Raw genomic sequence first — 45,647 nt, 5'->3', positions numbered from 1 at the left:
TCTTCATTTGATTCGACAAGCGAAGCCAAAATACCTTTAAATGGCACAAAATACCATTGAATACTGAGTTTTATGAATCGACCCTTGGGATGCGGAGGTTTTTAGACAGACTCTATCCGGAAGCGGAAATTGCCCGGATCTTGTGGGAATACGGTGAAGAGCGCTGGGGCAAACGGATCGCCCAATTTATTGTGCAACGGCGCCAAGCGTCACCGTTACAAAGAACGGATGAGTTGGTCGATGTGATTCGTGCGGCTATTCCGCAAGGAGCACGGCAAGAGGGCGGACACCCGGCCAAGCGAACTTTTCAAGCATTGCGCATTGCTGTGAATGACGAGCTGGGCGCACTGCAGGAGGTCTTGCCTGATGCGCTCGATGTGCTGGCTCCGGGGGGACGTCTTGTCATCATCAGTTTTCATTCGCTGGAAGATCGGATGGTCAAGCAGTTTTTCGCCGATGCAGCTAAGGGATGCATTTGCCCACCGGCCATGCCGGTTTGCGGTTGTGGTCGAAAAGCGCAGGTCAAGGTCTTGACACGTAAGCCCGTTGTTTGTTCGGCCGAGGAAGCGGAAGCCAATCCACGGGCGCTAAGTGCTAAGTTACGGGCGGCCCTTCGCGTACCGGAGTGATCACGAGGTGGGCGATAAGAATTCCTTTGTTTTGTCGGCGCTAGTTCTTGATACCGGAGAGGGTGAATACCATTGAATCAAGCGACTGCTCGTGTACTTCACGATCAGGTGCAGCCTGGAAATACAAAAAAGCCAGGTCAGTTATATGTGATTCGTCGACGGCGTGTCAGCCGCCGCCGCCATCGTCAACTGGCTTTCGGCGCATTGCTCTTGCTTTGTTGTGGTGTGTTGATCGCGGTGCAGTACTCATCACTGGCTCATGCAGGTAAGAATGTGCAGGAACTGCGCAAATCGTTAGAAAAAGAGCAAAAGGCGATTGATTACCTGCATGTGGAAATTAACCAGTTGCAATCGTTAGAGCGCATTGAGCAAGTTGCCACAACGCGTTTGGGGATGCACCATGTCCAACAGGCACGTTCGGTTCCCATGCAGCCACGGGTCACCATACCAACCTTGGCCGGAACAACGGTGACAGCACCGGTAATGGAGGAAAGCCAACCGCCGGTCGTCGGTGCTCATCCCATGGTCGCTTCGGTGACGCGGTTTTTCAGCCAGGTAGGCGCTTGGTTTCAGCAAGATCCTTCGTAAGATGCTTGTCATCACTGGCAGCGAAACCTATAATGGTTGAAGGATTTCTGGGTAATGCCTGTGGGGAATTGAGAGGGGTTACTTTTTGGGGGTAAGGGGAGGATTGCGTGTTTGCCACGCCGGTTCAGGTACGCAAGCGCTCCGCGACAGTGTTTCTACTCTTTGGTGCTCTTTTGACCATCCTGCTGTTCCGACTGCTTTGGGTACAGGTGGTTAATGGAGCTTTTTATGCGTCAAAGGCAGAAAATATGCGAATGCGTGAGTTAGTGGTGGAAGCAAAGCGCGGCACGATATATGACCGCAATATGCATTCTTTGGCGGTGTCGATCAGTGTTGATTCGGTCGTTGCCAATCCTTCCGAAGTGATGCGGGGGGAGCGGGAAGCACCGGGGCGGGCACGTGAGACGGCAGCAGTGCTGGCGCAGTTCTTGGAGATGGATCCGGAGAAGGTTTATGGGCTGATCACCAAGGAAAATGTGAGCTTTGTTTATGTAAAACGTAAAGTTGACCCCGATAAAATCACGAATCTGCGCAATTATGTGCAGGAGAAAAACCTCAAGATGCCGGGCATCAGCTATGTGCCTGAAAGCAAGCGTTATTATGAAAAAGGCAAGCTGGCTGCCCACGTGCTTGGCGTTACCGATACGGATGCCCGCGGTTTGGAAGGGCTAGAATTTATTTTTGATCAGCAACTTAAGGGGATTCCGGGGCGCCTGGTCTCGGAGTATGACGGGCAGAACCGGCAGTTACCGCAAGCTGAACATGCCTTTATTCGCCCGACGGATGGACGCGGTTTGGTTTTGACGATCGATGAGACCGTTCAGTATATCGTGGAACGGGAATTGGATAAACTGGAACGTGAACGCAAACCCAAAGGTGCAACGATTATCGTCATGGAGGTCAAAACGGGCCGTATTTTGGCCTTGGGGAACCGCCCCACTTTTGACCCCAATGATCGCACGAATTTTAGCGATGCTGCTCGGCGTAACCGGGCGATTAGCGATGTCTATGAACCGGGTTCAACCTTTAAGATTGTGACGGCTTCCGCAGCGCTGGAGGAAGGAACCGTCAAGAACAGTGATCGCTTTTTTGATCCCGGCTATGCCAAGGTCGGCGATCGCCGGGTCCGGTGCTGGAAAGATGGCGGCCATGGCGATCAGACCTTTGAAGAAGTGGTCCAAAATTCCTGCAACCCTGGATTTATCGCCATTGGGTTGAACCTTGGTGCGGAAAAGTTTTATCGTTATTTAAAAGCTTTTGGTTTTGGGCAACCGACCGGCATTAGTCTAAATGGTGAAGCGACGGGGATTTTGGTGCCCCAAGCGAACGTAAAACCGATCGATCTGGCGACCATGTCGATTGGGCAGGCCAATGCGGTGACACCGATTCAATTGATCACGGCCGTCTCGGCGGTGGCCAACGGCGGTAAGTTGATGAAACCGCAGTTGGTGGAAAAAGTACTCGATGCGCAAGGTGGGGTACTCAAAAGCTATGCGCCGGAAATTATCCGTCAAGTGATTTCACAAGAAACAGCACAGCATTTAAATTTGATTTTAGAATCAGTCGTATCCAAAGGCACCGGGAAGAATGCTTACATTGACGGACAGCGGGTGGGCGGCAAAACCGGTACAGCGCAAAAGATCAAGTCCGGCGGCGGTTATATGGAAGGGGAATATGTGGCTTCCTTTGTCGGGTTGGCCCCGGCCAATGATCCCGTCGTCGCTTGTTTGGTTGTCGTTGATGCGCCGCAAGGAGAACCGCATTTTGGCGGTTTGGTGGCTGCACCGATTTTCAAGTTAGTCATGACCGATGTATTGCGTCATTTAGGGATTCAACCGCAGGCCGAACATCAGGAAACACCGGCGGCAGGTGATACGGTGGAAGAAGTTATCGTTCCGTCAGTAACCGGCTTGTCGCTCCTGGAAGCGCAGGATCAATTAGGCCGCGTCCGCTTAGCTGCGGCCACAGAGGGCTTTGGAACTAAGGTCGTTCGCCAGCAACCGGAACCTGGTGAAAAGTTAGCCATCAGCACAGCCGTGATTTTGTACTTAGGCGACGATCCCAAGGCTGCACCGGTGATTGCCGGAGCGTCGGCGGTTTGCCCCGACGTTCGAGGCAAAGGAATTCGCCAGGCCGGAGAGCTTCTGGCTCAGGCTGGTTTGTCCTTTGAGCCGGTGGGTTCAGGGTTGGCGCACAAACAAAGTGTGCAGCCCGGTCAGGCCGTACCGCGCGGAACCGTTGTGCAAGTCGAATTTGCACCTTTGCCTGAGGAAGGGCCGTAAGGGTTTCCTGCGAGTGATTCGGGGAGGGAAAAACGTTTTGAAACTTGAGGAGATCTTGGCTGAGGTACCCGTGCAAAGCTGGAGTCAGAATGGCCAGCCCGCGATGGAGATCGCGGGCTTGGCTTATGATTCCCGGCAGGTGGCGCCGGGCTTTCTCTTTTTTTGTGTTCCCGGTCATCAGGCTGATGGCCATAATTTTGCGCAGCAAGCTGTCGCCAAGGGGGCGGCAGCACTGGTCGTCGAACGGTTCTTACCGCTCGATGTGCCGCAAATTCTCGTCGATTCGGCACGAAGTGCCTTAGCGCAGGCGGCCAGTTGTTTCTATGGTCATCCGTCGCGCCATCTTTGGATGATTGGCGTAACAGGTACGAACGGGAAAACAACAACAACCCACTTGATCGAAGCTGTTTTGCGCCGTCACGGTAAAAAAGTAGGCTTGATCGGCACCATCGGCAATCGCTTAGGCGATCAGGTGTGGCCGGCAGCCCATACAACGCCGGAATCGTTAGATTTGCAAGCACTCCTGGCAACGATGCGCGCCGCCGGGGCTGATGCGGTGGTGATGGAAGTCTCATCGCATGCCCTGGAATTGGGTCGTGTTGCCGGAGTCGACTTTGATGTGGCTGTGTTTACGAACTTGACGCAGGATCACCTGGATTTCCATCACACTCTGGAAAACTACCGCCAGGCCAAGGGCCGCTTGTTTCAACAGCTTTCGGCCGGCAACAATGCGAAATTTGCCGTGATCAACGCCGATGATCCGGAAGCGTCGTATTTCATCAATACTTCGGCGGTGCAAGTATTGACCTATGGCAGTGCACAGGCGGCCGATGTTCACGGACGAGATGTGGAAGTAACGCCTCGGGGTGCTGCTTGCCAGGTCGATTACCCGGGGGGAACGGCAACGTTGCAGTTGGCCCTGACGGGTCACTTTAATATTGCCAATGCCTTGGCGGCATTTACGGTCGGGGTGGCGTCGGGTGTCCCCAGCGAAACGATGGTAGCGGCATTGGCGCAGGTCCGGGGCGTGCCGGGGCGCTTTGAACCGGTAGGGGGAAATCAGCCCTTCAGCGTGATTGTTGATTACGCCCATACGCCCGATGGATTGGAAAATGTTTTGAAAACAGCGCGGGCCATCACAGCCGGACGGATCATCACTGTCTTTGGCTGCGGTGGCGATCGTGATCGGACCAAACGCCCCCTCATGGGCCGCGAGGTAGCCCGCTGGAGTGATTGGGCGATGGTTACTTCCGACAATCCTCGTACGGAAGCACCGCTGGCGATCATTGACGATATCTTGCCCGGTGTTCGTTCGGTGGAGGGAGTCCAATATCGCGTGGAACCGGATCGACGGCAAGCGATTGCCATGGCGCTGCAGGAAGCGCAGGCCGGTGATTTGGTGTTGATTGCCGGCAAGGGCCATGAGACCTATCAAATCATTGGCCGGGAAGTGCATGATTTTGATGACCGGCAAGTTGCGCAATCCGAGTTAGCAAAGCTCGGTTACGGTCCATGATCCGGCGATGATCCCTGGCGGTTAAATGACTCGTTTTATTACCACTTGGCCAAAATATGGTAGTCAGGTCTGTGATGGGTGATCGGTCTGCTGGCCGGGAAGTAGGGGTAAAGTTGGAAGGGAAAGAGTAACGATGCAAGCCATTATCTACGCGTTTATTATTGCCGGTGCATTGGGACTGATCACTGGGCCCTGGTTAATTCCGCTATTGCGGCGATTGAAATTTGGCCAACACATTCGTGATGATGGTCCACAGGCGCATTTGCAAAAAGCCGGAACGCCGACGATGGGAGGAATTCTGTTTTTGTTGGCCATTCCGGCGGGGGCGCTTTTGGCACAGGGATTTTCCCTCACGATGGCGATGCTGCTTTTAGGAACACTGGGCTTTGGATTGATTGGGTTCCTTGATGATTTTATTAAAGTTGTACTCAAACGTTCTCTTGGGTTGCGGGCGTGGCAAAAAATCGTTGCCCAGACGGTGGTAGCGGTGTTGTTGATCTATGGGATTGTCGTTGGTTTGGATCGGGGAACGCTGGTCTACATACCCTTGATGAATACTTGGTGGGATGCCGGTTGGCTTTACTATGGGTTGGCCATGTTGGTCATTGTCGGTACGACGAATGCCGTGAATCTCGCTGATGGGTTAGATGGACTGGCGGCAGGTATGACCTTTTGGGTAGCCCTGGCTTTTTTAGTGATCGCTGTAGCTGAAAACACCATGACTACCGCTGTCTTTGCGGCGGCACTGGCCGGCGGTTGTATTGGATTTCTCTTCTTTAATCGTCATCCTGCTCGTATGTTTATGGGAGATACAGGTTCTCTGGCGCTGGGCGGAGCGGTGGCCACGCTGGCCATGTTGACGCGAACGGAATTGATTTTGCCGGTGTTAGGTGCTGTGTTTGTAGCGGAAACTCTGTCGGTCATTCTGCAGGTGCTTTCGTTTAAACTGACGGGCAAGCGAATTTTTCGGATGAGTCCCTTGCACCATCACTTTGAGTTGTCCGGTTGGCGTGAGGAGACGGTGGTTTACTCTTTTTGGGCGGCATCGCTGGTGGCCGCTTCCATTGGTACGATGTTGGCTTTTCAAATTCGCTTTTAGCTGTAGCAAGGAAACGCTGTTGAGGGGAATGGTGCAGGGTGAACCGAAAAGAGCAAAAGGTATTGGTCGTTGGTGCGGGGAAAAGTGGGATCGCTGCTGCTCGTGCCCTGGCTGAACAAGGCGCAGCCGTGACCTTGTGTGATCAAAAGCCGCTGGAACAGTGGGCAACGTCACTTGATCTGGCGGAGAAAGGGGTAACGCTTTACGGTGGCGGATACCCGGAACTGGCCCGGTCGGGTTTTGCCGAAGTGGTCTTAAGTCCCGGTGTGTCTATTCTCGGTTCGCTGGCCCAGGAAGCAGCGCAACTGGGAATTAAGGTAACGGGAGAATTGGAATTGGCCTTTTCGCTGAGCCATGAGCCGTGGATCGCCATTACGGGAACGAACGGTAAAACGACGACGACATCGCTGGTCGGAGCGATTTTGGCGGAGGCCGGCTGGCAGCCTTTGGTGGGCGGCAATATTGGGCAACCACTGATTGAAGAAGTACAATTGCCGGGGAAATACAAAAGTGTTGTTGCTGAAGTTTCCTCCTTTCAACTGGAGACGGTCGAGCGCTTTCAGCCTCGGGTGGCGATGATCTTGAACATTACGCCCGATCATCTGGATCGCCATGGAACGATGGAAAATTACCGGGCTATGAAAGCACGGATTTTTGCCCGTCAGCAACCATCGGACATAACCGTGCTTAATGCTGATGATCCGCTGGTGGCGTCGCTGGCCTCTGACTGCCCTGGCAAAGTGCTTTTGTTTAGCCGTCTGGGAGAGGTAGCGGTCGGCGCTTTTGTACGGGAGGGCTGGATCGTTTTTCGTGATGACCAGGGCGAACGACCGGTGGTCTCCATTGATGAACTGCAGATCAAAGGCGCTCATAATGTGGAAAATGCGCTGGCCGCTTGTGCTGGTTCGATGGCCTTGGGTGTTGCGGCGGACGTTGTCGGTAGGTCCATGCAAGCATTTCAACCGGTGGAACACCGGATGGAGCCGGTGGCTACCGTTGACGGTGTGCTTTATGTAAATGATTCCAAAGGGACGAACCCCGATGCAACGATCAAGGCGATTGAGTCATACCGGCAGCCCGTTGTCTTGATCGCTGGCGGCAAGAATAAAGGCAGCGATTTTGCTGATCTGGCCCAGGTTGTCGCCCAACGTGTAAAATGGCTGGTGCTGGTCGGGCAGGCCGCCGATCTGATCGAAGCGGCGGTACGGGCAACGGGTTTTGACCGGATTACGCGGGTCGCTACCTATCCGGAGGCCGTCAAGGCGGCGCAAGCCCAAGCCACCTTGGGCGATGTGGTCTTATTGAGCCCTGCTTGCGCCAGTATGGATATGTTTCGGAATTATGAAGAACGTGGTCAGGTTTTCAAGCAATTGGTTTGCAGTTTACCTGCAGGAAAGGTACTTGCGCATTGATCTGACCGGTATGGGCTTAAGGGGGTAGACAGATGCGTCTCAAGCGTAAATCGCCCGATGTGACGATCTTACTGGCGGTCGTACTGCTTTTGATGATCGGACTGCTCATGGTGATGAGTGCCAGTTCGGTTCGTGCCTCCTATGAGTATGAGGATCCTTTTTTCTTTTTCAAGCGGCAGATGATGTTTGCCGTCATGGGACTTGCCGTACTTGTGGTCTTGATGCGTTTTGACTATCGTCGCTTGTCGCCGATTGCCAATGGTTTTTTGATCGTCAGTTTGATCTTGTTGTTGGCCCTGTTTATTCCCGGTGTCGGGAAAAAGGTATTGGGATCGACGCGTTGGTTGAATCTTGGCCCGGCGTCGTTTCAACCTTCCGAACTGGTCAAGTTAGCGGTGATCTTCTTTTTGGCCAAAGCACTTTCCCGTGATCAGCATCAATTGCTCGATTTGTTCAAGGGGTTAGGGCCGTACTTAGCGTTGATGGGGTTCATCGGGCTGGTGTTGGTGGTGCAAAAGGATCTCGGCACAGCGCTGGCGATTTGTGGGACGATGTTCTTGATGCTTTTTGTGGCCGGTGCACGGACCAAGCACATGGGGTGGCTTTTCGGGGCGGGCGTTGGCCTCGTCGCGCTGGCTGCTTATATTGAGCCCTATCGCATGCGGCGGATTACGGGTTTTCTTGATCCCGAGGCGGATCCGCAAGGTGCAGGGTATCAACTCTTGCAATCGCTCTATGCGTTGGGCGGAGGGGGTCTCTTTGGTTCGGGACTTGGCCAAAGCAAGCAAAAGTTTTTTTACCTTCCTGAGCATCATACCGATTTTATTTTTGCGATTTTAGGTGAGGAATTCGGGACGCTCGGAGCGGCCGTGGTGATCGCTTTGTTTTTTCTGTTGATCTGGCGGGGTATTCGTGTGGGTGTGACTTGTCCCGATGCCTTTGGCAGTTTATTAGCGGTGGGGCTAACGGCGCAAGTGGGGCTGCAAGCGGTGATCAATATGGGTGTAGTCACGGGGCTTTTACCGGTTACGGGGATTACGTTGCCCTTTTTATCGTATGGCGGTTCGTCGCTGGTGTTTACGCTGGCGGGAATTGGTTTGCTGCTCAGTGTATCGCGATATTCACCACGATGAAGGAGGTCGAAGATGATGAGGCAGCCCAAGGTAAAGACCTTTGTCATTACCGGGGGAGGGACCGGTGGACATATTTATCCCGCACTGGCCATTGCCCGCGGTTTGACGGAGCGTTACCCTGGTTGCCGGATTGAATACGTCGGTGGGTATCACGGCCTGGAAACTTCCATTGTGCCCCGCGCGGGGTTACCCTTGACGAAGATTCATTGTCGCGGCTTAGAGCGTCGCATCAGTTGGCAAGCGGTGCGTGCGCTCGGCGAAACGGCCTGGGGGTTATCGGAAGCGCTGTGGTTGTTACGTCGCCGCCGTCCCGATCTGGTGATCGGTACCGGCGGTTTTGTCGCGCTGCCGGTGGTGATGGCGGCGACGATGCTTGGCATTCCGGCGGTGATTCATGAACAAAATGCCTATCCCGGTATCACCAACCGTCTGCTGGCTTCGCGCGTTGCGCTGGTCATGCTGACTTTTGCCGAAGCGGCCAAACGGCTGAAGGCGCGGCGGACGGTGCTGACGGGGCTGCCGGTGCGAACGGAGATCATGACGGCCGAACGCCAGGCCGGTCGTCGTTTTTTTCAGTTACCGGAAAAGGGCCAGGTGATCTTGACGGTCGGCGGCAGTCGTGGCGCTCAGCGGCTGAATGAGGCCATGCCTGTAGTTGCGCAGGCACTGGCTTCTTTGCCTGATGCGTACCTTGTGCATGTGACCGGTGAACCGCACTTGGCCTCTGTTCAAGCAGCCTACCGGCAGGTAGGTATGGATGAAAGCCGCCTGCGGATCTTGCCGTACCTGGAGCGGATGGAACAAGCGCTGGCTGCTTGCGACCTATGCATCGGCCGGGCAGGCGCTGCTTTTTTGGCAGAGCTAACGGTACGTGGGTTGCCTTCGATTTTGATTCCCTATCCCTTTGCTGCCGAAAATCATCAAGAAGCCAATGCTCGGAGTTTGGTCGACGCCGGGGCGGCTCGGATGATCGTCGATCGCGAATTGACCGGTGAAACGTTGACGCCGCTGGTGCTGGAACTCTTGCGCGAACCGGCGACGTTAACGGCGATGGGGCAGGCGGCATTGACGCTGGGGAAACCAACGGCGTTAACGAGTATCATTGATGAAATTGATCAGCTGCTGCAAAAGGGCTGATCTTTTCTTGGATTCATGAGGGGACAAGCTGAGGAGCAGGATGCGGGCAACTGCATACTATGTAACATTCTCAGCCGAACAAGTTGCGCCATCAGTGCAACTTGGGAAAGGAGCTGAATTCAGCATTGAAAATTGAAAAAGATCGAGTGCATTTTCTGGGTATCGGCGGAACAGGTATGAGCGGTTTAGCCAAGGTACTACTGGAACAAGGTTGTCCCGTCAGTGGCTCTGATTTAGCCGATTCGAAAACAACGCGTCGGCTTGTACGGTTAGGGGCACAGGTGTTTCAAGGTCACGAAGCAGCGAATCTGGCTGATGATGTAGCTACGGTAGTCGTCTCTACGGCGGTTCGGGCCGATAACCCGGAACTGGTGGCAGCTCGTGAGCGAGGTCTGGAAATATTGCACCGGGCTGATTTGTTAGCACGGTTGATGGCGATGAAAAAAGGCATCGCTGTAGCCGGTGCCCATGGCAAAACAACGACCAGTGCGATGATCAGCGTAATTCTTGAGCAAAGCGGCTGGGATCCGGCGATTGTCGTTGGCGGTGAACTGCAAGAAATTGATGGTAACGGTAAGTGGGGGCAAGGTGACTATTTGGTTGCCGAAGCCGATGAAAGTGACGGCTCCTTTGTGAAACTTCATCCGTGGATGGCGGTGATCACTAATATTGAAGATGATCACTTGGATCATTATCAAACGGTAGCCGCCATTGAGGCAGCTTTTGAACAGTTTACGGATAATGTGGCCAGAGACGGTTGGCTCGTTCTTTGCGACGATGATCCGCGTCTGCGGGAAATGGCCTGCCGGCGATCGTCATCACCGATCATCACCTATGGGCTAAATCCCACGGCCGAGTATCACTGCCGCGATCTTACGGTTACATCGACGGGAACCGCTTTTGAGGTGTATCACCGGGAACGTTGCCTTGGCCGGATCATGCTGCCGGTGCCGGGGCTGCATAATGTGAGCAATGCCTTAGCCGCCATTGCCTGTGCCGATCGGATTGGCCTGGATTTTGCTTTGATCGCCGGTGCGCTGGCTTCTTTCCGCGGTGCCGGACGCCGTTTTCAATGGATCGGTGAAGAACAAGGGGTTCGGGTGGTTGATGATTATGCTCATCATCCGACGGAGGTTAAGGCCACGTTGGCCGCAGCGCGCCAACTGTCTCCACAACGATTAATTTGTGTGTTTCAGCCCCATCGTTATACGCGGACGCAGGCGCAATATATTCCCTTCGGTGCGGCCTTTGATGATGCTGATCTGGTGGTACTTAATGAGATTTACGCTGCCGGTGAAGCGCCGATCCCTGGTGTAGCGGCAGCATTGATTGCTGACGGCATCGGGAATCGTTCTGGAAAAGCGGTACCGGTGATCGCTGATAAGGGAGAGATTGTCGCTTACTTGGCGGGTATTGCTCAACCTGGCGATCTGATCATGACGATGGGAGCCGGCCACATATGGACGGTGGGACCGGATCTGCTGGCCTGTCTGAAGGAGCGCGGCGGCAAGGAGGAATAGTCATGCCGGTCACCGAGGTGCTGAAGGGCTTTCGCGGTCGATGGCGCGAACAGGAACCCCTGGCAGGTCATACAACCTGGCGGATTGGTGGGCCCGCCGATCTTTATGTGCTGCCTCTTGATCGTCAAGATCTGGTGCTGATCGTGCAGAACTGTCTTCGTTGTGGTGTACCTTGGACGGTGCTTGGGGCCGGATCGAATGTACTGATCGCTGATCAGGGGATTCGTGGAGTTGTGATCGGGCTGGCTGATGGCTTTCGCTACAAGCAACGTTCCGGGTATCAGGTGACGGCTGGGGCCGCAGTTGGTCTGCCGGGATTGGCACGCTGGACGGTCTGGCAAGGGCTGGCCGGTTTGGAATTTGCCGCAGGCATTCCAGCCTCCCTTGGTGGAGCTGTAATGATGAACGCGGGAGCCCATGGGGCGGCAGTGGGTGAACGGGTGCTCGCGGTGGAACTGGTCAATGAGCACGGGGCGATAGAAACGGTAGCAGCAGAAGAACTGCAATTTACTTATCGCCATTCCCGTTTGCAAAAGCGTCGATGTATTGTTACGGAAGTACAACTGCAACTGACTGATGGTGTGGTGGCCGATATGGAAGCTGCGATGGCCAAGGCATTGGCCCGGCGTCGGGCAACCCAACCGTTGGAGTGGCCGAATGCGGGAAGTGTGTTTCTGAACCCTCCGGGCGATTCGGCAGGTAGATTGATTGAAGCGGCAGGTTTAAAGGGATACCGGATCGGCGGCGCGGAAGTGTCAAATCGTCATGCTAATTTTATCGTCAATGCCGGTGGCGCTACGGCAACGGATGTGCTGGCATTGATTGCCTTGATCCAACAACGAGTCCTGGCAGCAAGCGGTGTCGAGTTATGCACAGAGATTCAACTCGTCGGTGATACCGGGAGGGCCGAGTGATGGTGGCGGAGTCTTGTATTCGAATCAAGGGGGGCACCCCCTTACGGGGAACGGTGGCAATCAGCGGCGCCAAAAATGCCATATTGCCGATCATGGCGGCGGCGCTGATGTCCAAGGGGCGCTGTGAGCTCCAAGAAGTCCCGCAATTGCAGGATGTTCTGGTTATGTGTGAAGTGTTACGGCATCTGGGTGCAACGGTGACAAGTCAGGGTAATTCACTGGTGATTGATGCCGGGCAAGCGACGACGGCCGAAGTTTCTTCCGATTTGATGCGGCGCATGCGGGCGTCCAATCTGGTCCTGGGCCCCTTGCTGGCGCGCTTTGGCCGGGTCCGTCTTTTTCATCCTGGTGGATGTTCCATCGGCAGCCGGCCCATGGATTTGCATGTAAAAGGCCTGGGCAAAATGGGTGCTGTCTTTGAAGAACGCTTTGGGTACTATCAGGTGGAAGCCACACGACTGCAAGGGGCAGAAATTCACCTTGATTTTCCCAGTGTCGGTGCTACCGAGAATTTGATGATGGCTGCTTGTTTAGCGAAAGGTACCACAGTGATACGCAATGCGGCCAAAGAACCGGAGATTGTGGATCTACAAAACTTTCTGAACAGCATGGGGGCCAAGGTACGGGGGGCCGGGCTGGATGTCATTCGCATCGAAGGTGTTGACGAACTGCATGATTGCCAGCATACGATTATTCCTGATCGAATTGAAGCCGGAACATTTATGATCGGTGCCGCCATGACCGGTGGTGATATTCGGCTGACCAATGTGATCCCTGAGCATTTGGAACCGATCATGGCCAAATTGCGTGAGGTCGGTGTAGGGATTATTGATGAGGGGGACTCGATTCGTGTCTTTGCCCAGCAAGCCCATCAAGCGGTGAACTTGAAAACAATGCCTTATCCTGGCTTTCCGACGGATATGCAACCGCAATTGATGGCTCTGATGACGATCAGCGAAGGCACCAGTATTATTACCGAATCGATCTTTGAGAATCGCTTCAAGCACGTTGATGAATTGCGGCGGATGGGAGCCGATATCCGTTTGGAAGGACGGGTAGCGATTGTCAAAGGTGTGCCCCGGCTCAGTGGTGCTGTGGTGGAGGCGACCGATTTACGGGCAGGAGCGGCCTTGATTTTGGCTGGTTTGTCTGCTGAAAACGGCACGACGGTAGAAAAGATTTTTCATGTGGATCGTGGTTATGAACGGCTGGTTGAAAAATTTTCTTCACTGGGGGCCAAGATTGAACGCATTCCAGGGGGCTAAAAAATATTGATCATTAGGTGAAAGAGGATAATCATAAAAAGAGCAAAGCGATGATGGTCAGGAGCAAGCTTTTTTGTTATAATAACGCTGTTGCATTTTTTCCAACAAAAGGAGAATGATTATGCTACGTCAGCGTGCCAGCAAGTTACTTTTTAGTTTTATCGCCATGGCGCTGGTGGCTACGTATTTTTTTCTTCGTTCCCCCTTCTTTGGAATTACCCATGTGAGTGTGCAAGGTACTTCATTATTGCCGGAAGCGGAGATGGTGCAACTTTCCGGTATTCAATTGGGTGAAAATATTTGGCGTCTTGATGAAAAGCGCGTGGTACAACAGCTTTTGTTTCACCCTCAGGTCGAAGCGATTGCTTTAGAGCGGCAGTGGCCCTCTACGGTAATTCTTCAGATCAAAGAACGTAAACCGGTAGCTGTGGTGCACGGTCCCCGGGGATTTATTCTGGTTGATCATCAGGGTACCTTTTTGCAGACGGTCAATGCCTTAACCGGGATTCCCTTGCCGTTGTTGACGGGGATTCCCGTGTCTTCTCAGGTCGGTCCTGGACAAGCTTTTACCGGTGATGAGATGGCGGCGGCGTTACGGTTCTGTCGCGAGTTCGCGCCGACGTTAATGACGCGGATTGCGGAAGTGCACGTCCGTGAAGGGGGCCGCTTAACCTTATATACTGTGGAAGGAGTCGAAGTTCGCTTCGGCACGCCTGACCAAGTGGCTGCCAAAGGCGATGCGTTGGCTGATATTTTCGCTGAACTCACGCGTGAACAACGATTGGGTAAAATTCGTTATATTGATGTAACGTCCCATACCTCACCGGTTATCAAGCTTTAAGCAAACCACGTACATAAACGCCGTCAGGTTAACGGCGACTCTTTGGGAAGGATTACAGTTCAGAAAAAACGAAAAAGGCAAATAAAATTATCAGACAGCGCTTCTTTTCGGTTATAATCAAGGGTACCAAAAGGATTCAAATGTGGCGATGAAAATACAATAACCCCCAGGCAGTTAAAAGGAGGTCGCCCTGTGTTTGAACTGGATACGGAATTAAACCAATTAGCTGTGATTCGAGTCGTAGGTGTCGGTGGCGGCGGCAATAATGCTGTTAACCGTATGATCGCCCATGGAGTTCGCGGTGTACATTTCATCTCCGTCAATACGGATGCACAGTCGTTGCAGCTTTCCCGGGCTGAGCAAAAGATGCAGATCGGGATGAAACTGACCAAAGGGTTAGGCGCCGGTGCCAATCCTGAGGTTGGCAAAAAAGCAGCGGAAGAAAGCCGCGATGAGTTAACGGCTGCGCTTAAAGGTGCTGATATGGTCTTTGTCACGGCCGGTATGGGCGGTGGAACAGGAACGGGCGCAGCACCGATCGTCGCTGAGGTGGCTAAGGAATTGGGCGCCTTGACTGTGGGCGTGGTAACCCGTCCCTTTACCTTCGAAGGCCGGCGGCGGGCGACGCAAGCTGAAAAAGGGATCCAGGAATTACGCAAGGCTGTGGATACGCTGATCGTTATTCCCAATGATCGGCTTTTACAGGTTGTCGATAAAAATACACCGATGAACGAAGCCTTTAAGCAAGCTGATGATATATTGCGTCAAGGTGTACAAGGTATATCGGACTTGATTGCTGTCCCAGGATTGATCAACTTGGATTTTGCTGACGTCAAGACGATCATGACGGATACGGGCTCGGCCTTAATGGGTGTTGGCGAAGCTTCCGGTGAAACTCGTGTGGTTGATGCGGTGCGCAAAGCGATCTCCAGTCCTCTGCTGGAAACTTCCATCGAAGGCGCTCGCGGTGTCTTGTTGAACATCACCGGTGGTTCCAACTTGGGGATGCTGGAAGTTCATGAGGCCGCCGAAGTGCTCAATGAAGTCGTTGATCCGGAAGCCAACATCATCTTTGGTGCTGTCATTGATGAATCGATGAAAGACAGCGTACGGGTAACGATCATTGCGACTGGATTCGATCAACAGCCGGCGATCGGAGTTGCCGGGCGAGTAGTCAACGTGCCGTCGGAGCGTGTTGTGGCGCAACCGGTGATGCAACCAACGATGCAGCCGGTGATGCAACCAACGATGCAACCGGTAATGCAGCCAACGATGCAACCGGTAATGCAGCCAACGATGCAACCGGCGGTTCAGCCGCAACCGGTTCATCCACCGATGACGGTTGTCGAGCCGACAGCAACAGGCAAACAAAATTCTGCTAATGATGATGTGGATATTCCCCATTTTATTCGCAATCATCGCCGCTAATCTTATGAATATTGGAGAAATACCTGAGGAAATCCTCAGGTATTTTATTTTTTAAACCGGCCATGATGTGACAATATTTGTAAAAGGGCTGCGCTATAATGGTACTTGTTCAAGATGATGGTGGTGAAGTCGATGGAAGATCACGGGGTTGTCTACTGGGATTTAGCTTGGTTAATCAATTTCATCATCGATTTTTTTCTATTATGGTTGACCTCCAGTCTCTTGCGCAGCCCCTGCCTTTATCAACGTTATATGGTAGCGGCAGCAGCAGGGGCGACAGGGTCGCTTCTCTTTTTGTGGTGGCAGCCCCTCTGGTGGATGGCCTGGCTGTATAAGTTATTGCTCAGCGGTGTGCTCGTGTGGATTGCCTTTCCCCACAACCGCCTCCGTCATGGAGGAGTTTTTTATGTCAGTGCTTGGGTAATTGGCGGATTAATGTACGCTTTTGTACCGATTGAAACCGGAAGTACACCCTGGCAGTTTTGGTTATTGCTTTTGCTTGGGGCGCTGATCGCATTTGGCTTTTTACATCTATGGCGCGGTTCGCGGGAAAGGGCCTGCTGGCAAGCACAATTGCTGGTGATGCTGGCCAGCGGTAAGACGGAAATTCCGGCCTTAATTGACAGTGGCAATGGGTTACGGGATCCCTTAACGCGTTCCCCGGTCATCGTTGTGGAGCGGCAGGCGATTGCTCATCTTTTACCGGAAGGTTGGCCGGCAGAAAGAGAGGAAGCGGCACTGGCATTACCGGTGCGTTACATACCTTTTGTTTCATTGGGGCAAAGCCAGGGTGTGATGCCGGGCTTTCGACCGTCCCAGGCGATGGTAAGAATTGCCCAACACCCTTGGAAAGTTTGCACTGATGCTTGGATCGGCGTTACAGATCAGCCTTTAGATCCGAATAAGCAGTATCATGCCTTGGTGCCGGCTGTTTGGACAATGGAAACGTAGGGGGAATGGGTGTGGAATCCTTAGGTTTGGCTGATGGACCGGTGAAAGGATTAAAAGAAAAAGTGGAACGCCGCATCTTATACTGGCTTCAACGGTTGAATTTGGTTTCGGAAGTTCATTATGTAGGATCGAGTGAAGCGTTGCCGCCTCCGTTGACCGTTGCCGAAGAAAGCGATCTGTTGCTTTTACTGGAAAACGGTGACGGTTCGGTCAAGTCCATTTTGATTGAGCGCAACTTGCGGTTAGTCGTATATATTGCCCGCAAATTTGAAAATACAGGGATCGGTATCGAAGATCTGGTTTCGATCGGTACGATCGGTTTAATCAAAGCTGTCAATACCTTTGATCCTTTAAAGAAAATCAAGCTGGCTACCTATGCGTCACGCTGCATTGAGAATGAAATCTTAATGTACTTACGGCGCAACAATAAAACCCGCTCGGAAGTCTCTTTTGATGAACCCCTCAATATTGACTGGGATGGCAATGAATTATTGCTCTCCGATGTGCTGGGGACGGAGAACGATATTATTTATAAATCCATTGAAGGAGAAGTCGACCGCAAATTGCTGCAAGCGGCGATGAGCAAATTAACCACCCGCGAGCGGTGTATCGTGGAATTGCGCTTTGGACTGCGTGATGCTCAGGAAAAAACGCAAAAAGAAGTGGCCGACTTGTTGGGCATCTCGCAATCCTACATTTCACGTCTGGAAAAGCGGATCATCAAGCGGCTGCGCAAGGAATTTCACCGTTTGGAATAAAATTTGATGTCGCGGCAACCCGGTATAACCCGAAAAGACGAAGCCAATACTAGAAGATGTAACTTCGTCACCGTCGGGAGGGTTGCCCATGATGGTCAACAAGGTGGAGATCTGCGGGGTGAATACGGCCAAGCTGCCCGTGCTTACCAATGTGGAGATGCGAACCTTGTTTCAGGCCATGCAAGCAGGTGACACAGCAGCGCGGGAAAAGCTGATTAGCGGCAATCTGCGACTTGTACTTAGTGTCATACAACGCTTTACGAATCGAGGAGAATATGTCGATGACTTGTTCCAAGTCGGTTGTATTGGCTTGATGAAAGCGATCGATAATTTCGATCTTGGTCAGAATGTCAAATTTTCTACCTATGCCGTGCCCATGATCATTGGCGAAATTCGCCGCTATTTACGAGACAATAACCCCATCCGGGTAAGTCGCTCATTGCGTGATATTGCTTATAAAGCATTGCAAATTCGCGACCAACTGGTGAACCGGCTTTCACGGGAACCGTCCGTGGCGGAAATCGCCGAAGCCTTAGGGTTTTCTCGTGAGGAAGTTGTCTTTGCCCTCGATGCGATTCAAGAACCGATTTCCCTGTTCGAACCGATCTACCATGATGGCGGCGATCCGATCTTTGTGATGGATCAAATCGGTGATGAAAAAAACCAAGACGGTCAGTGGCTGGAAGGACTGGCTGTGCGGGAAGCGATGCGCAAACTCAATGACCGGGAGAAACTGATCCTCAATTTACGCTTTTTCGAAGGCAAGACGCAGATGGAAGTGGCCGAGGAGATCGGTATCTCCCAGGCCCAAGTTTCCCGACTCGAAAAAGCGGCTTTGGGCCACATGAAAAAATATGTCTAGATAATCGTGCCAAATGCTGGAGAAATAGTCACAACTACTACCCCTCCTTCATACTATGTAGCATTAGAGGGAGGTGGCCGGCAGGTGATTAAGATTTCCGAACTGCGCATCCGGGATATTGTCAATGTCACTGATGGACGGCGACTCGGTGTGATCAAGGACATTGATATTGACCCGGAACTTGGCAAAGTACGTGCGATCGTTCTGCCAGGCGTAGGACGGTTTATGGGCCTTTTCGGGCGCGGTGATGATGTGATTGTCCCCTGGGACCGGATCAAGAAAATCGGTGTCGATGTAATTTTGGTCGAACTCAATAATTATAATGAATTATCAAGCCATCAAGATGGAAGCGAAAACCTGCCCTTTAACCGCTAAGCGGTTAGGGGGCTTTGCTATTTTATGGCCCTTTTATGGCCCTTTGAAAAAATCGAATCGGACAGGAGAAGGCACAGGAAGAGGGGCGAAAACGCAGGAAACAGGCTAAAATGTCGGCATAGTTTACCTAACATGGGGGAAGAGCGTTTGACCGACCAATATCTAGGGTTGTATAATTTCAAAGCAACTAGATATAGGGTTATGCGGAGGAACGTCAAATGCAGTGCTTTTACTGTGGACATCCCGAGTCAAAAGTGTTAGAGACAAGAGCCGCGGAGGAAGGCCGAACGATTCGGCGGCGTCGGGAGTGTCTCACTTGTAATCGTCGTTTTACTACATTGGAGCGCGTAGAAGAAGCACCGCTGATTGTGCGTAAAAAGGATGGAACGCTGCAAGCTTTTGATCGTCATAAACTGATGTCTGGTCTCGTCAAAGCTTGTGAAAAGCGCCCGATCCCGCTGGAACAATTGGAAGCCTTGGTGACAGCTTTGGAGCGGGATTTGCGTAATCGTTGTGAACGAGAAGTGCCGACGGTGCAGATCGGTGAATTGGTCATGGAGCGATTGCGTGATGTCGACGAGGTAGCTTATGTGCGGTTTGCTTCGGTCTACCGCCAATTTAAAGATATTGGCCGCTTTTTGGAAGAGTTAGAGGGGCTGCTGGCCAGAAAAAACTAGGTCCCCATTCGAGGAGGAAATAGGTATGTTTAATCAGATTCGCAAGCGTGATGGCCGTATTGCTTCTTTTCACGAAGGCAAAATCACCGATGCCATCTTTAAAGCCGCAAAAGCTGTTGGCGGTGAAGATCGCCAGATGGCCATGGAGTTAACGCTTCGTGTGTTGCGGTTGCTGAAAGAGCGCTATAACGGCGATATTTTTTCGGTGGAAGATGTACAAGATACGGTGGAAAAAGTCCTGATTGAGAGCGGCCATGCCCGTACAGCGAAAGCCTACATACTCTATCGCCACCAACGCACGCGGATCCGCGATGCTCAGTCTGATTTGATGGATGCTGTCAGTGAGATCTTACGTGAAACCAACCGGGAAAATGCGAACGTATCGAACAGCCCTTCGGCGAAAGTGTTGCAGATCTCCGAAGTAGCGTCGGTTAACTACTATTTGAACCGCATGCTGCCGGAAGATGAAGCCAATGCGCATCGTGACGGCGATATTTATATTCATGACTTGGCTTGGTATGGCAAAACCCTGACGTGCTTGCAAATTCCCTTGCAGCGCCTGTTGGCGCAAGGCTTTGATAATGGTCACGGTTATATCCGCCCGCCGAAAAGCATCAAGACGGCTGCCGCGTTGGCAGCGATCATCTTGCAGTCCAATCAAAACGACATGCATGGCGGTCAGTCTTTCGCCTACTTTGAACGTGATATGGTTCCTTATGTACAAGCGGAATACCGGCGGCAGGAAGCGGATCTGCGCAAAGCCATCGCCCGCTTTGAGATTACCGTTCCCGAGGACAAGCTGATCGCGATGGTGCGGGAGCGCGTTGAGAGTGAAACCTATCAAGCCATGGAAGGCTTTATCTATAATTTGAACACCATGCACAGTCGTGCCGGGGCGCAGGTTCCCTTTTCTTCGATTAACTTTGGTACCGACACGACCTGGGAAGGCCGCTTGATCACGCGGACCTTTTTACAGGCCTATGAAAAAGGCTTAGGCAAGGGCGAGGCACCGATTTTCCCGAATGTGTGCTTTAAGATTCGCAAAGGCATCAACTATGCGCCGGGTGATCCCAACTATGACTTGTTCCAATTGTCGATGCAGGTGGCTTGCAAGCGCTTGTTCCCCAACTTTGCTTTTCAAGATGCTTCCTTTAACCGCTCCTATCAACAGGATAACGAAGAAGTGGCCTATATGGGCTGCCGGACCCGCGTGATCGGCAATGTGAACGGCGCTGAGGTAACCGATGGCCGTGGTAATCTTTCCTTTACTTCGCTGAACTTGCCGCGTATCGGCTTGCGTGCCCAAGGCGATTTGGATGCTTTTTGGCGGATGCTTGATGAAACGATCGACTTGATCATCAAGCAGCTTTTGACGCGATTTGACGTGCAAAAGAATTTACGGGTCTGTGATTTTCCCTTCCTGATGGGGCAGCGTCTTTATGTGGGTAGTGAGTCGTTGAAACTGACTGATAAAATCGAGCCGGCCATCATCCATGGCACGCTGTCGATGGGCTTTATCGGCTTGGCCGAATGTTTAGTGGCGCTGACGGGGCACCATCACGGCCAGTCGCCGGAAGCGCAGGCGTTGGGCCTGAAGATCGTGAGTCACATGCGTGACCGGATGGACGAAGCTTCGCAGCAGTATGGGCTCAATTTTTCGTTGCTGGCGACACCGGCGGAAGGGCTTTCAGGCAAATTTACCAAGAAAGATCGCGACCGCTTTGGGGTAATTCCTGGTGTGACCGATCGCCCCTGGTATACCAACTCGTTCCATGTACCGGTAGAGTTCCAGATCAATGCCTTTGCCAAGATCGGTCTGGAAGGACCCTATCACAAGTACTGTAATGCCGGGCATATTTCTTACGTGGAATTGCCGTCAGCGCCACAGCACAACATGCAGGCTTTTGAGACGTTGATCAAAGCCATGTATGATGCCGATATGGGCTATGCGGCGGTCAACTTCCCCGTTGATATCTGTAAGCAATGCGGCTTTAACGGGGTCATCGATCAAGAGAGTTGCCCCCGCTGCGGTCACGGTGCCATTTCCCGGGTGCGGCGCATCACCGGCTACCTGTCGACGCTGGATAACTTTAATGATGCGAAAAAAGCGGAAGAAGCCAACCGGGCAACCCATTGCCACCAACGTGAGTGTGAAGAACTTCATTAGGAAAGAACTTCATTAATAAATAAAAACTTCATTAAATAAATAGGAAAACTATGTGACAGCATTTGCCACAAATGATTGACAGCCGATCAGCCCTATACTACAATGAAGGCGTAACCTCTCCCTAATATTTGAAAGGATCGGTGAATCGATGTTTTTCCATCCCCTCGATTTTTTGGTGCTTCCTTTTGTTTTGCTCGCACTGTACGCGCAGTTCAAGGTATCCCGTACCTTTACCAAGTACGCGAAGGTGCCGGCGCGAAGCGGGATCATCGGAGCCCAGGTGGCGCGGGGGCTTTTGGATGCCAACGGTTTGCATCATGTTCCGGTTGAACTCAGCGGCGGAGGCAAGCTTTCCGATCATTATGATCCCAGATCCAGAGTTGTTCGTTTGTCGCAGGATGTTTATCATGGGTACTCCGTTGCATCGTTAGGTGTAGCGTCACACGAAGTGGGCCACGCGATCCAGCATGCCCAAAGCTATGCGCCGCTGGCGCTGCGTCATGCTTTTGTTCCGGTGGCCAATGCCGGTTCGATGCTGGCGATGCCCTTGTTTTTGGCAGGTTTCTTCTTTCATTGGAGTGGCTTGATCTTAGCCGGTATCTTGTTTTTCAGTGCAGCCGTTTTGTTTCAAGTGATTACCTTACCGGTTGAGTTCAACGCTTCCAATCGTGCGTTACAGATGCTCCAGCACTACAATTATGTCAGTAAAGATGAATTGAAGCTAACCAAGAAAGTCTTAGGTGCCGCCGCTTTGACCTATGTGGCCTCGGCACTGGTGGCCGTTGTGGAATTGCTCAAATATGTGTTGATTTTCTCAGGGACGAGCCGTGAGGAATAAAGCTACCAAGGTCTCCTGCCCAGTGGCAGGAGGCCTTTTCTGTAGAGGTGATGATCATGAAATTACGTATCGCCGGTTTGGTGCCGGAAAGCATTGTCGATGGGCCGGGCGTACGGTTTACTGTCTTTGTTCAGGGGTGCTATCGTAGCTGTCCTGGCTGTCATAATCCGGATACGCAAGATCCGGCAGGAGGCCGGGAGGTAACCATCGAAGAAGTGCTAATGATGATCCGCCAAGGCACCTCCTATCTCTCCGGCGTTACCTTCTCCGGCGGTGAGCCTTTTGAGCAAGCGGCGACGTTAGCGTTGTTAGCTGATGAAGTGAAGGCGATGGGACTGCACATCGTTGTGTACAGTGGTTATCGCTGGGAGGAACTGCAGCTACGAGAAGATGCCATGATGCTGTTACGGCGCTGTGACTGGCTGATTGACGGACCTTACCGGGAAGAGGAGCGAGATTTGGCGATCGCTTTTCGCGGTTCCCGCAATCAACGGATCGTCGATGTAGCATCATCGTTACGGCAGGGGCGAGTTGTGACTGTGCAGGGTTATGTGTAAGGGGCGTGAAAAGATGCCACAAGGCCAATGGCAACGGCAGCAGTTAGGGGATATGGTAGTTTACCGGCCGGTTTGGCCACCCGGTTGTCAAGCGATCATGACTACACGTAGCGGCGGCGCCAGTGAACCGCCTTATGATCGTTTGAACTTGGGGTTTCATGTCGGTGACGATGCGCAAAAGGTTGCCTTCAATCGCCGCCAGTTAAGTCAGGCCGCCGGCATGGGGGAACAACCATGGGCGACGGTAGATCAAGTTCACGGCACGGCAATGATGGATGTGACAACGCCGGTTCCGGAGCGGCCTTTGGGAGAAGCCGATGGAATGATCACCGCCAAAACCGGTGTACCGCTGGCTGTCTTTGGCGCTGATTGTGGAATCCTGCTTTTCTTTGATGCCGGAGCACGGCGGATAGCCGCCGCTCACGCCGGTTGGCGCGGTACCGTGCAGGGCTTGTCGGAAAAAGTGATTCAGCAGATGGTTGCTGCCGGCAGTAATACTGGTGATATCTGGGTCGCCATTGGGGCGGTTATTGGCCCCTGTTGTTATCCCGTCGGTCCGGAGGTCGTTGAACTTTTTATGGCGCGGTGGCCCTTTGCATCAGCGGTTCTTGGGCATGAGGTTGATCATCAAGGCAAGCGAACGTTGCACCTGGCGCGGGCACAGCAGTTGCAGTGTGAAGCTGCCGGTGTACCGGCAGGGCAGATCGCCATGCTCGATCGTTGTACCTGTTGCTCACCGGAGTTTTTTTCCTATCGACGGGACGGTCGTACCGGTCGCCATGGTGCATTGATCTGGTTGGAAGAAGAAGGAGGTGGAAAGCGTGGCTAAGATCGCTGTTATCGAAGATGATGGTCATATTCTGGAATTAGTGCGCTTTAATTTAGAAAAAGAGGGACATCAAGTAATTAGCGCCATGGATGGGGAAAAGGCACTACAGTTGATCAGTGATGATCCTCCTGATCTTGTCATCCTTGATTTGATGTTGCCCAAAATGGATGGGTTGGAAGTTTGCCGCGCATTACGCGGTCGTTCGCGATCGGCCCACTTGCCGATCGTCATGTTAACGGCCAAGGGAGAAGAAGTCGATAAAGTACTGGGATTGGAAATGGGGGCCGATGATTATATCACCAAGCCCTTTAGTCCCCGTGAGTTAACGGCTCGTGTCAAGGCCCTGCTACGCAGGGTGAATCGTGTGGATGCGCAAGTGACTGGGCCGATCCAAATCGGCGAGCTACATATTGACGCCGAGCGGTATGAAGTGTTGGTCAATGGGCGTAAGCAAGATCTAACACCGAAGGAATTTGAGTTACTTCGGTGGATGGCCGCTCGCCCGGGGAAAGTATTTACGCGGGAATTTCTGTTGGAGCGGATCTGGGGCTATGATTTTTATGGTGACAGTCGCACCGTCGATGTGCATATCCGGCATTTGCGCCAAAAAATTGAACAGGATCCGGCAAATCCACAGTACATTGATACGGTGCGCGGTGTCGGCTATAAATTTCGCGCTCCCTCGGTATGATGGCCTGGCAGGGCTGGCGTAGCTTGCGCTGGCGGTTAACCTTGGCGTTCTTTGTGCTGATGCTGCTACCCACGTTGTGGCTCTATCTTCTGGGGGCGGGATATGTTCATCCCGACGCCCATGTAGGATTGAATGCGGTGTTTGTTTTTTTTCTGGGTTTTTCGGCGACGATTATTTTTCTCGGGGCCGGCCGCATTGCCAATATCCTCAATGAGATGGTCGAAGTTGTACAGAAGTTAGCCCAAGGGCAGGCAGTGCGTTTGTATGATGTCCACTACAGCTCGGAATTAACGACGCTGGCACAGGTGATCAACCAAACGGTGGAGCAGGTGCGTGGTCAAATCGGGGAATTGCGCAATGAAAAAAGCAAGTTTGAAACGGTCTTAGGGTCGATGGTTGAAGGGGTAGTTGGCTTCGATCATCTGGGCCGGATCATCTTGCTCAACCGGGCGGCAGAACAGATGCTGCTTGCCCGAGAAGAAGCCGTATTGGGTAAGCAACTTGTCGAAGTCATACGCCTTCGTGCCCTAGACGATATGTTACTGGCTGCTTTAAAAACGGGAGAAGCCAATACGCGAGAACTGCAGTTATGGCCCCATCGCAGTCAAACCTACCGGGTGCAGATTGTGCCGGTTTGGAGTGAACAGCAAAGTTTTGGCGGAGCTGTCATGGTGCTTGATGATGTGTCGGAAGTTCGCCGGTTAGAGCAAGTACGGACAGAGTTTGTGGCCAATGTATCGCACGAGTTGCGAACGCCCTTAACCTCCATTAAAGGATTTGTCGAAACGTTGCGCGACGGAGCGGTGGAACAACCGGAAGTTGCTTACCGTTTTTTATCGATTATCGAAGAAGAGACTTGCCGCTTACAGCGTTTGATTGAAGACTTGTTACAGCTATCGAGTATTGAAAGTCAGCGGGAGCAACCTTTCGCAGAAAAGTCATCGCTGGAGACTGCCTTACGTCAAGTGCAACAATTGTTGGAGCCTTTAGCCAACGAAAAAAATATCGCGATCACTTTTCATGTAGAAAAGGCATTGCCGCCGGTACCGCTGGGGCCGGATCCGCTGCGACAAGTGTTGGTTAACTTAGTGGAAAATGCGATTAAGTACACCCTGGCCGGAGGTCAAGTCAGTGTAACGGCCAACCGAACCGTTGAAGGTGTAGTCGTTGAGATCATTGACACCGGAATCGGCATTCCTCAGGAAAGTTTGCCTCGTATTTTTGAACGTTTTTATCGTGTCGATAAGGCTCGTTCCCGTGAGATGGGCGGGACCGGACTAGGCTTAGCCATTGTCAAGCACTTGGTCGAGGGATGCGGTGGTCATGTGCTTGTAACATCAAAATTTGGACAAGGAAGTACTTTTAGGGTTACATTACCTTTAAAGTGAAATTAAGGTTATGCTGCTTATTAAGTAAAACTTAATAGCAACATAACCTTTTTTTTATATGGCATTAATAAAAAACAGATAGTGTTTAGATGAAAATTATTTACAAAATATAAAGGAGAAAAGAATGAGCTATCAGGAGCTACGCAACGGACAAAAGATGCAATGCGAGAAAGAGCAATTGAAAATAGCCGAGTCGATTGCGTTGATGCCGATTGGCCGTTTTGCCGAACCGGCACCGATGCTGGGTGAGAATTCGGCAACACGAGATGTTGTTGCGTTTCTTGAAGAAAATCAAAATTATAATGGTGTTGTTATTGTCTCGGGGGGAAAAAAACCGCTGGGATTGGTGATGCGTGATCAACTTTTTGCTCATTTAGGTAAGCGCTATGGTGTATCGGTGTATTATGATCGACCGGTTCGGCGGATCATGACCAGCGATTGTATTATTGTCGATCAGCAAGCACTGGTGATCGACGTATGTCAACTGGCTACGCAACGGGAGGCAGCGACGCTTTATGATAATGTGATCATTACGAATCAAGGTCGCTGTGTAGGGATGATCACGATCAAAAAGCTGTTAACATTGATGAATTGCAATCAAGTCAATGTGGCCCGTGGACAGGCCAGTCTCTTGACACAAACATCGGAACGGATCGCACTCATTACCGATCAAGCGCAAGCAATCGCCGATCTATCGGTTGAGGCACACCGCAACGCTGAACAGATGAATGGCTATACCGATGAGGGACGGCTTGCTTTAAACCAAGCATTACATGAAATTGATACGATCGATCAAACGGTTGATCATCAGATGGAGATCATGAATCAATTATTGGAAGAATCTAAAGAAATTGAACCGATCTCACAGATGATTCGGCAGTTAGCCGATCAAACCAATTTGCTGGCCTTTAATGCGTCGATTGAAGCAGCAAGGGCCGGCGTTCATGGTCGTGGTTTTGCTGTTGTCGCTGAGGAAGTTAGAAAATTAGCTGACGAGACCAATACGGCAGCCCGTCAAATCTCATCATTACTCCGGCAAGTGTTGATCAAGATCGATGAGGCCGATCGATGTGCACAAGAAGCGAAAAACCGTAGCATGAGTACTCGCAAGGTTGCTGATCAGGTGCACAATGCTTGGATACAGATATTTGGTGCCATCAAGATTTCAGGAGAGCATGTAAACGGCATTACCGGTCTTGCCCACGATATTGCTCAGGAATCGGAAGAATTACTGCAAGCGATCCGTGTTTTGGTTGAACAGGCGCAGAAAACAGCAGGCGAAAGCGCTACCACGGCGGTGACATCATCAATGAGCAGCGAGGAGGAGGGACCGCAGGGTGCGTTCACAACAGTCATGGATGAATTGGCTACAGGAGCATAAAATACCTGATGAACATCGGTTTTACTCGGCCACAACATCGGGCAGTGAAGTATTTGAGCAAGTTGAGTTGAATTTACAACGGCGTCGAAGTATTGGAATCATTTTTCTCGATATCGTGGGATTGACTCATATCGAACAGCATTATGGGGCACCGGTTGCCCGTCGTGTGTTAAAAACGGTGACACGATCAATTTTGCAGGCACGGCCCCTACTGAGTGTGGGACGTACGTTGTTTGTTCATAACGTCGGTGGCGATGATTTTGTGTTGTATTACTCACTGCCTTCGGTAGGGACATTACAAGGGTTGGATTTTTTAGAATGCTTAGCTGAAGATCTTTGCACGCAGGTGCTGAGCAGCGTTAACCGTCAATTGCAGGGTGTGTTGCAGGAACCGCTTGATTTACACCGCGGCTGGTCGATACTTCTTGCATCATCGGAGTTAAGCCTGGAAACTTTAATTTATAAAGGGCTAAAAGAAGCCCGTCAAATGGCAAAGGGGAACGAGGACGCAAAATGGACTCGCCAAGTCTGGGAGTTGCGGGAAGCCATCAAAGAGGAGCGCTTCTCGATTCACTATCAGCCGCTTGTCGATATGGCAAGCGGAAAAATCATGGGTTATGAAGCGCTTAGCCGTGGGCCCAGCGAAAGTTCTCTGCAGTGGTCCCAAGGACTCGCTGATTTGGCTGAGAAGTCGAATCTTTTGTTTCCGCTAGAACGTCTGTTACGCCAGAAAGCAGTTCAGGGCACTGTGAATTGGCCTAAGGACGTGCGGTTGTTTGTCAATATCAGTCCCCAGGTCATCCAAGATCCTGATTTTACACCGGAAAATCTGCTTCAGCTTGTCCATTCGGTTGGTCGCGATCCGGGACAGATCGTCTTTGAGATTACCGAACGTCAGAGTATCGACGATTTTCGCAGTTTTGATAAGAAGTTGGAACGGTTTCGCAACGTCGGTTTTCAAGTAGCTGTTGATGATGCGGGTGCCGGCTATTCGAGTTTGCAATCGATTGCCGAAATTATCCCTGATTATATAAAAATTGATATGTCGTTGATTCATCATATTGATACATCGGTGATCAAACAAGCCATGGCCGAGATTTTTGTTTCTTTTGCGAAGCGCCTTGGTATACAGATCATTGCCGAAGGGATTGAAACGGAAGCGGAGTTACGCTGGTTGCATCGTTTAGGAGTTGATATTGGCCAAGGCTATTTTTTAGGTCGTCCCAGCCCTGAGAAAAAAGCTTTGACCGGCGAAGCACAGCGAGTTTTAGGGGAACTCAAGCAACAGAAGCCCGCTGATGAGATGGGAACGATGATGCCGGTAGGGGAACTGGTTGAGGCCTTTCATGGGCTCGCGCAGAATGCACCAACCCATCAGGCACTTGATTTTTTCCAAACCAACAGCAATGCTTTCAGCTTGGTGATTGTCGATGGGATGCGCCCGGTAGGCTTGCTGATGCGTGATAAGCTCTATGGGCAAATGGTCAATAAATATGGCTTGGCGCTCTATGGGCAGCGCCCCGTTTCTTTAATCATGGATCGCAATCCTTTAATTGTCGACACGGCGATGCGTATTGATCGCGTTGCCCATCTGGCTACAGCCCGACAGATGCAGCGCCTTTATGATCATATCATCGTAGTGAACGAAGAAAAGGTGTGCGTTGGCGTTGTTTCAGTGCGCGCGTTGCTTGATCAAATGACCGGCCTGCAGATCGAGCGGGCACTGGGGGCCAATCCCTTAACGGGGATGCCCGGTAACCTTCAGATTAAAGAAGATATGGAGCGGCGTTGTGAAGCCGGACAGGCGTTTACCGTGATCTATGCTGATCTCGATCATTTTAAGGCTTTTAATGACTATTACGGTTTTGAACAGGGTGATCAAGCCATTAAGTTGACGGCGCAGATTCTATCTACGGCCGTGCAGAATCAAGGTTGTCCTGATGATTTTGTCGGCCACATCGGCGGTGATGATTGGATCATCGTTACCACATCATCTTATCAGGAGTTGTGCGATCGTATTGTCTGTGAGTTTGACCGGCGCATTGGCGAGTTATATCTGGAGCGTGACCGACAAGCCGGATATATTGACGGTCGTGATCGGCAAGGAAACCCTTGCCGTTATCCAGTGATGTCCATTTCTTTATCGGTTGTTACCGGTCGATTTGCTCATGTATCACAGATTGGTGAAGTGGCGGCCAGGGTCAAAAAAAGAGCCAAGCAACAGCCGGGCTCCGGATACGTCGTCGAGGAAGTCAAGGTCTTAACACTTTCTTAACGGAATATTCATTGTGCCCTAATTTTTCTTTTGTATTCTTTCTTTGGTGAGCGGCTTACCTGAGCAGGGGCTAAATTTAAGGAGGTAATTAGAGACCAATGAACTTCAAAAAGATCTCTAAGTTAGTGGCTGTTTCTGTTGTTTTCGGGATGCTCGGTACAGTGGTGGCCGGATGTGGCGGTGGTGCCAAACAAGAAAACACCGGCGGTGCGCCCACTTCTGGAATCAAAGGTTCTTTACAAGTTAAAGGGTCCGATACCATTGTTAACCTGAGTCAAGCGATGGCGGAAGATTTCATGGCCAAAAACCCCCAAGCAACGATTGCCGTAACCGGTGGTGGCTCGGGGACAGGGATCGCTGCGCTGACCAACAAAACTTGTGACCTGGCTAACTCTTCCCGTGAAATCAAAGCTGAAGAAAAGGCCAAAATCAAGGAAGCTACAGGCAAGGATGTCAAGGAATACGCGATTGCTATGGACGGCATCGGTTTTATCGTGAACAAAGAGAATCCGGTTAACGAACTGACGAACGAGCAATTGGCGAACATCTATACAGGTAAAATATCGAACTGGAAAGAAGTCGGTGGCAACGATGAAAAAATCGTCGCTCTGGCACGGGAAGCTTCTTCGGGAACCCACGTATTCGTTAAAGAACATCTGATGAAAAATCAGGAATATCGAGCTGATGCATTGTTGCAAACCTCCAGTGCTTCCATTGCCAAAGAAGCAGAAACGAACAAACAAGCGATCGGCTATGTCGGCATGGGCTATCTCACCGATAAAGTCAAAGTGATTGCTGTGAAAAAGGATGCGGGATCGCCGGCAGTGTTGCCGTCAGAAGCTACAGTAAAAGACAAAACCTATCCCGTATCGCGTCCACTCTATGTTTATTCTGCTGGTGAGCCGGAAGGCTTGAGCAAAAGTTTTGTCGACTTCATGCTGAGCGCCGAAGGCCAGGCGATTGTGAAGAAAATGGATTTCATCGCTGTAAAATAGGCATAGTAGTACGCCACCGTCATTGTTGTATATCGATGAATAACCCACACAAGGGCAGAGTCGGCAAACGCTCTGCCCTTTTTTGTAGGACCGGTAACACTATTTGGGCAGGGTTATTTAAGGAGGGTTTACGATGATTCCTACTGGGGAGCACACGGGTAACGGCATCATTTCTATTCCCCGCGAATCATTGAAAAAAGGGGAGTCCAAGAAGCGTGAGGCTTGGTACATCACCGAAAAGCTTGTAGAAGTCATGCTTTTTGCTTCCGCCTTTATCGGCGTACTGACCGTATTCATGATTTTTATTTTCTTATTTAAAGAAGCCGTGCCGTTATTGCTGAACGATGCATCACTGGCTACCTTGGGAATGAAAAACTGGTATCCCATTTCGGATCCGCCGACTTTTGGTTTATTACCATTGATTGCTGGGTCAGTGATCGTTACGGCCGGGGCGATTGTGATTTCCGTGCCTCTTGGCGTGGGTGCAGCCATCTATCTGTCGATGGTCGCCGGTCCTACGGTGCGGGAGATCCTTAAGCCAACGATTGAAGTGCTGGCCGGCATTCCCTCGGTTGTACTTGGTTTTTTCGGGTTGGCTGTGTTGGCACCGGAGATCAAAAGCCTTTTTGATATTCCTACCGGGTTAACGGCGTTGACCGGCGCATTGACGCTGGCCTTGATGGCGCTGCCGACGATCGCATCGATCTCCGAGGATGCTATCTCGGCCGTTCCAGGGCGTTATATGGAAGCGGCTCTTTCCATGGGGTCGACTCGTTGGCAAGCGATTGTTACGGTGATTGTTCCGGCAGCGCTGTCGGGAATCACGGCATCGATCATGCTCGGTATCGGCCGGGCCATTGGGGAAACAATGACCGTATTGATGGTTACCGGCAATGCCGGGCTTTTGCCAGATTCCATGCTTGTACCGGTACGAACCATGACTGCGACCATCGCCGCTGAAATGGGAGAAGTCGCCCGGGGCAGTCAGCATTATCATGCCTTATTCATCGTCGGAGCTGTGCTTTTTGCCATGACATTGGCCATCAACCTGATCGCTGATTTTATCCGTCATCGTATGAAAGAGGTTGAGTAAGATGTCACCAAAAACAACTGAGAAAATCGCCTTTAATGTCCTGCGAGCTATGGCGGCGTTGATCGTACTGGCGCTGGCGATCGTCATTGGTGAAATTGCCATCAAAGGAATCCCAGCACTGAATTGGGAGTTCATCTCTGAAGCACCGCGCAAAGGGATGACGGCAGGTGGAATTTTCCCGGCCATCGTTGGTACGATGATTCTCGTCGCAGGTACGATCATGCTGGCACTGCCTATCGGAGTGATGACATCGATTTACTTGGTAGAATATGCCCGCGAATCATGGCTCACGCGCTTGATCCGCTTGGCTGTCGTTAACTTGGCCGGTGTTCCTTCTGTTGTCTTTGGTTTGTTTGGGCTCGGTTTCTTTGTGCTTTATCTGGAGATGGGTGTTTCCATCTTAGCGGGCTCACTCACGTTAGCGTTGATGACCTTGCCCGTCATCATCACCACTTCAGAAGAAGCACTGCGCACGGTACCGAACGGGTATCGCGAAGCCAGCCTGGCGCTGGGCGCCACGAAACTTCAGACCATTTTATTTATCGTTTTACCCAACGCCCTTCCCGGGATATTGACGGGGGCGATTTTGGGCGTGGCTCGGGCTGCCGGTGAAACGGCACCGATTTTGTTGACGGCAGCTGCTTTCTTCCTGCCCCACTTGCCGAAGACTATTTTTGACCAAGTCATGGCCTTGCCTTATCATCTTTACGTAATTGCAACGCAAGTGCCCAATGCCGATCCCAAGATACCCTATGGAACGGCAATGATCTTATTGATGATTGTGCTGGGGCTGAATATGATCGCCGTTGTGTTGCGATCCTATTTCCGCCGGATGCGTAAGGTATAGGAGGAGCCAATGAATAAGGCAAAAATTGTTTCTGAAGACTTGAACTTATATTACGGTGATTTTCACGCACTTCATGGCATTGATATGACGATTAGAGACCGGGAAGTAACGGCGCTGATCGGTCCGTCCGGTTGCGGTAAGTCGACCTTCTTACGTTGTCTCAACCGTATGAATGATATTATTCCCATCTGTCGTGTCGATGGTACATTGATGTTTGAGGACACTGACATCTACGCGCCGACAACCGATGTGGTGGCCTTGCGCAAACGAGTCGGCATGGTCTTTCAGGCACCGAATCCTTTTCCCAAAAGCATCTTTGATAACGTGGCCTATGCGCCGAAATTACATGGCTTGAAAGACAAAACCAAGCTTGAAGAGATCGTCGAGAAGTCGCTGAAACAGGCAGCGTTGTGGGATGAAGTCAAAGATCGTCTCCATAAGCCGGCCCTTGGTTTGTCCGGTGGCCAGCAACAGCGTCTTTGTATCGCTCGCGCGTTGGCGATCCAGCCGGAAGTCTTGCTCATGGATGAGCCTACGTCGGCTCTGGACCCGATTTCGACATTAAAGATCGAAGAGCTGATCCGGGAACTGAAAGCCCAGTATACTATCGTCATTGTGACGCACAATATGCAACAAGCGGCCCGTATTTCTGATAAAACAGCTTTTTTCTTAGTTGGTGATCTCGTGGAGTTTGATCATACGGAAGTCATTTTTACTACCCCGAAAGATCAGCGCACTGAAGACTACATTACAGGACGATTTGGCTAAGCGCAGAAAGGGTGGATAAAATGTCCGTACGCAGTGATTTTCATCATGCCTTGGAGACGTTGCAACAAGACCTCCTCCGGATGGGATCTTATGTGGAAGAGGCGATTTCCTTAAGCACGAAGGCGTTGCTTGATCAAGATCGCCAGTTAGCAAGCCAGGTCATTGCCAATGATGATCGCATCGATCGATTACAGCATGACGTGGAAGAACGCTGCATGAAGCTGATCGCTTTACAGCAGCCGATGGCTAAAGATCTGCGCAAGATCAGCAGTGCTTGGCGGATATCTCTGGAATTGGAGCGAATGGCTGATAATGCCTGCGGTGTAGCTAAATCGGTCCGGCGGATTGCGGAACAACCCTATGTAAAAACGCTGGTTAATACACCGATCATGTCCAGTGTATGTCAGCAAATGGTTAAAATGGGGCTTGACGCATACTTGCAAGAGGACATTGAACTGGCCATCAAGATGAGTGACCTCGATAATCAGGTCGATGCGCTTTACAAGCATATCTTTAATGATCTCCTGCAATTGATGTTGAAAGATCCTTCGGTAATCAATCAAGCGACACAATTGATCTTTATCGCTCGTTACCTGGAGCGCTTTGGTGATCACGCGACCAATATTGCTGAAACGGTCGTCTATCTCGTCACCGGTGAACGTAAAGAACTCAACCCGTAATCAGGACATGAAGCTATTGGGTACAAATTCCCCTTTCCGGTTTCCTACCGGATAGGGGTTGTTTTTTATTTGGCGGAAACAGGTTTTAATGGTATACTTGGTCTAACATAAGCACTTATTGCAGATAACGGTTGAAAGCACGGGACTGCGTAACCGTAACTGCAAGTAAGAAGGGTGGCACTACAAAGGGATGTCCCGTTTGACAATGGTTCCTCCAGGTAAAGATGCAATCAAAAAGCGCCGCCGAAAATTTTGGCTGCGCCTTTTGCTCGTTATTGCGGTAATTATACTTTGTGGTTTTGGTGTATGGTGGGCCAAAGAAAAGCTGCAGCATTTGTTCGTGAAAGCGGTTGTCGAGGTGCAACCAGCAAAATTAGGGCAACTGTCGGTAACACGACCGTTGCCGGGATGGATTATTCGTGATGAAGTGATCATTTCTGCGCCGGCAGCGGGACGATTCCAACGTATTGCCAAGGACAGCGAGCGTGTGCGGCTCGGTGCCCCGGTAGCAGGGCTCCAGTCCGGCAATGCGGCCGAGGGCGATGAGGGGGGGGCCCAAAGTGTGCCGGCACCACGGGCAGGATTACTGGAGTTTCGCATGGATGGCTTAGAGTCGGTGTTAACGCCACGTGTCCTTGATACACTCGATCCGGGGCAGTTGAAGGCATTGACAGAAAAGCCGACAGAAGTACAAAATGATGATTATGTCAATCGTGGACAGCCAATCTTCAAAATCATCGATAACATTGAAAAAGCTTATTATTTAACTCATTATGTGATGACGGATTTGCCCAAACCACTGGTACCGCAAATGCGCATCACGTTGGCCATGTCGCCAACAGGCCCTAATATTTCCGGTAAAGTTGTGCAAGTGCGCGGTGTCGATGACGTATGGGTATTAATCCAGTTGCTGAACCCTAGCCTGGATGCGATCAAAGAACGCAAAGCATCCTTGTTGTATGTCGAACAAACGCATAAAGGGATTTTGTTGCCCTTGGAAGCGATCGTCGAGCGCGAAGGGGAAAAAGGCGTTTGGCTCAGCGAAAAAAATCGTGCCCAGTGGCATCCTGTCACGGTGACGGCGACAGTCAATGAGCAAGTGATCGTTGATCCGGCCACATTGGATGAAAAGTCTTTGGTTGTACAAAACCCGTCTTGGTTAGAGCCCGGGCAAGAAATTAAATAATGCTTGTGCATGAAAAAAGCTACGGAATAAAAGTGTAGAAAGCTTGTACAAACTAAATAAAGAAAATGTGCAAGATATTTTTTAGAAAAGCAGGAAATCGCTATAGAATAGCGAAATACGCTACAAGTTGAAGGGGAACGAGCGATCATGAGCCCAATTCTTGTTCGTTTGAACCAAGTGCGTCAACGCATGCAGGTAGCAGCATTGCGTGCCGGTCGTAACCCCCAGGACGTTCAATTGTTGGCTGTGACCAAGACGGTTCCCGTCGAGGCCATCACCCCGGTTGTCGCAGCCGGCGTGGACATGCTTGGGGAAAGCCGGGTTCAAGAACTGACGGCGAAAATACCACAGTTTCCGAACCATATCCAATGGCACATGATTGGAACGCTTCAATCGAGAAAAGTTAAAAGTATTGCGAACAAAACAGCCCTTATTCATTCACTGGATCGGCTTGCGTTGGCAGAGGAAATCAACAAGTGGGGACAGCACTGGGGAAAGGCGGTTGCCTGCCTGGTTGAAGTAAATGTAGCTGAGGAACCAACTAAGCACGGCATCGTACCTCATGAAGCGTTAGGATTTATCGAAACACTTGCGCAAATGCCAGGTATTGCGGTTTGTGGATTGATGACGATGGCACCTTACTGCGATGATCCCGAAGAGGTGCGCCATGTTTTCCGTGATCTGCGCCGTTTGGCTGATCGTGTAACTAATAAAGGCTTTCCGAACGTGTCAATGCAACATTTGTCAATGGGTATGTCCAATGATTTTGAGGTAGCGATTGAAGAGGGTGCGACCATTGTGCGCATCGGGTCTGAGATTTTTGGTGAGCGAAATTAGGGAGGTACGTTTGGATGGCGAAAATCATGGATAAAATCTATAACATCATCGGTATGAGCGATGAATATGAGGAGTTTGTGGAGTCCGTTGAAACACCAAAGGCTGCAACGGTGAAACAACATAACCAAGCGAGGACAGTGATCCCCGTACAAACAACGCCGCCACCGCAAGAGGAAAAAGAAATTCCTTTTCCTCCTCGTCGCAATCCGGAGCGTTCCGCTGCATCGGTAGTTAACTTAAGCGCTGAGCGCCAGAAAAAAGAACATAAAGTGGTTGTCATTGTGCCGAAAGCCTTTGAAGATGCCATGGGTATTGTTGATCATCTCAAAGATCGTCGCCAGGTAGTCTTGAATCTGGAGAAGATTGACAAAGAGATGGCGCGCTGGATCATTCATTTTGTCAGTGGCGCGACCTATGCCTTAGGTGGATCCCAAGAAAAAGTCGGTACGAATATTTTTATCTTCGCACCAAGCAATATTGATATTATTGGGGATATTAAAAAAGAAGACTCGCCGCTGCGTGCGACGTTGTCTTGGATGACCAACGGCTAGGGGGCTTAGCAGCTTGAATCAAAATAATCTCGGCAACCAGCGGATTGGTATCATTGGCGGCGGGGCCATGGCGGAAGCTTTGTTACGCGGTTTGGTGAAGGTCGTACCGCCAGCGCAACTGACCGTTTCTGATCCTTCCCAGGAACGACTGGATTTTTTACGAGAATCATTACAAGTGATCACGACAGAAGATAACCAGCAAGTCTGTGCCCAAAGCGATGTGGTTATCCTCGCGGTAAAACCGCAGGTAATGGCGAGCGTAGTAACGGCACTACGGGATCGGTTGACACCCGATAAGTTAGTAATTTCCATTGCTGCCGGGATTCGCCTGGAACAGTTGGCTGCATGGCTTGCCGATGGTGTACCGGTGGTGCGGGTGATGCCGAACACGCCGGCGCTGATCGGCAAAGGTGCTTCGGCCTTAGCCGGCGGAACCTATGCCACAGAGGCGCACATGGCGACGGCTGTGGCGATTTTGGAAGCTGTAGGCACGGCTGATGTAGTTGGTGAAGCTTATCTCGATGCAGTGACTGGGCTCAGTGGCAGTGGCCCCGCTTATGTGTACTTGATGATCGAAGCGATGATCGATGCCGGTGTTCATGAAGGGTTACCGCGCGATCTGGCTCGGCGGCTTGTCCTGCAAACGTTTCGTGGCTCCACAGCGCTTTTACTTGAGCGAGGCCACCATCCCGGCGTGGAGCGGGATCGCGTAACCTCCCCCGGAGGAACGACGATCGCCGGTGTAAAAGCGTTAGAAGACGGCGGTGTTCGTGCAGCTTTGTTTGCTGCGGTACAAGCTGCGACCAAGCGCTCACGGGAACTGGCCGGCAAGTAGCAACCGTGGATAGACGGAACGGAGGGAATCAAGTTGTCCCTTTATCAGATCGTAAGCGTAGTGTTCACCGTCATGGAATATCTCATTTTTGCCCGGGTACTCATCTCTTATTTTCCTCATAACCCTAATGGTGCGATTTTTGGCTTTATCTACGAGGTTACCGAGCCATTGCTTGGCCCTGTTCGCCGCATGATGCCTGCTTCCTCGATGCCTTTTGATTTTTCACCGATGGTCGCATTGCTCTTGCTTTATGTAGTGGAAAGGGTTGTGCTGCAGTTGCTATGAGCAAAGCCAGAGAGCGTCAATTAGGTCACCTGCGTACCAGTGAGGAACGAGAAAAGATCAGTCGTATCTTAGATGTTGCTGATCGATGCCTCGCCTGTGACAGGTACCAGGTGACTGATTTTTTGGAGCCTTATATTCAAAAGTTGGCCGAAGCCATCTTACGGGGTGAGCGGAGAATCCAGTACCGGTTGGATGGGGGACATGGGGAAGCGGAGCGCCGGCGACTGATCTTCTTACCCTACGATGAAGCAAGCGGTGACAATCATATTGTCTGGCTACAGGCAGTACCGGTAGGCAATGCATCACCGCCAGGTCATCGTGATTATCTGGGCTCCTTGCTGGGATTAGGGATCCGGCGGGAAAAGATTGGTGATCTTTTGCTGACGGAATCAGGGTGTGCAGTAGCGCTGGATCAAGAAATGGCCGATTTTATTCTTGCCCACTGGAGTGAAGCGGGACGAGTCGCTTTACAGGTCCGACGCTTACCGGAAGGTGAACAACCGGTGCAAGTGGCCGGTGGCGAAGAAAAACGAATTTCTGTAGCTTCGTTGCGTGCTGATGCATTGATTGCAGCTATCTGGCATGTGTCCCGTGGTCGTTCATCGGCGATGATTACGGCGGGGCAATTGCGCATCAACGGTCGTGAAACCAAAGAAATTGCGCAAGCAGTGCAAGAGGGCGATATTCTATCATTGCGCGGTCATGGAAGGGCGATTGTTCGTCAAGTGGCAGGAGTCAGTAAAAAAGGACGATTTCAGGTAATTTTATGGCAATCGTCAGAGCGCTGATGGAAAGAGAGTGGAATCGGCCATGTTGACACCGATTGATATCGGTCAAAAGGAATTTAAACGAAGTGCATTGGGTTATAAAATCGAAGAAGTAGACGCCTTTCTTGATGACGTTGCTTATGCTTATGAAGGCCTGTTCAAAGAATGCCAAGATGCCAAAGAAAAAATTGCCCAATTAGAGGAACAGGTAACTCGCTATCGTAAGCTCGAAGAAACCCTCAGCCAAACACTGCTCCTCGCCCAAAAAGCATCGGAAGAGGTTCGGCAAACGGCTGATCGACAGGCTGATCTATGTATTGGCAATGCTCGCCTGGAAGCTGAGAAGATCATAAAAGAAGCCGAAGAAAAAAAACATACCCTGGAACGGCAATATGAATGGCTGAAAAACGCTGTTCGTCAGTATCGCCTACAGTACCGGGCCATGTTGATCGCCCAACTGGAAGCGATTCCTGATGATGATGATGTGCAGCTTCAGGTAGCAGCGACCTATGAGCCCAAACCTGATTATGTACGCATCCCGCTGTTAAACATCAAAGATGAGCAGGAATAAGCAACAACGAAGGATGGTTTGACATCGTCCGCATCCAATCGTTATAATACGAACATGGTGGAATAGTGTCCAAAAGTATGGAACGGGACAAGTGGTCATGGAAACTACTGACAGCGAACCTGGGAGGGTGGAAGCCAGGACAGATAAGACCATGGATCATATCACCCGGGAACTGCGCGCTGAAGTGAAGTTAGGCGTGGCCGGTGGCAACCGTTATCTCCAAACCAAGGTCTTGGTTCAAGCAAGATAAAATTGGGTGGTACCGCGAATAACTCTCGCCCCTTTACTGGGGGAGAGTTTTTTATATTTTGACGAGGTGGAAAAAGTGAAAGAAAAATCGACGAACGAATATGGTAAGACGCTGAATTTGCCCCAAACTGATTTTCCGATGAAAGCGGGATTGCCCAAACGGGAACCTGAACTGTTGGCCTTCTGGCAGGAGATCGATCTGTACAACACGGTGGCCGAAGCCAACGCCGGTAAGCCCAAATTCATCCTTCATGACGGGCCTCCTTATGCCAACGGCGATATTCATCTGGGCCATACGCTGAATAAGCTGCTCAAAGATTTTATCGTCAAGTTTCACAGTATGGACGGCTATGATGCTCCCTATGTCCCCGGCTGGGATACCCATGGCCTGCCGATCGAGCAGCAAGCGATCAAAGCGTTGGGACTGAATCGGCACAAAGTGTCGGCCGTTGAGTTCCGCCAACGCTGCCGGGATTACGCACTGAAATACGTGAATATTCAACGAGAACAGTTTAAGCGCCTCGGTGTACGCGGCGACTGGGATCATCCCTATGTGACCTTAGACCCGGCTTTTGAAGCGGCGCAGATTGGTGTTTTTGGTGAAATGGCCAAAAAAGGCTATATCTACAAAGGCCTCAAACCGGTCTATTGGTGTGCCTCCTGCGAAACAGCCTTAGCCGAAGCAGAAGTGGAGTATGCTGACAAGGAATCGCCGTCGATCTATGTGAAATTCCCTGTCAAAGATAGCCAAGGACGCTTTGAAAGCGCCAATACCTTTGTGGTGATCTGGACAACGACGCCTTGGACGTTGCCGGCCAACGTAGCTATCTCCCTTCATCCCGAGTATACCTATGTGCTTGTGGAAAGCAACGGTGACCGCCTGATCTTGGCCAAAGAACTGCTGGGTCAGTTTTTAGCCCAAACGGGGCGGACGGCCGGCATGATCGCGCAGGAATTCACCGGTCGTGAACTGGAAGGTGTCACCTGCTACCATCCCTTTGTGGAGCGGGAATCGCTGCTTATCGTCGGTGAACATGTCACGTTAGAGCAAGGCACCGGTTGCGTGCATACGGCACCGGGCCACGGGGAAGACGACTTTATCGTCGCCCGGGGTTATAACTTACCGGTCATTTCACCGGTCGATTTCCGCGGCCGCTTTACGGAAGAAGGCGGCATCTTCGCCGGCATGTCGACGAAAGATGCCAACCCGGCCGTCATCGCCGAACTGGAAAAACGGGGACTGCTCGTTAAGATGACCAAGATCGTGCACTCCTACCCGCACTGCTGGCGCTGTAAGAGCCCGATTCTCTTCCGCGCAACCGAGCAGTGGTTTGCTTCCATCGACGGTTTCCGTCAGGAAGCGCTGGAAGCGATCGATCAAGTGCGTTGGATTCCGGCTTGGGGCCGTGATCGCATCTATAACATGGTGGCCGATCGCGGTGACTGGTGTATTTCCCGGCAACGTACCTGGGGTGTGCCGATTCCCATTTTCTATTGTGAACAATGCGGCAAAGAGATCATCAATGACGAAACGATCAGCCACATCCAAGGACTTTTCCGTGAACAGGGATCGGATGTGTGGTTTGACCGTGACGCGGCCGATCTGGTACCGCCTGGCCTTCAATGCCCGCACTGTAGCCATGGCTCGTTCCGTAAAGAAACAGACATCATGGATGTTTGGTTTGACTCCGGCTCGTCCCATGCGGCGGTCCTGGAGACTCGCGACGATCTTTCCTGGCCGGCGGACCTTTATCTTGAAGGCTCTGACCAGCACCGGGGTTGGTTCAACTCTTCCTTGTCCACATCGGTAGCCACCCGGGGAACAGCGCCCTATCGCGCGGTACTGACCCATGGTTTCCTCGTCGATGAACAAGGCCGCAAGATGTCCAAATCCCTCGGGAACGGCGTCGATCCGCTGGCCGTGATCAAAGATATGGGCGCCGACATTTTGCGCCTGTGGGTCGCTTCGGTCGATTATCGCAACGACGTGGCCGCGTCGCCGGGAATCATGCGCCAGGTCGCTGACGGCTATCGCAAGATCCGCAATACTTTCCGTTATTTCCTGGGTAACCTTTATGACTTTAACCCTGAAACGGACAAGGTGGCTGATCAGGACTTACTGGAACTTGATCGCTGGGCGATGAACAATCTTCATAAGCTGATTCGCCGCGTCACTGAGGCGTGCCGTGCTTATGAATTCCATGTGGTTTATCATGCTGTCCATAACTTCTGCACCGTGGAAATGAGCGCTCTTTATCTTGATATCATTAAGGATCGCCTCTATACGTCAGCACCCCATTCCCGGGCCCGCCGCTCGGCCCAAACGGTGCTTTATGCGGCTGCCGATGCACTGGTGCGTATCCTGGCACCCTTTGCTTCCTTTACGGCGGAAGAAGTATGGCAGTTCTTACCGGGCGCCAAAGAACGGGCTCGCTCGGTTCAGTTGATGCCCTGGCCGGCTTTTGAAGAGCGCTACATTAACCCGGAACTGGAAGCAGAGATGAACCGTGTGCTGGAAGTGCGCGCTGTTGTATCGAAAGCGCTAGAACAAGCGCGGCAAGCCAAAGTGATCGGTCATTCCTTAGAAGCGAGCGTAACCATCTACACGACGAGTGAAGATCTGTATGCTTTGCTTGAGAAGCAAGACATGACGACGATCTGCATCGTTTCGGCTGTTCAACTGGCGGCTCCGGGCAGTGAAGTGCCGACAACCGCTTACGGCGACGGCGCCGTGGCGGTAGATGTGGCCAAGGCCACGGGTATCAAGTGTGAACGTTGCTGGATGTACAGTACGCAATTGGGCACTCATCCCAACCATCCTACCGTGTGTCCCCGTTGTACGGAGCATCTGGTTGATCGGGCGTCCGACGCAGCATCAGAACAACAACGAAACGCGCAATAGGGAGGAGAAGTTCCCATGACCGAAAAAAAAGAAAATCGCATCATCGTCAGTGTACTTGGTGTGGACCGCGTTGGGATCATCGCCGCGATTACAGCCATTTTGGCCAAAGCCGAAGCGAATATCTTGGATATCAGCCAAACCATCATGCAAGGACAAATCTTTACGATGATCATGGTCGTTGATATGTCGGGAGCAGCGGTAAGTTTTGATACCTTGCGAAAAGATTTGACAGATAAAGGTCAGGAGCTGGGCGTACAGATCATGGCCCAGCACGAAGATGTATTTAAGTTCATGCACCGGATTTAGTTTTGTTGGCCGGCAACAGAACGGGACAGGTTCAGTGAGAAAGGATGGGCGACCATGGCCAACATGTATCACGTGGATACCTCAGAAATTTTAGAAACGATTCGCATGGTCCAGATGGAAAACCTGGACATCCGCACGATCACCATGGGCATCTCCCTGCGTGATTGTTGCCGCAGCGACATCAAAGCAACAGCAGCAGCGATCTACGATAAAGTCACCCGCCTTGGTCAAGATCTGGTGCCTACCGGGGAAATGATCGCGCAACAGTACGGGATCCCGATCATCAACAAACGCATTTCCGTGACGCCGATCGCGATGGTCGCGGAGAGCAGTGGTGTCGATGATTATGCCCTGATCGCCCATGCGCTGGATAAAGCCGCTATGGAAGTGGGCATCAACTTTATCGGTGGTTATTCGGCGCTCGTCCACAAAGGCATGACACCGGGTGACCGGGCACTGATCGAATCATTGCCACAGGCACTCAGTCAGACGGAGCGCGTCTGTGCTTCTGTTAACATTGCTACGACCAAAGCCGGCATCAACATGGACGCCGTCGCTTTAATGGGGCATATCGTCAAAGCGGCCGCCGCCGCCAGCGCAGAGCAAGACGGCCTGGCCTGTGCCAAGCTTGTGGTTTTTTGCAATGTTCCGGAAGATAATCCCTTTATGGCCGGTGCCTTTCACGGCGTCGGTGAGCCCGAGTGTGTCATCAATGTCGGTGTGTCCGGACCGGGCGTGGTCCTTAATGCAATCCGCAAAAAGCCCAACTGTGACTTTGGTGAACTGGCCTCGATCATCAAGCAGACGGCGTTTAAAATTACCCGTATGGGTGAACTGGTTGGGCGTGCTGCTTCCGAGCGGTTAGGCGTTCCCTTTGGCATCGTTGACCTTTCGCTGGCACCAACGCCGGCCATCGGTGACAGCGTCGCCGATATCCTGGAAGCGATGGGCCTGGAGCGTTGCGGTACTCACGGTACGACGGCGGCGCTGGCGATGCTCAATGATGCGGTTAAAAAAGGCGGCGCCATGGCGTCCTCCTACGTCGGCGGCCTTTCCGGCGCTTTTATTCCTGTCAGTGAGGACGCCGGCATGATTGCCGCTGTGGAAGTGGGCGCGTTGAGCCTGGACAAGCTGGAAGCGATGACTTGCGTGTGTTCTGTCGGCCTTGACATGATTGCCGTACCTGGTGATACGCCGGCCGAAACGATTGCGGCTATCATCGCCGATGAAGCGGCCATTGGCATGATCAACCGCAAAACGACGGCTGTACGGATCATTCCGGTACCAGGCAAACAAGTGGGCGATCATGTGGAGTTTGGCGGCTTGCTGGGGCATGCACCGGTGATGAGCGTGCATAACTTTAGTTCCTCTGCCTTTATCGCCCGTGGCGGGCGCATTCCGGCGCCTTTACAAGCGCTAAATAATTAGCTGGCATCAACCAAATAGCCGGCATTAATTCGCCCACCTTACACAAGTTAAAAAGGCCCTAGCGTTACCAACCGCACTTTGCCAAGCAAAGTGCGGTTTTTCTTTCTAGTTTTTTCAAATACTATCGCCAGGTGGGTGAGAACATGAACAGCAAAAATCGCACCGGAGAGATCGCGTTGCTGGCGACATTGCAGGAAAAAGTGGAAAGTCTCGCTGTGGAGCTGGAAAAAATTAAAGTTGCTGAATATGTAGATATGCTCAACAACCCGAGACGACTTTTTTTTCTTAACTTTATCGCCGGATTAGCGCGAGGCGTGGGCACGGCCATTGGCTTTACGATCTTAGGCGCGGTGATTTTGATGATTTTGCGTGAACTGGTTGTACTTAATTTGCCCTTGATTGGCGGATTAATTGCGGAAATTGTACGCCTGGTACAAATGCAGGGACGAGTGTAGCGGACAATAAAATCAAAAAACCACAGCGTTACTCATGCATATCACATTTCTCATCCATACCAATTCAACCATGAAGAGGGGAAGCGCGATGGAAAAAAAGCAAAAAAAAATATGGAGTAGTGCGGAACAAGATCCGGCTTTGAGCCATGAAGCCGTTTGGCAGCGATTACAGCAGATGGAAGCAGACGCTCAAGATCTCATGGGCGACATCACTGAAGATGGGTTAGGCGATTCGCTGCGCGAATCGATTCAAGAACTGAGTGTATTTGATAACCATCCGGCCGATGTAGCCAGTGAAGTTTTTGAACGCGGGAAAGATCTGGCTTTGCGCGATTATGCCAGCTTGACTTTAGATTCGATCGAGCGGGCCAAGAAAAAAATCACCGAGGGAATTTATGGCCGCTGTGACGATTGCGGCGAGGCAATTGCGACGGAACGGTTGCTGGCCATGCCTACAGCGCGCTATTGCATGGGCTGCCAGCAACGGTACGAAGAGACTCATCCGATTCGTACGCGACCTTTGGAAGAAGCCATACCGCCTTATATCCCTGCCTATGGCGGTGACCACTTGTTTACCCGTCATGACACCCGGCAAGAGGAACCGACCCTGGACAGTGTTGCCTTTGACGGTGAAGACACTTGGCAAATCCTTGGGCGTTATGGCAGTTCCGATACACCCAGCGATGTCGATACGTTTTCTGCTTACCCCGACATTGCACCGCGGGCGCAAGAATCGGTAGGCGCGGTTGAGGATATTGATGGAATGGCTGTTGAACAAGGCGAAGACGGTATGTTTTATCAAGATTTTGATGGTGTTGACGATGAACTCGGTGCTTTATTGTCATCAGATGGAGAAACGACCAGAGCCTATGTTGAATAACCAGAAGGTTCATAATATGAAACCATAGAGGTTGAGGCATTCTATGACCAGACAACGACGAAGGGAGGTGAAACAATAACATGCCGAGAAACAACAACCGTGCCGTGTACCCCGGTGCCCAATCCGCCCTTGACCGCTTCAAGTATGAAGTTGCCGCTGAAATTGGCTTGGGCAACAAAGTGCAAAGTCAAGGTTGGGAGAACATGACCACTCGTGAGGTCGGTTCCATCGGCGGTTTCATGACGAAGAAACTGGTTCAACTGGCGGAACAACAATTGGCAAACAACAATGCCACGTCCGCTCAACTCGCTCAATCGGCGGGTCAAGAGGCTGCCCAAGGTGTGACGAATGAATCCGGACGCTAAGGGTTTTCGATAAAAGCCGGCCGTAAGGCCGGCTTTTCAATTTGTGCGCCCGGCATGGGCGCTGTCTCTAGGGTGCAAGTCCCGAACACCGAAGGTGGCAGTAGGTGTAGCTTAAGGCAAGGGTGTCCGTCGCG

44 protein-coding genes are annotated in these 45,647 nt (G+C 51.5%); all 44 read left to right on the top strand.

From position 1 onward, the window contains the following. Window positions 1–89 precede the first annotated feature (89 nt). The 44 genes from rsmH (at window position 90) to EDD73_RS11295 (ending at window position 45,513) form a co-directional block, all read left to right on the top strand. On the top strand, window positions 90–629 hold the full coding sequence (gene rsmH, locus EDD73_RS11510) for a 16S rRNA (cytosine(1402)-N(4))-methyltransferase RsmH (RefSeq protein WP_131920056.1): 540 nt from the start codon (window positions 90–92) through the stop codon (window positions 627–629). A 72-nt stretch (window positions 630–701) separates the two neighbouring features. Next, a complete protein-coding gene (locus EDD73_RS11505; protein WP_165876480.1) occupies window positions 702–1,217 on the top strand; it encodes an FtsB/FtsL family cell division protein in 516 nt (171 codons plus the stop codon). 107 nt (window positions 1,218–1,324) lie between these two features. Next, window positions 1,325–3,499, top strand: a complete 2,175-nt coding sequence (locus EDD73_RS11500; RefSeq protein ID WP_131920051.1) for a stage V sporulation protein D — start codon at window positions 1,325–1,327, stop codon at window positions 3,497–3,499. Window positions 3,500–3,536: 37 nt separating this feature from the next. Then, window positions 3,537–5,015, top strand: coding sequence for a UDP-N-acetylmuramoyl-L-alanyl-D-glutamate--2,6-diaminopimelate ligase (locus tag EDD73_RS11495; protein WP_131920049.1), 1,479 nt, complete (start codon window positions 3,537–3,539; stop codon window positions 5,013–5,015). 133 nt (window positions 5,016–5,148) lie between these two features. Further along, a complete protein-coding gene (gene mraY, locus EDD73_RS11490; RefSeq protein WP_131920047.1) occupies window positions 5,149–6,114 on the top strand; it encodes a phospho-N-acetylmuramoyl-pentapeptide-transferase in 966 nt (321 codons plus the stop codon). Window positions 6,115–6,152: 38 nt separating this feature from the next. Further along, window positions 6,153–7,526 (top strand): UDP-N-acetylmuramoyl-L-alanine--D-glutamate ligase, encoded by a 1,374-nt coding sequence (gene murD, locus EDD73_RS11485; RefSeq protein ID WP_131920045.1) that lies wholly within the window; start codon window positions 6,153–6,155, stop codon window positions 7,524–7,526. Window positions 7,527–7,558: 32 nt separating this feature from the next. Then, window positions 7,559–8,659 carry a putative lipid II flippase FtsW gene (ftsW, locus tag EDD73_RS11480; protein WP_131920042.1) on the top strand — a complete coding sequence of 367 codons (1,101 nt, stop codon included), beginning with the start codon at window positions 7,559–7,561 and terminating at the stop codon, window positions 8,657–8,659. Between the two features lie 15 nt (window positions 8,660–8,674). Then, window positions 8,675–9,796 (top strand): undecaprenyldiphospho-muramoylpentapeptide beta-N-acetylglucosaminyltransferase, encoded by a 1,122-nt coding sequence (gene murG / locus EDD73_RS11475; protein ID WP_131920067.1) that lies wholly within the window; start codon window positions 8,675–8,677, stop codon window positions 9,794–9,796. Window positions 9,797–9,921: 125 nt separating this feature from the next. Next, complete coding sequence (gene murC / locus EDD73_RS11470; protein WP_131920040.1) at window positions 9,922–11,316, top strand: UDP-N-acetylmuramate--L-alanine ligase; 1,395 nt, start codon at window positions 9,922–9,924, stop codon at window positions 11,314–11,316. 2 nt (window positions 11,317–11,318) lie between these two features. Beyond that, complete coding sequence (gene murB, locus EDD73_RS11465) at window positions 11,319–12,230, top strand: UDP-N-acetylmuramate dehydrogenase (protein WP_131920038.1); 912 nt, start codon at window positions 11,319–11,321, stop codon at window positions 12,228–12,230. Next, window positions 12,230–13,495, top strand: coding sequence for a UDP-N-acetylglucosamine 1-carboxyvinyltransferase (gene murA, locus EDD73_RS11460; protein ID WP_131920036.1), 1,266 nt, complete (start codon window positions 12,230–12,232; stop codon window positions 13,493–13,495). The genes murB and murA overlap by 1 nt, the downstream gene beginning before the upstream one ends. Window positions 13,496–13,616: 121 nt before the next feature. Continuing rightward, entirely contained in the window at window positions 13,617–14,336 is a 720-nt protein-coding gene (locus EDD73_RS11455) for a cell division protein FtsQ/DivIB (protein WP_165876479.1), read from the top strand. Window positions 14,337–14,528: 192 nt separating this feature from the next. Continuing rightward, window positions 14,529–15,764 (top strand): cell division protein FtsZ, encoded by a 1,236-nt coding sequence (gene ftsZ / locus EDD73_RS11450; protein ID WP_131920032.1) that lies wholly within the window; start codon window positions 14,529–14,531, stop codon window positions 15,762–15,764. Window positions 15,765–15,896: 132 nt separating this feature from the next. Beyond that, window positions 15,897–16,715: a sigma-E processing peptidase SpoIIGA gene (locus EDD73_RS11445; protein WP_165876478.1), complete on the top strand. Its 819-nt coding sequence runs from the start codon at window positions 15,897–15,899 to the stop codon at window positions 16,713–16,715. Window positions 16,716–16,777: 62 nt separating this feature from the next. Continuing rightward, window positions 16,778–17,473: an RNA polymerase sporulation sigma factor SigE gene (sigE, locus tag EDD73_RS11440; protein WP_243116902.1), complete on the top strand. Its 696-nt coding sequence runs from the start codon at window positions 16,778–16,780 to the stop codon at window positions 17,471–17,473. A gap of 88 nt (window positions 17,474–17,561) precedes the next feature. Next, entirely contained in the window at window positions 17,562–18,335 is a 774-nt protein-coding gene (sigG, locus tag EDD73_RS11435; protein WP_131920028.1) for an RNA polymerase sporulation sigma factor SigG, read from the top strand. An 84-nt stretch (window positions 18,336–18,419) separates the two neighbouring features. Next, the gene (locus EDD73_RS11430) at window positions 18,420–18,710 is read left to right on the top strand and encodes a YlmC/YmxH family sporulation protein (protein WP_131920026.1); all 291 of its coding nucleotides are present in this window, start codon (window positions 18,420–18,422) and stop codon (window positions 18,708–18,710) included. 218 nt (window positions 18,711–18,928) lie between these two features. Next, a complete protein-coding gene (nrdR, locus tag EDD73_RS11425) occupies window positions 18,929–19,387 on the top strand; it encodes a transcriptional regulator NrdR (RefSeq protein WP_131920024.1) in 459 nt (152 codons plus the stop codon). Between the two features lie 25 nt (window positions 19,388–19,412). Then, entirely contained in the window at window positions 19,413–21,554 is a 2,142-nt protein-coding gene (locus EDD73_RS11420) for an anaerobic ribonucleoside triphosphate reductase (RefSeq protein ID WP_131920022.1), read from the top strand. Between the two features lie 148 nt (window positions 21,555–21,702). After that, entirely contained in the window at window positions 21,703–22,392 is a 690-nt protein-coding gene (locus tag EDD73_RS11415) for a zinc metallopeptidase (RefSeq protein WP_131920020.1), read from the top strand. Window positions 22,393–22,448: 56 nt separating this feature from the next. After that, window positions 22,449–22,949 (top strand): anaerobic ribonucleoside-triphosphate reductase activating protein, encoded by a 501-nt coding sequence (gene nrdG, locus EDD73_RS11410; protein WP_207668876.1) that lies wholly within the window; start codon window positions 22,449–22,451, stop codon window positions 22,947–22,949. Between the two features lie 13 nt (window positions 22,950–22,962). Beyond that, window positions 22,963–23,778 carry a peptidoglycan editing factor PgeF gene (pgeF, locus tag EDD73_RS11405; RefSeq protein WP_165876477.1) on the top strand — a complete coding sequence of 272 codons (816 nt, stop codon included), beginning with the start codon at window positions 22,963–22,965 and terminating at the stop codon, window positions 23,776–23,778. Then, complete coding sequence (locus tag EDD73_RS11400; protein ID WP_131920014.1) at window positions 23,771–24,469, top strand: response regulator transcription factor; 699 nt, start codon at window positions 23,771–23,773, stop codon at window positions 24,467–24,469. Before pgeF ends, EDD73_RS11400 begins: the two co-directional genes overlap by 8 nt. Next, complete coding sequence (gene pnpS / locus EDD73_RS11395; protein ID WP_131920012.1) at window positions 24,466–25,857, top strand: two-component system histidine kinase PnpS; 1,392 nt, start codon at window positions 24,466–24,468, stop codon at window positions 25,855–25,857. Before EDD73_RS11400 ends, pnpS begins: the two co-directional genes overlap by 4 nt. A 124-nt stretch (window positions 25,858–25,981) precedes the next feature. Then, window positions 25,982–27,238: a methyl-accepting chemotaxis protein gene (locus EDD73_RS11390; protein ID WP_131920009.1), complete on the top strand. Its 1,257-nt coding sequence runs from the start codon at window positions 25,982–25,984 to the stop codon at window positions 27,236–27,238. After that, window positions 27,195–29,513 carry an EAL domain-containing protein gene (locus tag EDD73_RS11385; RefSeq protein ID WP_131920007.1) on the top strand — a complete coding sequence of 773 codons (2,319 nt, stop codon included), beginning with the start codon at window positions 27,195–27,197 and terminating at the stop codon, window positions 29,511–29,513. Before EDD73_RS11390 ends, EDD73_RS11385 begins: the two co-directional genes overlap by 44 nt. Window positions 29,514–29,611: 98 nt before the next feature. After that, on the top strand, window positions 29,612–30,508 hold the full coding sequence (locus EDD73_RS11380; RefSeq protein WP_131920005.1) for a phosphate ABC transporter substrate-binding protein: 897 nt from the start codon (window positions 29,612–29,614) through the stop codon (window positions 30,506–30,508). 133 nt (window positions 30,509–30,641) lie between these two features. Then, entirely contained in the window at window positions 30,642–31,601 is a 960-nt protein-coding gene (pstC, locus tag EDD73_RS11375; RefSeq protein WP_131920003.1) for a phosphate ABC transporter permease subunit PstC, read from the top strand. Window position 31,602: 1 nt separating this feature from the next. Then, window positions 31,603–32,448: a phosphate ABC transporter permease PstA gene (gene pstA, locus EDD73_RS11370; RefSeq protein WP_131920001.1), complete on the top strand. Its 846-nt coding sequence runs from the start codon at window positions 31,603–31,605 to the stop codon at window positions 32,446–32,448. Window positions 32,449–32,457: 9 nt separating this feature from the next. Further along, window positions 32,458–33,216 carry a phosphate ABC transporter ATP-binding protein PstB gene (gene pstB / locus EDD73_RS11365; protein WP_131919999.1) on the top strand — a complete coding sequence of 253 codons (759 nt, stop codon included), beginning with the start codon at window positions 32,458–32,460 and terminating at the stop codon, window positions 33,214–33,216. A 20-nt stretch (window positions 33,217–33,236) separates the two neighbouring features. Next, the gene (phoU, locus tag EDD73_RS11360; RefSeq protein ID WP_131919997.1) at window positions 33,237–33,896 is read left to right on the top strand and encodes a phosphate signaling complex protein PhoU; all 660 of its coding nucleotides are present in this window, start codon (window positions 33,237–33,239) and stop codon (window positions 33,894–33,896) included. Window positions 33,897–34,086: 190 nt separating this feature from the next. After that, entirely contained in the window at window positions 34,087–35,082 is a 996-nt protein-coding gene (locus tag EDD73_RS11355; protein ID WP_131919995.1) for a biotin/lipoyl attachment domain-containing protein, read from the top strand. A gap of 147 nt (window positions 35,083–35,229) precedes the next feature. After that, the gene (locus EDD73_RS11350; protein ID WP_131919993.1) at window positions 35,230–35,919 is read left to right on the top strand and encodes a YggS family pyridoxal phosphate-dependent enzyme; all 690 of its coding nucleotides are present in this window, start codon (window positions 35,230–35,232) and stop codon (window positions 35,917–35,919) included. 14 nt (window positions 35,920–35,933) lie between these two features. After that, on the top strand, window positions 35,934–36,470 hold the full coding sequence (locus tag EDD73_RS11345; protein ID WP_131919991.1) for a cell division protein SepF: 537 nt from the start codon (window positions 35,934–35,936) through the stop codon (window positions 36,468–36,470). Between the two features lie 13 nt (window positions 36,471–36,483). Continuing rightward, on the top strand, window positions 36,484–37,305 hold the full coding sequence (gene proC / locus EDD73_RS11340; protein ID WP_243116900.1) for a pyrroline-5-carboxylate reductase: 822 nt from the start codon (window positions 36,484–36,486) through the stop codon (window positions 37,303–37,305). 33 nt (window positions 37,306–37,338) lie between these two features. Continuing rightward, on the top strand, window positions 37,339–37,590 hold the full coding sequence (locus EDD73_RS11335) for a YggT family protein (protein ID WP_243116899.1): 252 nt from the start codon (window positions 37,339–37,341) through the stop codon (window positions 37,588–37,590). Further along, a complete protein-coding gene (locus EDD73_RS11330) occupies window positions 37,587–38,378 on the top strand; it encodes a YlmH family RNA-binding protein (protein ID WP_131919989.1) in 792 nt (263 codons plus the stop codon). The genes EDD73_RS11335 and EDD73_RS11330 overlap by 4 nt, the downstream gene beginning before the upstream one ends. Before the next feature lie 10 nt (window positions 38,379–38,388). Then, window positions 38,389–38,928, top strand: a complete 540-nt coding sequence (locus EDD73_RS11325; RefSeq protein WP_207668875.1) for a DivIVA domain-containing protein — start codon at window positions 38,389–38,391, stop codon at window positions 38,926–38,928. Between the two features lie 388 nt (window positions 38,929–39,316). After that, on the top strand, window positions 39,317–42,079 hold the full coding sequence (gene ileS / locus EDD73_RS11320; protein WP_243116901.1) for an isoleucine--tRNA ligase: 2,763 nt from the start codon (window positions 39,317–39,319) through the stop codon (window positions 42,077–42,079). A 15-nt stretch (window positions 42,080–42,094) separates the two neighbouring features. After that, a complete protein-coding gene (locus EDD73_RS11315) occupies window positions 42,095–42,385 on the top strand; it encodes an ACT domain-containing protein (RefSeq protein WP_131919983.1) in 291 nt (96 codons plus the stop codon). 63 nt (window positions 42,386–42,448) lie between these two features. Next, window positions 42,449–43,813: a PFL family protein gene (locus tag EDD73_RS11310; RefSeq protein ID WP_131920058.1), complete on the top strand. Its 1,365-nt coding sequence runs from the start codon at window positions 42,449–42,451 to the stop codon at window positions 43,811–43,813. A gap of 143 nt (window positions 43,814–43,956) precedes the next feature. After that, on the top strand, window positions 43,957–44,268 hold the full coding sequence (locus EDD73_RS11305; protein ID WP_131919981.1) for a DUF5665 domain-containing protein: 312 nt from the start codon (window positions 43,957–43,959) through the stop codon (window positions 44,266–44,268). 88 nt (window positions 44,269–44,356) lie between these two features. Beyond that, window positions 44,357–45,148, top strand: coding sequence for a TraR/DksA C4-type zinc finger protein (locus EDD73_RS11300; protein ID WP_165876476.1), 792 nt, complete (start codon window positions 44,357–44,359; stop codon window positions 45,146–45,148). Between the two features lie 80 nt (window positions 45,149–45,228). Then, the gene (locus EDD73_RS11295) at window positions 45,229–45,513 is read left to right on the top strand and encodes an alpha/beta-type small acid-soluble spore protein (RefSeq protein WP_131919976.1); all 285 of its coding nucleotides are present in this window, start codon (window positions 45,229–45,231) and stop codon (window positions 45,511–45,513) included. Window positions 45,514–45,647: the final 134 nt, after the last annotated feature.

The sequence above is a fragment of the Heliophilum fasciatum genome, assembly GCF_004341395.1.
Taxonomy (GTDB): Bacteria; Bacillota; Desulfitobacteriia; order Heliobacteriales; family Heliobacteriaceae; genus Heliophilum; species Heliophilum fasciatum.
This window is presented reverse-complemented; position numbering and strand designations above follow the sequence as displayed.

What these genes read in the sequence shown, in the direction of transcription:
- rsmH (WP_131920056.1), top strand. Translation starts at nt 90, where the DNA reads ATGCGGAGGTTTTTAGACAGACTCTATCCGGAAGCGGAAATTGCCCGG.
- mraY (WP_131920047.1), top strand. Translation starts at nt 5,149, where the DNA reads ATGCAAGCCATTATCTACGCGTTTATTATTGCCGGTGCATTGGGACTG.
- ftsW (WP_131920042.1), top strand. Translation starts at nt 7,559, where the DNA reads ATGCGTCTCAAGCGTAAATCGCCCGATGTGACGATCTTACTGGCGGTC.
- murG (WP_131920067.1), top strand. Translation starts at nt 8,675, where the DNA reads ATGAGGCAGCCCAAGGTAAAGACCTTTGTCATTACCGGGGGAGGGACC.
- murB (WP_131920038.1), top strand. Translation starts at nt 11,319, where the DNA reads ATGCCGGTCACCGAGGTGCTGAAGGGCTTTCGCGGTCGATGGCGCGAA.
- murA (WP_131920036.1), top strand. Translation starts at nt 12,230, where the DNA reads ATGGTGGCGGAGTCTTGTATTCGAATCAAGGGGGGCACCCCCTTACGG.
- EDD73_RS11455 (WP_165876479.1), top strand. Translation starts at nt 13,617, where the DNA reads ATGCTACGTCAGCGTGCCAGCAAGTTACTTTTTAGTTTTATCGCCATG.
- EDD73_RS11445 (WP_165876478.1), top strand. Translation starts at nt 15,897, where the DNA reads ATGGAAGATCACGGGGTTGTCTACTGGGATTTAGCTTGGTTAATCAAT.
- sigG (WP_131920028.1), top strand. Translation starts at nt 17,562, where the DNA reads ATGATGGTCAACAAGGTGGAGATCTGCGGGGTGAATACGGCCAAGCTG.
- nrdR (WP_131920024.1), top strand. Translation starts at nt 18,929, where the DNA reads ATGCAGTGCTTTTACTGTGGACATCCCGAGTCAAAAGTGTTAGAGACA.
- EDD73_RS11420 (WP_131920022.1), top strand. Translation starts at nt 19,413, where the DNA reads ATGTTTAATCAGATTCGCAAGCGTGATGGCCGTATTGCTTCTTTTCAC.
- EDD73_RS11415 (WP_131920020.1), top strand. Translation starts at nt 21,703, where the DNA reads ATGTTTTTCCATCCCCTCGATTTTTTGGTGCTTCCTTTTGTTTTGCTC.
- nrdG (WP_207668876.1), top strand. Translation starts at nt 22,449, where the DNA reads ATGAAATTACGTATCGCCGGTTTGGTGCCGGAAAGCATTGTCGATGGG.
- pgeF (WP_165876477.1), top strand. Translation starts at nt 22,963, where the DNA reads ATGCCACAAGGCCAATGGCAACGGCAGCAGTTAGGGGATATGGTAGTT.
- pnpS (WP_131920012.1), top strand. Translation starts at nt 24,466, where the DNA reads ATGATGGCCTGGCAGGGCTGGCGTAGCTTGCGCTGGCGGTTAACCTTG.
- EDD73_RS11390 (WP_131920009.1), top strand. Translation starts at nt 25,982, where the DNA reads ATGAGCTATCAGGAGCTACGCAACGGACAAAAGATGCAATGCGAGAAA.
- EDD73_RS11380 (WP_131920005.1), top strand. Translation starts at nt 29,612, where the DNA reads ATGAACTTCAAAAAGATCTCTAAGTTAGTGGCTGTTTCTGTTGTTTTC.
- pstC (WP_131920003.1), top strand. Translation starts at nt 30,642, where the DNA reads ATGATTCCTACTGGGGAGCACACGGGTAACGGCATCATTTCTATTCCC.
- pstA (WP_131920001.1), top strand. Translation starts at nt 31,603, where the DNA reads ATGTCACCAAAAACAACTGAGAAAATCGCCTTTAATGTCCTGCGAGCT.
- pstB (WP_131919999.1), top strand. Translation starts at nt 32,458, where the DNA reads ATGAATAAGGCAAAAATTGTTTCTGAAGACTTGAACTTATATTACGGT.
- phoU (WP_131919997.1), top strand. Translation starts at nt 33,237, where the DNA reads ATGTCCGTACGCAGTGATTTTCATCATGCCTTGGAGACGTTGCAACAA.
- EDD73_RS11355 (WP_131919995.1), top strand. Translation starts at nt 34,087, where the DNA reads ATGTCCCGTTTGACAATGGTTCCTCCAGGTAAAGATGCAATCAAAAAG.
- EDD73_RS11350 (WP_131919993.1), top strand. Translation starts at nt 35,230, where the DNA reads ATGAGCCCAATTCTTGTTCGTTTGAACCAAGTGCGTCAACGCATGCAG.
- EDD73_RS11345 (WP_131919991.1), top strand. Translation starts at nt 35,934, where the DNA reads ATGGCGAAAATCATGGATAAAATCTATAACATCATCGGTATGAGCGAT.
- EDD73_RS11330 (WP_131919989.1), top strand. Translation starts at nt 37,587, where the DNA reads ATGAGCAAAGCCAGAGAGCGTCAATTAGGTCACCTGCGTACCAGTGAG.
- ileS (WP_243116901.1), top strand. Translation starts at nt 39,317, where the DNA reads ATGAAAGCGGGATTGCCCAAACGGGAACCTGAACTGTTGGCCTTCTGG.
- EDD73_RS11315 (WP_131919983.1), top strand. Translation starts at nt 42,095, where the DNA reads ATGACCGAAAAAAAAGAAAATCGCATCATCGTCAGTGTACTTGGTGTG.
- EDD73_RS11310 (WP_131920058.1), top strand. Translation starts at nt 42,449, where the DNA reads ATGTATCACGTGGATACCTCAGAAATTTTAGAAACGATTCGCATGGTC.
- EDD73_RS11305 (WP_131919981.1), top strand. Translation starts at nt 43,957, where the DNA reads ATGAACAGCAAAAATCGCACCGGAGAGATCGCGTTGCTGGCGACATTG.
- EDD73_RS11300 (WP_165876476.1), top strand. Translation starts at nt 44,357, where the DNA reads ATGGAAAAAAAGCAAAAAAAAATATGGAGTAGTGCGGAACAAGATCCG.
- EDD73_RS11295 (WP_131919976.1), top strand. Translation starts at nt 45,229, where the DNA reads ATGCCGAGAAACAACAACCGTGCCGTGTACCCCGGTGCCCAATCCGCC.